Source organism: Cryobacterium tagatosivorans (assembly GCF_004402215.1).
Taxonomy (GTDB): Bacteria; Actinomycetota; Actinomycetes; order Actinomycetales; family Microbacteriaceae; genus Cryobacterium; species Cryobacterium tagatosivorans.
This window is the reverse complement of sequence record NZ_SOEZ01000016.1, coordinates 1-46,968: the sequence shown is the minus strand read 5'-3', so window position 1 is coordinate 46,968 and position 46,968 is coordinate 1. Positions and strand designations below refer to the sequence as shown.

The following is a 46,968-nucleotide window of genomic DNA, read 5'->3' as shown; positions in this document are numbered from 1 at the left end:
CGACGGGCGGCGCGACGGTGGGTTCGCCCGCGCCCGCGAAGGCCCGGTTCCCGGCCCCGGCCCCGACCGCGTCGGCGGCGTGCCCGCCGGGCACGGGCGGCCGGTACTCGGTGCGAAGCGGCGGAAGGAACGGCTCCCGCCCGGGAACCGTCCCGGGACGGAACTCGTGCGAGGCGCGCTCGGTGATGAGTTCACGCCGCTCGGCCGCATACTCCGCCGAGAGCAGGTGGCCGAGGGGGACATCCGTGTCGCCGTACCAGGCCTCGCGGTCGGCCAGCGCCAGCTTCTCGGCCTCGAGGATCGTGTGCGCGCCGAGCGCGGTCGACGGGTCGAGGTGCAGGTCGTCGAACCCGTCGAGGATGGCCAGCATCTGCAGCAGGGCCGGGCCCTGCCCCCAGGCGCCGGTCTTGGCGATGGTGAACCCGCGGAAGGTCGCTGTGACGGCCGGCTCGACGGATGCCTCGAAGCCGGCCAGGTCCGGCCCGGTCAGCACCCCGGCGTGGTCGGTCCCGGAGGAGTGCCGGTGCGGCGCCTGGTTGAAGTCGACGATCGCCCGGGCGACGAACCCCTCACTCCACTCCCTGCGGGCGGCGTCGATCCGGGCCTCGCGGGTGGCGGGTGCGGCGCTCGCCGGGGCATCCGGCTCGGTCGGGGCGTCGGCCGGAGAGCCGGCAGCCGCGACCTCGACGAGCCGCTCGAGCGTGCGCGCATATGCCTCGTTCGCGATCAGCTCACCGGCCGCCGGCACGCGGCCGCCCGGCATCCAGCGCTCGGCGGAGCTCGGCCAGTGCTCGCTGAACAGCTCGGCGACAGCGCCGATCGTGGCAGCCACCCGGGGGAGCACCGGATGCCCGTTCCTGGCGTAGCCGATGGCGAACGCCAGCACCGGCTCCAGCTCCCAGGTGCCGTGGTCGCGCAGCAGGAGCAGCCAGGCGTCGACGGCCGCCGGGACCGCTGCGGCCAGCGCCCCGGCCCCGGGGACCAGCTCCAGGCCCTCGGCCCGGTAGTGCTCCGGGGTCGCGGCGGCGGGGGCCGGGCCCTGCCCCATCAGCACGATCGGGGCATCCGGATGCTCGGCGGTCACGAAGATCCCGGTCATGTCGCCGCCCGGCCCGTTCAGGTGAGGCTCGACGACGTGCAGCACGAACGCCCCGGCGACCGCGGCGTCGAAGGCGTTGCCGCCGCGCTCGAGCACGGCCTGCGCCGAGGCCGTCGCCAGCCAGTGGGTCGAGGCGGTCATGCCGAAGGTGCCCTGCAGGGTGGGGCGGGTGGTGAAGGAGTTCGGGGGAGTGTAAGTCACGGGCCCACTCTCGCAGAGCTTGGCGTCGGCTGCTCTCGTGCAAGACTGCCCACAAGGTTGAATTGCGGACAAAGTACCTTCGTTTCGACAATGAAGGTACTTTCTCCGCGACTCAAACCAGCGACGAGACAGGGATGCCATGGCTGCGCAGGAACAGGCGGAGATCGAGCGGAAGTACGACGTGGACGCGACCGCTTCCGTGCCCGACCTCACGGACGCGGACGGCATCGCCGCGGTCGAGGTGCTCGAACCGGTCACGCTCACGGCGGTGTACTTCGACACCGCGAACCTCGACCTGGCCGCGCAGCGGATGATCCTGCGCCGGCGCGAGGGCGGGCCGGACGAGGGCTGGCACATCAAGAAGCCCGCGAAGGAAGGCCGCACCGAACTGCACTGGCCGCTCGGCAGCGGCGCGCCCAGCAGCGGCGCGGCCAGGAGCGGCGCGGCCGACAGTGGCAGGGCCGGAAGCGCTCGCGGCAACTCCGCCGCCGGCACCGCCCGAGCCGCGGGCAAGGCCGCCATCACCATCCCTGACGAGGTGCTTGAACCCGTTCGGGCCATCGTGCGCGACCGCGACATGTCCCCGCTGGCCCGCATCAGCACCGTGCGCACCGCACTGCACCTGCTGGACGAACGGGGCGAGGCCGTGGCCGAGCTGGCCGACGACATCGTGTCGGCGTCGGATGCCCGCGGCGGGACGCTTCGCACCTGGCGCGAGTGGGAGGTGGAGCTCCTCCCTGCAGCCCCCGACACGAAGAAGGGGCGCGGCAGGCTACTCGACGCGATCGAACGGGTCCTGCTCGAGGCCGGGGCGACCCCGTCGTCCAGTGTCGCCAAGGTCGCGCAGGCGCTCGGGGCCGAGTCGCTCACCGACGTCGTGCCGGGGGCCGGGCAGCAGGTCGGGCCGGGGGCCGGACGGCACGCCGTGCCGGGGGTCAGGCCAGAGGCCGCCGGGACCGAAGCGAAAGCCGGGTCGCGGGACGAAGCGCGGGCCGGGTCGCGGGCCGACGCGGAGGCCGGGACCGCGGCATCCGTGGTGGTCGCCGCCGTGCGCCGGCTGACCGCCGCGCTGGAGGGCGCCGATCCCGCCTCGCGCGAGGACCAGCCGGATGCCGTGCACCAGATGCGCCGGTCCGTGCGCCGCCTCGGCAGCGTGCTCGCCAGCTACCGCCGCCTGTTCGACGCCGAGGCGGTGCAGGCGCTCCGGGACGGCCTCAGCTGGCTCGGCGGCGCACTCGGCGAGGCGCGCGACGCCGAGGTGAGCGGCAGGCGCGCCGCACGGGAGCTCGGCGCCGTTCCGGAGCGCCGCGTCGATGCCGCCGTGCGGGCCCGGCTCGTGGACGGTTCCCGCGCGGAGTACACCGAGGCGCACGCCCGGGTGCGCCGGCTGATGTCCAGCCCGGGGTACTTCCGGCTGCTCGACGCCCTCGACGACTTCGCCGCGCGCCCGCCGCTGACGGCTCCGGCGTCCCATCCCGCGGTCAAGGAACTCCGGCGGCAGCTGCGCCGGGACATCGCACGGCTGCGCAGCCGAGCGCGGGGCGCCGCCGCGGCCGGACCGGGCGACCGCGAAGCCGCCCTGCACGAGGTGCGCAAGGCCGTGCGACGCCTGCGGAACGCCGTCGACGCCGTCCGCACCGAGGCGGCGACAGTGCTCGGCCCGAAGAAGCGCCGCACCCTCCGCCGGATCTCGGCCGCGGCCAAGCCGATCGAGACGGCCCTCGGGGAACGGCGCGACCTGGTGCTCTTCTCCGGGCGGCTCGAGTCCGCCTCCGCGAGCGCGAACGAGGCGGGCGAGCAGGCCTTCGTCTACGGGATGCTCTCCGAGCGCACCGCGAGGGAGCTCGACACGCCCAGCGGCCTCGACGCTGCCGTGCGCCGCATCGTGCGCCTCGCGCGCAGGTTCTGAGCCGCGCGCACGCTCTGCTCCGCACTGAGTCGCGGACAAAGTATCTTCGTTGGCGAGGTGAAGGTACTTTGTCCGCAACTCACCGGCGGGGACGGGCGCGGGCGCTACTCGGCGACCGAGGCCGCGACGACCTCGACCCGCGCGGGCAGCGCGCCCTCGCCAGACGGATGCGCGCCGGCCGCGTCGATCAGCCAGGCGAAGTTGAACGCGGTCTCACGCCAGGCGTTGTACCGGCCCGAGACGCCGCCGTGCCCGGCCGACATCTCGGTCTTGAGCAGGGCATCCGCGCCCACCTCGCGCAGCCGGGCCACCCACTTGGCGGGCTCGACGTAGAGCACCCGGGTGTCGTTCAGGCTGGTGACGGCAAGGATGCGCGGGTAGTGCGCCGCGTGCACGTTTTCCACCGGGGAGTACGTGCCCATGTAGGCATATACCTCCGGGTCGTGCAGCGGATCGCCCCACTCGTCCCACTCGATCACCGTCAGCGGCAGCGACGGGTCGAGGATCGACGTCACCGGGTCGACGAAAGGCACTCCCGCGAGGATGCCCGAGAACAGCTCAGGGGCCATGTTCGCGACGGCGCCCATCAGCAGGCCGCCCGCGCTGTGGCCTTCGGCGACGAGCCCCTCCGGGGAACTGTAGCCGCAGTCGATCAGGTGCCTGGCGCACTCGATGAAGTCGGTGAACGAGTTGCGCTTGCGCAGCTTCTTGCCGTTCTCGTACCAGAGCCGGCCGAGCTCCCCGCCGCCGCGCACATGGGCGACCGCGAAGATCATCCCGCGGTCGAGGAGGCTGAGCCGGGAGATGCTGAACCCGGGGTCGACGCTGTGCTCGTAGGAGCCGTAGCCGTAGAGCACCGTCGGCGCCGGCTCGCCCGGAGTGACGAGGTCCTTGCGGTAGACGAGGGAGATCGGAATGCGGGTCCCGTCGTCCGCCGTGGCCCACTCCCGGCGCTGCTCGAACAGGGCCGGGTCGTAGAGGCCGAGCACCGGCTGCTGCTTGAGCAGGCGCAGTTCGCCGGTCGCGACGACGTGGTCGTAGACCGTCGACGGGGTGACGAAGCTCGTGTAGACCAGGCGGATCGTCGGCTGGTCCCACTCCGGGTTCCCGGCCACGCCGACCGTGTACAGCGGCTCGGTGAACTTCAGCTCGGTCAGGCCCCCGTCGTCCTGGTCGTGCTCGTCGTGCCGGGCCACCGCAACCCGGGCGAGCCCCTCCTTGCGGTACTCGATCACGATGAAATCGCGGAACGCGTCGACGCCCTCGAGACGGATCCGCTCGCTGTGCGGCAGCACGACCCTCCTCGCCCCCTGCGGGTCGGCTGCCGCCACGCTGACGAGTTCGAAGTTGACCGCCTTGTGACCTTCCGGGCCGCCGTTGTGCACGATCAGCAACCGGTCGGCGCCGCCGAGGACGGCGTGCTCCACGTCGTATTCGACGCCCTCCTGCCGCGGCCAGACGACGGCGAATTCGCCGGTCGGGTCGGCGGCGTCGAGCAGCCGGGTCTCGCTGGTGACGCTCGAGCCGGCCTCGATCACCAGGTACTTGCGGCTGCGGGTGCGGCCGACTCCCACCCAGAAGCGCTCGTCGGGCTCGTGGAAGACGCTCACGTCGACGGATGCCGCGGTGCCGAGCTCGTGCCGCCACACGGTGTCCGGGCGCCAGGCGTCGTCGACCGTCGTGTAGAACAGGTAACGCCCGCTCGGGTCGAACATGGCGCCCTCTGACGTGTTCGGGATCTCGTCGGGCAGGTTCTCGCCGACCGCGGTGCCGACCGCCGTGCCGGCCCCCGCGCCGGCCGCAATCGCCCGCACCCGGATCGTGTACCGCTCGTCGCCCTCGACATCCACCGCGTAGAGCAGCAGGGTGCCGTCAGTGCTGACGTCGAAGCTGCCGATCGCGAAGAAGTCGTGGCCGGCCGCCTCCACGTTGTCGTCGAGCAGCACCTGCTCGCCCGGCAGCCCGGCCCCGCCCGGCAGCCGCTGCTCGTCCGGAAGCCCGGCCCCGCCCGTCGAGACCCCCGCCAGCACCGGCGGCGCCCAGTCCTCCGGCCCCGATATCGGCGCCCGGCAGTGGATGCCGTACTCCTGCCCCTCGACCGTCCGGGTGTAATACCACCAGTCGCCGCGGCGCACCGGAACGCTGAGGTCGGTCTCCAGGGTGCGGTCCTTGATCTCCTCAAAGATCTGCTCCTGCAGGAGCTCGAGGTGCGCGGTGGAGGCATCCGTGAAGGCATTTTCGGCCTCGAGATGACCCACGACCTCCGGGCTCTCCTTCTCGCGCAGCCACTCGTAGTTGTCCACGTACACGTCGTTGTGGTGGATGCGTTGCTGGGGCTTCTTCGCGGCGGCAGGAGGAATGTTCATGAGCCCCAGCGTACGTGCCCCGCGCCCGAGGAGGAGCGCACATACCATTGATTCGCATGGGCGTCAAGACTATATTCGTGTCTGCCCCCCACAAGGGAGCCAACAGTCAAGGAGGTTGGTTTCAAATGAAGAAATGGACTCGCTGGCAGGACTACGCTGCGGTGGCTGTCGGGCTTTACGCCGCGCTCTCCGTCCTGTGGACGCCTCAGGCAGGCATGTCGGCGACATTGATGGTCATTTCGGGTGGGCTGCTGGTTGTGAGCGGGGTCGTGAATCTGGCGATGCCCGGCATGCCGGCGGCTGAGTGGGCTCAGGTCGTGTTCGGCCTTCTGCTCTTCGCCTCGCCGTGGATCGGCTCCTACACGGAGCAGACCGCGGCCTCGTGGACGTCCTGGATCGGCGGCGCCATTGCCGTCGCCGTGACGGCAGCGGCGATCAGGCCGAGCATCGAGATGAGCCATCACCGGATGATGCCGTCGCATTGAGACACTGAGCGTGCAACTCAGTGATTGACCGGGTATCGGGGACGCCGCCGACACGGCGCCCCCGATACCTTTTGCGCGCGGGATGTGCAGGGAACGCGGGGGATCGCGCGGGGATGCCGACGCGGGGATCGCGGGGATGTCGACGCGGGCATGCCGACGACGGCGCTACCGCCAGGGCGTCGCGTCGATCTGGATGGCCACCACGTAGAGGTGCCGGCCGAGCTCGATCTTCTCCACCTCGTAGACCCGCACCCGGGTCTGCGGGTTCGTGTCGGCGGGCCGGCCGACACCGATCCCGTAGCTGACGTAGCCTTCGAAATCGCCCCCGGAGGCGTACCGGGTGATGGCCGGGTAGCCGATGACGGGCGCCGGCGCCGAGACGATGCTCGAGGTGCCGTTCTCCAGGTGGGCCTGGGCCTGCCGGAAGACCACCCGCAGGATCGCGTTGGTGCCGGGCATCGGGATGTTCGCACCGCTGCCGTCGGCGATGAGCTTGGGCACGTATTCGATGTCGTAGCTGGGGAAGCCGTTCTGGAAGCGGAAGCTCAGCTGGTTGTACGGCGGGTTGTCCGACGGATGCGCTCCCGCGGCGATCGAGTACAGGTACGGCAACGGCGGCGCGGGCGGCGGGGCGATCGGCACCTCGTTCTCGTGCGCCACCCGGTAGGGCTCGCCGGGCCCCGGCCAGCCCCAGTCCTTCGCGATCCGCGAGCTGATGACGCGGTCGCCGTCGTCCGGGGGCGCCGGCTCGTCATCCGGCGGTGGAGTGGTCGTCGGCGTCGGCGTGGAACTGCCGGGCGTCGTGGGGCTGGCGGTGCTGGTCGGCGACGCGTGAGTGTCCCCGGGGATCGGCGCCTGTGTGGTGCAGGCGGCGAGCGCCAGAACCACGGGCACGACAACGACCGGCAGGAGAGCCAGCGGCACCAGCACCCGGCGAGGCGCGACCTGTTCGGCGAGGCGTGCGCCACTGCGTGCGGAACGGGGTCTCATGAGGCCCCCCATTCGATTGCTTCCAGCCCTTCATTCGAAGTCTGGCCCCGGGCGGTTTCCCGCACAAGGTGGAGCAATCAGTGCTCGTACACCTGGGCCCCCTGGGCTGCCGCGGCGGGCAGCGGGCGCTCGGCCAGCCAGAGGTCGAGCTCGGCCGCCGGCACCGGCCGCGACAGGTGGTAGCCCTGGGCGTGGTCGCAGCCGTAACCCACGAGCTCGTCGTAGGCCGCGGCATCCTCGACCCCCTCGGCGACCATGCGCAGGCCGAGGCTGTGCGCCAGGTTGATCGTCGAGGCGACCAGGGCGGCGGCCCGGGTGTCGTCGGACATGGGCATGACGAAGGAACGGTCGAGCTTGAGTTCGTCCACCGGGAGGTCGCGCAGGTAGGCCAGCGAACTGTAGCCGGTGCCGAAGTCGTCGATGGCGATCCGGATGCCGCCGCCGCGGAGGCGGCCCAGGATCGCGCGGGCCTTCTCCCGGTCGGCCATGAGGAACTCCTCGGTGATCTCGAGCATGAGGGCGTGCGGGGGAAGGCCGCGCGCTTCGACCATGGCGATGATCCGCTCGGGGAGATCGGCGTTTTTCAGCGAGCTGGCGGACAGGTTCACCGAGACCGTCAACGGGTTGCCCTGCTCCTGCCAGCGCGCGGCCTGGTCCAGTGCCTGGCCGAGCACCAGGCAGGTCAGTTCGGGCATGAGCCCGGCCTCCTCGACCAGGCCGAGGAAGGCATCCGGGTAGAGCAGGCCGCGGGCGGGATGGTTCCAGCGCACGAGGGCTTCCACGCCGTGCACGTCGCCGGTGGCGAGGTCGACCTTGGGCTGGTAGTGCAGGATCAGTTCGTCGCTGACGAGCGCGGTGCGGAGCTCTTCGAGAGTGCGCAGCCGGTCGTCGCCGTGGGTGTCGTCGTCGCTGACGTAGACGTGGTGTCCGCTGCGGGCGTCCTTCGCGCGGTACATCGCCAGGTCCGCGCGGCGCATCAGGGTCCCGAGGTCGTTGCCCTGGTCGGGGAACAGCGCGATCCCGATGCTGACGTTGACCGTGAGGGCGATGCCGCTGAGGGTGAACGGCTCTGCGAGGGCCTCCTTCAGCCCGACGGCGACGGCCACCGAACGGAGGTATCCGGTGTCGTCGAGCAGGATCGCGAACTCATCCCCGCCGAGCCGGGCGAGCAGGTCGCTGCCGCGCAGGTGGCTGGACAGCCGCTCGCCGACCTGCACGAGCAGCTGGTCACCGACGTCGTGGCCGAGGCTGTCGTTGACCTCCTTGAACCGGTCGAGGTCGAGCAGCAGCAGCGCGCGGGGGCGGTCGGGAGCGGCGGCCAGGCGCACCGGCACCTCCGCGTACAGCCTGCGTCGGTTCGGCAGCCCGGTCAGCTCGTCGGTGGCCGCCTGGCGCCGCAGCAGCCGTTGGCGGAAGATCAGCGGGACCGCGGCGAGGCCCATCGTGCCGCTGGCCAGGACCAGGGCGAGTTCCGAGAGGGGAGTGCGGCTGCCCAGGATGAGGACGCCCAGCGCCGCGAGCACGGCGACGGCCGGAACGGCCAGCGCCGGGGCGGATGCTGCCGCGCGGCCGTGCTGCCTTCCCCGTCTGGCCGCGCCCTCGGCCCAGAGGGTGATCAGCGCGAGTCCGATCGGCCAGGTCGCGTCGAGCAGGGTGCCGACGGCGTATTGCCCGTCGAGCTCGAGGAGGGCGTAGGCGACGTCGGCGGCCGCGTAGACGAAGAGGCCGAGCACGAGCAGTCCCCAGCGACGGCCGATATCGAGGCCCTGGGTCGCGGCGATCCCGACGGCCGCGGCCACCAGGAGCAGGTCGAAAAGGGGATAGGCGACGGCGACCGCGGTGGCCAGGACGGACGGGCCGGCCGTGGCGGAGTCCAGGATGGGAGCGAGCAGGACCGCCAGCACCGCGGCCGCGCCGAGCGAGCCGACGACTCCGTCCAGGACCACCGGCCAGGCCAGCGAGAGGGCCTCCCGGCGCACGAGAGTGGCCAGGGCGGCCAGCATCAGGGGGTAGAAGAGCAGGTAGCCGATGTCGGCGAGAGAGGGGAATGGGGCGGCGGACGAGCCGTCGAGGGCCAGGAGGTAGAAGGTGTCGCCGAGGGCCGACGACGTGACGGCCGCCGCCGCGAGGAGGATCTCCGGCCGGCGGAAGCGGGTGCGGAGCGCGGCCAGCCAGAAGATTGCAACGGGAACCCACTGAGTCAGCAGCGCGAGCCACCCGTCGACGAGCAGATTGAATCCCTCGCCGTGCAGGGCAAGTCCTCCCACGTAGGAGCCCAGCAGGAGACCCATGGCCCAGACCAGCCCCGTGTTGACCCGGGCTGCGGCGCGGGCGAGTGCCCGGGAGCGGTTGGCGGGCAGGCTAGCGTGCACTCGAGATCCTTGTCTTACGCCCCGCGTCCAGCCCCCTGGTTCGCCTGAGCCTATCCCGGCCCGCACGCGGAACCCGGGCGCGACACCACGCGGGAATCCCTGAAGTCGGGACAGCCGGGCCGAGGCCCGGGGCGCGGGCTACGTGGTGAGTGCGCCCTCGGCGCGGGAGGCCAGCCAGCGTTCGAGATCGGCGGCGGCGACGGGCCTGGACAGGTAGAAACCCTGGGCGTGATCGCAGCCGAAGCCGACCAGCTGGTCGAGGGATGCGGCATCCTCGACACCCTCGGCCACCATCCGCAGTCCGAGGCTGTGGGCGAGGTGGATCGTCGACGCGACCAGCGCCGCGGCTCGGGGATCGCCGGCCATCGGCATGACGAAGGATCGGTCGAGCTTGAGCTCGTCGATCGGCAGGTCGCGCAGGTACGCGAGAGAGCTGTAGCCGGTGCCGAAGTCGTCGATGGCGATCTGGATGCCGGCTTCGCGCAGCCTGGTCAGGATGGCCTTGCCCCTGCCCCGGTCGGCCATCAGGAAGTCCTCGGTGATCTCCAGCGCCAGGGCGGAGGTGTCCAGGCCTCGCTCGTCGACCATGGCGGCGACCCGTTCGGGCAGCTCGGCGTCCATCAGCGAACTGGCCGAGAGGTTCACCGCGACGGTCAGGGGTGTGCCCTGGGCCTGCCAGATCACCGCCTGGTCGAGCGCCTTTCGCAGCACGAGATTGGTCATCTCGCGCATGAGCCCGGCCTCTTCGACGAGTTCGAGGAACGCATCGGGGTAGAGCAGGCCGCGCACCGGGTGATGCCAGCGCACGAGCGCCTCGACCCCGTGCACCTCGCCGGTGTCGAGGTCGACCTTGGGCTGGTAGTGGAGCACCAGCTCATCGCGGGTGAGCGCGGTGCGCAGCTCCTGCAGCGTGCGCAGCCGGTCGTCCCCGTGGCGATCGTCCGAGCTGACGAAGACGTGGTGCCCGGTGCGCGCGGCCTTGGCCTTGTACATGGCCATGTCGGCCCGGCGCAGCAGCGCACGGAAATCATTGCCCTGCTCCGGATACAGCGCGATCCCGATACTGACGTCGGTCTGCACCGCGATTCCGGCGAGCGTGAACGGCGCGGCGAGCAGGGTGTGCAGGTTGTCGGCGACGGCAACCGCCAGCTCCGGTCCCGCATCGTCCAGCAGAAGCGCGAACTCGTCGCCGCCGAGCCGCGCCAGCAGGTCGCCGGGGCGCAACTGGCCGGAGAGCCGCTCGCCGACCTGGACGAGCAGCCGGTCGCCGATGTCGTGGCCCAGGCTGTCGTTGACTTCCTTGAACCGGTCGAGGTCCAGCAGCAGGAGTGCGCTCCGCCCGCCTTCGCAGTTCGTCAGGCGCTCGGGCACGTCCGCGTACAGGGCGCGCCGGTTCGGCAGCCCGGTCAGGTCGTCGGTGAAGACCTGCCGGCGGAGGTCGCCCATCTTCACCAGCTCGCGAAAGGCGAGCTGCGTGCGGACGGCGGCGAAGACCAGGGTGAGGGCGGCCAGGGCGACCGCGAGCGCGGACTCCTGGGTCCGGCTGCTCAGGATGAGGACCGCCAGTCCCGCCGCGGTGGCGGCTGCGGGGACCACGAGGGTCCACGCGCCGGTGTGCGTGCGCTGGGCCCCGGCGGGGGAGCGCTCGGCACCGTCGACCCAGATCGCCACCAGCGCGAGTCCGATGGCCCAGCCGGCGTCGAGGGGGGTGCCGACTTCGTAGGTGCCCGCCGACAAGCGCAGGGCATAGACGACGTCGGCGGCGGCCAGGACGAGCAGCCCGAGCGTCAGCAGGATCCAGCGGCGTCCGCTCTGGAAGACCTGGGTGGCGGCGATGCCGACGACGGCCGCGACGAGCAACAGGTCGAACAGGGGGAAGGCGACCGCAACGACGGTTCCGAGCGACAGCGGGCCGGCGACTGCCGAATCCAGGACCGGGCTGAGCAGGACCGCCAGCACCGCGGAGGCGCCCATGGCACCCACGGCGCTGTCGAGCAGCACGGGCAGGGTGAGGGCGCGCAGGCGGCGGATGAGCACGGCGAGCGCGCACAACATCAGCGGATAGAACAGCAGGTAGCCGACATCGGCGAGGGAGGGGTAGGGGAGCTCGGCCCCGCCGGCCGCCGCCGCGACGTAGTAGGTGTTGCCCAGTGCGAACGAGGTGAGTGCGAGGGCGGCCAGGACCACCGTGCCCCGCCGGAAACGGGTGCGGACCGCGACGATCCAGCAGACGACGGCCGGAGCGTACTGCGTGGCCAGCCCGAGCCATCCGTCAACGGGAAGGCTGAACCCGGCGGACGGGAGGGTCAGGCCGAGGATGTAGGCGCCGAGTAGCACGCCCATGCCCCACAGCGGCAAGAACCGGAATCGGTTCACCGTCGGGGAAGAGTCGCCGGGCTCGGGCGCGCGAAAACTTCGCAACACTCAAGCCCCCTTTTGCTGTCCCCACGACCTCTTGGTCCGCCGAGCCTACCAGCGCTGCCGTGCGGCCACGCCGACGCTGGCCCAGTGCCCTCGGCGTGTCGGCCGGCCGTCGGAGCACGGAACCTGAGTTGCGGACAAAGTACCTTCCCAGCGCCCGGGAAGGTACTTTGTCCGCAACTGAGTGGCGCGGGCGGCGCGGATCGCGGCAGAGCGGGCAGCACCCGGCCATGATGTTGGGTAGGTCGCCGGTGATGCGGCGGCCGCAACCCGGGTCACGCTGAGCAGACGGAGGATTTCATGCCCCAACCCAATGATTTGCTGCGCCAAACGGTCGTCGGCGTGAGCGCCGTCCTGGCCATCGTTGGATCATTTATCGGCTCCGGGGCCGCCGGCGGTACGCCGATCCAGGAGGCGTCGGGCGGTGCCCTCTCGGCGGACGCGACGCCAATTGCCCCGAGCGGGCCCGCATTCGGCATCTGGAGTGCCATTTACCTGGGACTCATCGCGTACGCGATCTGGCAGTTCCTGCCGCGGCAGAAAACGGATGACCGCCAGCGTCGCCTGGGCTATCCGGTCGCGGCATCCCTCATTCTCAACGCCGCCTGGATCCTCACCGTGCAGTTCGACCTCCTCGCGCTGAGCGTCCCGGTGATCGTGCTGCTGCTCGCGGTCCTGGTGTGGGCGTTCCTGATCACCGTGACCACACGCCCGAAGGACCTCGCCGAGACCGTCGTCGTCGATGGAACCATCGGGCTCTACCTCGGCTGGGTGTGCGTGGCCACCGCGGCGAACGTGACGGCGGTGCTCGCGGCCACCGGTTTCGACGGGTTCGGCATCGCCCGCGACGCCTGGGCGGTCGGCGTGATCGCCGTCGCCGGGCTGGTCGGCGTGCTGCTCGCGGTGGCCGGCCGCGGCCGGCTCGCCCCGGCGGCGTCGCTCTGCTGGGGTCTGGCCTGGGTGGCGGTCGCGCGGCTGACCGGCGAGTTGATCTCCGTGCCGGCGGCTATCGCCGCGATCGGGGCGGTCGTCGTCGTGCTGATCGTCACCGTCACCCTGAGGCTCGCCCTCCCCCCCACGCGAAACCGCAGTTGTGCGCGCTAAAACCCCGGTTTAGCGCGCACAACTGCGGTTTCGCGTGAGGAGGGGAGGGGCTATTCGGCGTCGAGGTCGGTTTCGAGGAGCGCGACGAGCGCCTCGAGTGCCTCCTCGGCGCCGGCGCCCTCTGCGCGGAGGACCACGATGTCTCCGTTGGCGGCTCCCAGGCTCATCAGCGACAGGATGCTCGAGGCATCCATGGCGTCTTCGGCCGACTCTTCCTCAAGGGCGATGGTGACCTCGATGGTCAGCGAGCCGACGGCTTCGGCGAAGATTCCGGCGGGGCGGGCGTGCAGGCCGATGCGGCTGGCAATGACGGCTTTGCGTTCGTGCATGGTGTGTCCTCCTGGGTGTGCGGGCTGGTCGGGCGTGGGTGTCGGTGTTGACGTGAGCGTCGGTGTCGGCGTCGGTGTTGGCGTGGGTGTGCGGGGCGGACGGTTACAGGCCGAGGCCGTCAAGCATAGGCAGGTGCGCGCGGACGGCCGCCCGGGCTTCCGTCGCGCTGGCCGCGGCGAGGGCGAGCCCGGCGAGTTCCTTCGCCTGGTCGAGCGTGACCCGGCTGAGCACCGCGTCGACGGCCGACAGCGACCGGGCGGTCATCGACAGGGTGGAGACGCCGAGGCCGACGAGCACGACGGCCAGGGCCGGGTCGGCCGCGGCCTCCCCGCACACGCCGACCGGTTTGACCTCGCCGGTGTGGTGTCCCTCGGCCCTGGCGCCGACCACGGTGAGCCGGATCAGCTGGAGCACGGCGGGCTGCCACGGGTTGTTCAGCGCGGCCAGCGGGCCGAGCTGTCGGTCGGCGGCCATCGCGTACTGGGTGAGGTCGTTGGTGCCGAGGCTGACGAAGTCCACTTCGCGGAGGATCGTCTCGGCCATGAGCGCGGCGGACGGGACCTCGACCATCACGCCAGGGGTATTCAGTCCGGCGGCGGCGCACTGGGCGGCGAAGCGTCCGGCCTCCTCGGCCGTGGCGATCATCGGGGCCATCACCCAGACGTCGGCGGCCGAGCCGTCCGCCGCGGTGGCGATGGCCGCGAGCTGGCGCTCCAGGACCCCCGGGCTGGCCGTGTCGGTGCGGTAGCCGCGAACGCCCAGGGCCGGGTTCGGCTCGGTGGCGTCGGTAAGAAAGGGCAGCGGCTTGTCGGCGCCTGCGTCGAGGGTGCGCACGACGACCTTCTTGCCGGGGAAGGCGTCGAAGACCCCGCGGTAGGCCGCGACCTGCTCGTCGATGGAGGGCTCGGTGTCACGGCCGAGGAAGCAGAACTCGGTGCGCAGCAGGCCAACGCCCTGCGCGCCGGCCTCGGCCGCGGCGATCGCGTCGGCCGCGCCGCCGACATTGGCCAGCAGCGGCACGAGGTGGCCGTCGGCCGTGCCGCCGTTGCCGTCGAAGACCGCGAGCGTGGCGGCCAGGGCCACCCAGGCCTCGGCCGCGGCGACCTCGGCCGGACCGGGGCCCACCGTGACGGTCCCGGCGGCCCCGTCGACGTAGACCTCCGTGCCGTCGTCGAGCTCGTCGACGCCGACCGCCGCGACGACAGCCGGCAGGCCGAGCGCCCTCGCGATGATGGCCGTGTGCGACTGCGGGCCGCCGCCGGAAGTCACCAGGGCCATGACCTTCGACGGGTCGAGGGTGGCCGTGTCCGCCGGGGCCAGGTCTTCGCCCACGAGGATGAACGGGGTGTCCGAGTGCGGGATGCCGGGCGCCGGCACCCCGCGGAGCTCGGCCACGATCCGGGCGCGCACGTCGAGCACGTCGGCGGCCCGTTCGGCCATGTAGCCGCCGAGGTTGTGCAGCATTTCCGCCACGGATGCCCCGGATTCCCAGATCGCGCGCTCCGCCGAGGTGCGGGCGTTGATGAGCTTGACCGCCCCCTTGATCAGCAACGGGTCGGTGGCCATCAACGCCGTCGACTCGAGCACGGCCTTGCCGGCACCCTGGGCGGCCTCCGAGCGGCCCTTGAGTTCCGCGTGGACCGCCCTGGACGCGGTGCGCAGCAGCACCGCGGCCTCGTCGGGCGTCGTCGACTCCGCCAGCCGTTCGCCCTTGGCGGGCTCGCTGACCGGTTTGGGCATCTGCCTCACCGATCCGATGATCCGGCCGGGGCTGACGCCGACTCCTGAGAAGATCTGCATTGAACGTCCTCGATTCTTGGGGCGAAGCATCCGGGTGGGAATCTAGCTGGGGATCAGGGCGCTGTCTTCGGCCTCGACCACTTCTTCCTTCTTCACGACGAAGCGCTTGAGGCCGATGACCGCCAGGGCCGTGACCACCGTGCCCACGGCAATCGCCACGATGAACATACCGAGGTTGCCGATCGCGAAGGAGACGAAGAATCCGCCGTGCGGTGCCTTCGAGGTGACGCCGGAGGCCATGCAGATCGCGCCCGTCGTGGCCGCGCCGAGCATGCTGGCCGGGATCACGCGCAGCGGGTCTGCCGCGGCGAACGGGATCGCGCCCTCCGAGATGAAGGATGCCCCGAGCAGCCACGCGGCCTTGCCGTTCTCCCGTTCGGCCAGGCTGAACAGTTTGCGGTCGATCGTGGTGGCCAGTGCCATGCCGAGCGGCGGGACCATTCCGGCCGCCATCACGGCGGCCATGATCTGCCACGGGAACTGGTTGGCCAGGGTGGCGGCGCCGAGGCCGGCGACGGCGAACGAGTAGGCGACCTTGTTGACCGGACCGCCGAGGTCGAACGCCATCATCAGGCCCAGGATGAGCCCCAGCACGACCGCGGATGTGCCGCTCATGCCCGAGAGCCAGGCGTTGAGTTGCTCGGTCAGCCAGGCGATCGGTCCGCCGAGCACGACGAACATCAGCCCGGAGGCGGCGATCGAGGCGACGAGCGGGATGATGACGACGGGCATCAGGCTGCGCAGCCACCGTGGCACGCTGAGGCGTTCGAAGCTCTTGGCCACGACGCCGGCCAGCAGCCCGCCGACGATGCCGCCGAGGAAGCCGGCGCCCATGAACCCGGCGACGGCACCGGCCACGAAGCCAGGCGCGATACCGGGCCGGTCGGCGATGCCGTAGGCGATGTACCCGGCCAGGGCCGGCACCAGGAAGCCCATCGACAACGCGCCGATCTGGAAGAGGACGGCGCCGAGGTAGATCGGCAGGCCGCCGTCGGGCAGGTTGAAGAGGCTGTTCTCCAGCACGATCGTGCCGGCCGACTTGGTGATGTCGTAGCCGCCGAGCCAGAAGCCCAGGGCGATGAGCAGGCCGCCGGCGGCGACGAACGGGATCATGTAACTGACGCCGGTGAGCAGCGCCCTCTTCAGCTTGTGGCCGAGGTGTTCGCGCTCCTCCGCCCGTTCCTCCGCATTGGGGTCGTAGACGCCGCTGACCCGGCGCGCGCCCGGGGTGACCGCGGCGGCGAGCGCCTCCCGGATCAGCTCCTTCGGCTCGTCGATGCCGCGCTTGACCGGGGAGCTGATCACGGGCTTGCCGGCGAAACGGTCCCGTCCGCGCACGTCGACGTCGACGGCGAAGATCACGGCTTCGGCTGCCGCGATCACCGAGGGGTGCAGCGGGACGGCGCCGGCGGAGCCCTGGGTCTCGACCCGCAGGTCGACGCCGGCCTCCTTGGCCGCCGCCACGAGCGCGTCGGCCGCCATGTAGGTGTGGGCGATTCCGGTCGGGCAGGCGGTCACGGCGACGAGTCGCCTGGGGCCCGCAGATGCCTCGGCGCCGGCGGCGACGGCGGCCTGGGCGGACGCTGCGGCCTCGGCGGATGCTGCGGCCTCGGCCTCGGCTACGGCTGCGGCCTCGACCGCGGCGGGAGCCGGGCTGACGACCGCCTGGACGATGTCGACGATCTCCTGCTGGGACGTTGCCACCCGGAGGGAGGCGACGAAGTCGGCCTTCATCAGGGACCGGGCGAGCTTCGCCAGGAGCTTGAGGTGCGCCTGGTCGGCGCCCTCCGGGGCGGCGATGAAGAAGACGACGTCGGCCAGGGCGTCCTTGGCGCCGAAGTCGACGGCCCTGGAGAGCCGGGCGAAGGCCAGCGTCGGCTCGGTGACGGCCATCGACCGGCAGTGCGGGATCGCCAGGCCGCCCGGGATGCCGGTGCCCGTCTTGCTCTCCCTGGCCAGGGCATCCGCGGCGAGGCTCTCGAATTCGGTCGCCCGACCGGCGGTGACGACGAGCTGGGCGAGGTGGCGAATCACGCTCGCCGAGTCGTCGCCGAGGTCGGCGTCCAGGGCAACGAGCTCCGGGGTTATCAATGCGCTCACTGGTCATCCTCCTTTGGATGGGTGGGAAGGGCCGTCACGGTGACGGCGGTGGGGGTGGTCTGTTCGAGGGCGGGGACGGTCGACCCCGGCAGGGCCGCGGCCGCGGCCCCGTGCGCCACCGCCTGGCGCAGGCAGTCCGGGGCGGAGGCGCCGGCGATCTCACTGAGCAGGTAGCCGGCCAGGGAGGAATCCCCGGCGCCGACGGTGCTGCGGGCGACGATCCGGGGGCTCGTGGCGAGCCAGGCGCCCTCGGCCTTGACGAGCACGGCGCCGCGCGAGCCCAGGGTCGCCAGCACCGCACCGACCCCGCCGGCAACCAGCCGCCTGGCCGCTTCGACGGCGACCAGGGGATCGTTTTCGAGCCCGTCGGGGTCGGGGATGCCGGTGAGCTCGGCGAGCTCCTCGGCATTGGGCTTGATCAGGTCGGGGGCTGCGGCGACGGCGGCGGCCAGCGGTGCGCCGGACGAGTCGATGGCCACCTTCGGTGCCGCGGCACCGAACCGGCGGCGCAGCTCGCGGGTGAGTTCGGCGTAGAAGTCCACCGGGAGCCCGGGCGGCAGGGAGCCGGCCAGCACGAGCCAGGATGCGCCTTCCGCCTGCTGGAGGACGAGTTCGACGAGGTCGAGGTGCTGTTGCGCGGTCAGCGTCGGTCCCGGTTCGTTGACCTTGGTGGTCGTTCCGTCCGGTTCGGTGATGGCCACGTTGCTGCGCAGCGCGGCGCCGATCGGCAGCCCGAGGTGCGGGATGCCGTGCGCCGCCAGGGCAAGCAGCACGGCGTCATCCGCGTCGCCGGGCAGGATGGCGAGGCTCGGCACGGCCGAGGCCTCGAGGGCGCGGCAGATGTTGACGCCCTTTCCGCCGGGTTCCTGGTGGGTGGCGACGGCGCGCTGCACCTCGCCGCGGGCCAGCGGGGCGCCCAGCTCGATCGTGCGGTCGAGGCTCGGGTTCGGGGTGAGGGTGATGATCACGCGATCACGACCTCGACGTCGGCCGCGGCGAGGGCGGCGGCAAGTTCGGGGGACGGGGGAGCATCCGTGATGAGGGTGTCGATGTCGCCGAGCCCGGCGAAGCGCACGAGCGTCTTCTCGCCGAGTTTGGACGAATCGGCCAGGGCGACGACCCGGCGGGCGGACCGGACGATGGCCCGCTTCACCGCCGCCTCGGCAGTGTCGGGGGTGCTGAAGCCGAAGGCGGCGTCGACTCCGTTGGTGCCGACGAAGGCGATGTCGGGCCGGAGGGCGTCGAGCTGCTCGGTGGTGCCGGCGCCGATCACGGCCCGGGTCAGGCCGCGTACCCGGCCGCCGAGGATGTGCAGCTGGATCTCGTCGTTGCCGGAGAGCTTGAAGGCGATCGGGATGGCGTTGGTGATGACCAGCAGCTGGTCGCCGGGGGCCTGGGGGGTCCAGGCCAGCAGACGGTCGGCCAGGCGTTCGGTGGTGGTGCCGGCGTCCAGGATGATCGAGCCGGTCGGGCTCGCCGGGATCATCGCGAGGGCGGCGGCGGCGATGCGGGACTTCTCATCGAGGCGCTGGCCCTGGCGCTCTTCCAGGCTGCGCTCCGACATGCTCACCCGGTCGGTGGCGACGGCGCCGCCGTGCACCCGGCGCAGCTGCCGCGCGGATTCCAGGGCGTCGAGGTCCCGGCGTACCGTCTCCGGGGTGATGTTGAACCGGGTCGCCAGGTCGGCGACGGTGACTCGTCCCCGGTCGGCGACGAGGGCGGAGATTAAGAGCTGGCGTTCTTCGGCGAACACTGGGCCTCCTCGACAAGACATCTTTGTTTCGACGACTGTAACTGTGTTTGCCTTTGCTTGTCAAGGGTTACGCAGATAAACACAGAATGAGCGAAAGACCCGCTCCGGGCGGATTCCCAGCAAGCACGGCCTTGAGGCCAGGGGAGGAGCGCAGTACGATAAGTGAATCAAGCTCAACCGAGGCCCGTATGGCGCAAGTTGAACTGCACAGATCAGCCCGAGCTTCCCTACAAGGTCGGGCTGATTCTGTTGTTCTCGGGCCTGTACTCGGCCTGGTCTCCGAGCCCTGGGTCACGCGTCGGCAGCCCCCCAACTGGGGGTTACCTGCACGCGTGGATGCGAGCAGTCTGTCCTCACTGGTCGCCCGCTGGGACGCCGGTCGCAAGGCCGACGCCGCACACGATGCCAGGAACGAGGTACTGAAGAACCACAACTGTGAGCCCCCTACGGCTCGCCACGGCAGCGACGACTTACCCCCGGCGCTTCCGCTTTCGTCCTTCCGGGGACGCGCACCACCGTGTACTCAACCCGAAGGAGTCCGCACATGAATCTCACCTCCGTGCAGCACGACCGAGCCGCGGGAACGCTGCTCGGACTGGCCAGCGGCGACGCGCTGGGGGCCGGCTACGAATGCCTGGAGCCGATGCCGGACGCCGCGTTCGTGACCATGAGGGGCGGCGGGAACCTCGGCCTCACCCCGGGCGAGTGGTCCGACGACACCGCGATGGCGATCGACGTCGTCGGGGCCGCGGCTGCCGGCCAGGACCTGCGGAACGAGGCCGTGCGACGCGACATCGTCTCTCCCCTCGGCGAGGTCACGCACAAGCACCGCGAGGAACGCGCCGGCCGCATCGACAATAGCTCCCTGCTCCGCAGCGCCGGCGTCGCGCTCGCCTACCTCGACGACCCGGTGGCGCTCGCCGAGGCGGCCCGGGCGGTGAGCGCGCTCACCCACGACCAGACGGATGCCCAGGACGCCTGCGTGCTCTGGGCGCTGGCCATCCGCCACGCCGTGCTGCACGGCGAACTCAACATTCGGGTCGGCCTCGCGGCCCTGCCCCGGGAGCGCCAGACCGCGTGGTGGCGGCGACTGGACGACGCCGACCGGCTGCCGCCGGCGGCCTTCGACCGCAACAACGGCGTCGTCCGGGCGTTGCAGGGGGCGTGGTCGTCCCTCGCCCATCTCGACGTGGTCGCGGAGATCGGGCACACGGATGCCGACTTCCTCCGCCAGTCGATCGAGAACGCGGTGCGCGCGGGGCGGGGCGCAACCCACGTGGCCGCGATCACCGGCGCGCTGGCCGGCGCCCGCTGGGGGGCGTCGGCCGTGCCCGCCGAGTGGCGGCGCATCCTGCACGGTCGCCCGGGGCTCCGTACTCCCGACCTCGTCCGGCTGGCCGTGCTCGCCGCACGCAAAGGGGTGCCGGACGTGCACGGCTGGCCGAGCGACAAGCGCATGGACTACGAGCGCTACGGCGGAACGGCCGCGCTGGTGCGGCATCCGCACGACAGCGGGGTATGGCTCGGCGGGGTGGGGGCGCTGGACCGGCTGCCGGCCCAGGTCGACGCGGTCGTGTCGCTCTGCCGGGTGGGGACGGCTCAGGTGCCCGCCCGCATCCGCGACCACATCGCGGTGTGGCTGGTCGATGACCCGCGCCCGGAGATGAACCCCAACCTGGACTTCATGCTCGTGGACACCGTCGACGAGATCGCCGCGCTGCGCGCGGAGGGGCACATCGTGTTCGTGCACTGTGTCCAGGCGATCAGCCGCACGCCCGCCGTCGCGGCGCTCTACGCCTCGCGGCACTGCCGCGTTCCGCTGGAGCAGGCGCTCGCCGACATCATCGAGGTGCTCCCGGCGGCGAAGCCCAACCCCGCCCTCCGCGACGCGCTCGCCCCGAGGCTGATGCGGGTCGAGCACTGAGCCGGGTCGAGCTGATCCGGCTCGAGCTGATCCGGCGCGCTAATCCGGCCGGGTCTTCTCGATCCGCTCGACGATCCAGGACGCGAGCGCCGCGGTGACCAGCCCGAGCATCCCGATCCCGCAGAGCATCAGCCCGGCGGCGATGATCCGGCCCTGCAGCGTCACCGGGTAGTAGTCGCCGTAGCCGACCGAGGTGACCGTCACGAGCGACCACCAGAGGCCGTCACCGAAGGTGGTGATGTTCGCGCCGGTGGCCGATCGTTCCATGTCGAGCACCGACAGCGTTGCCATGTAGACCAGGAGCACGATCGTCGCGGCCAGGTAGATCGATACCCGGGAACGGAAGGCCCCGCCCACCGTGCGCTCGAAGTGGCGCAGGCGCACGTACCTGAGCAGGCGCAACGGGCGGAGCGCCGGCAGGATGACGGCCAGGAGTTCGAATACATGGCTGCGCAGCCAGCGCCGGCGATCCGTGCTGAGGGCAAGATTGGCCAGGTAGTTGACCAGGAAGACCAGCCAGGTGGCGAAGACGACCGCGTTGGCGATGGCCGCCGCCGTTCCCTCCAGGTTGCCGATGACCCGCCAGGAGTAGGCGATCAGGAAGGCCAGCGCCGCAAGGTTCAGCGGGCGTTCGACAATCTGCTGCCAGCGGGCCTGCTCCATGCCCACACTCTAGAACTACCCCGCGAATGCCGGGGCGATGGCCGCCACGAGCTGCTGCACACCGAGGATGCCGAAGAGGAGCGCGCAGATGCCCAGGGCGATGTTGGTCGGCAGCTTGTTGGCCCACCGGGCCGGGATGCGCTTGCCGTTCAGCAGCCCCAGCAGGGTGATCGCGAGGAACGGCATGAACAACGAGCCGAGCACGCCGTAGGCCAGGATCAGGCCGATCGGCTTGCCGAGCAGGAAGAGGATCATCGGCGGGAAGGTCAGCCAGAGCACATAGAACTTGAAGTACTTGCCGCCGATCCGGGTGTCCGGGTGTCCGGATTCCTTGCCGCGCATGTTTCCCCAGAAGTCGGCGAACATGAGCGAGACGCCGTTCCACACCCCGATGATCGAGGAGAAGGACGCGGCCCAGAATCCGACGAGGAAGCCCACGCCGACGACGTCGCCGTACTTGTCGCGGAGCACGGTGGTCAGCTCGAGCAGGCCGGTGTCGTCGGCGCTGAGTGAGATGCCGGCGGCGCGAACGACCTCCGCGCCGACGATGAGCATCGCGATGACGAAGATGCCGGTCAGCACGTAGGCCATGGAGTTGTCGATCCGCATGACCTTCATCCACTTGGGCGTGTACCAGCCCTTCTCGCGCAGCCAGTAGCCGTACGCGGCCAGGGTGATCGTGCCGCCCACGCCGCCGGCGAGGGCCAGGGTGTAGAGGATGCCGTCATCCGGGATCATCGGCACGAGCCCGGTGACCATCTCCGGGATGTTCGGCGCCGCGATGATCGCCAGGCCGACGACCGTCACGAACATGAGCCCGACCAGCACGGCTGTGATCTTCTCGAAGAAGCTGTACCGGCCGAACCAGACCATCACGAATCCGAGCAGGCCCATGATGACGGCCCAGGCGGTGAGCGGCAGGACCGGGAACAGGGCGGCCAGGGGGAGCGCGGCCGAGGACATGGCCGTGGCCCCATAGACGAAGCCCCAGATCATGATGTACGGGCCGAAGTACCAGGTGGTCCACTTGCCGAGGGAGCGCCAGCCCTCGAAGATCGTCTTCCCGGTGGCGAGCGTGAACCGGCCGGCGCCTTCGACCAGGACGATCTTGAGGATGACGCCGAGGATGACCGCCCAGAGCAGGCCGTAGCCGTACTTCGAGCCGGCGACGAGCGTGGCGACCATGTCGGCCGCGCCGACGCCCGTGGCCGCGACCACCAGGCCGGGCCCGACAACCTTCCATTTGGCGGGGGCGCCGCCGTCGTCATCGACGAGTGCGGCGTGATCCACCGGTTCCAGGGAGGCGTTATGAGCTGTGACCATGAGAGGTGCATTCCTAACGTTGACGCCCGGGCGGCTTCCCTGCCGCCGGGCGCTGTACTTCCTCCACCCTCTCACGGCGCATTTGCAGGCGCCTAACAGCATCCCGCGGCGGGCGAGCGTCCCGCAGCCGCCAGGGCCGGCCTCCGGCAGCCTCTAGAAGGGGAAGAGCAGGCGGTGCAGGAACTGCTTCGTGCGCTCGTTCTGCGGGTTGCGGAGCAGCTCCTTCGGGTCGCCGCGCTCCACGATCACGCCGCCGTCGACGAAGGCGACCTCGTGCGCCACCTCGCGGGCGAATTCGAGTTCGTGCGTGACGATCACCATGGTCCAGCCCTCGAGGGCCAGCTCCTTGATCAGGCGCAGCACGTCGCCGACCAGCTCCGGGTCGAGGGCGGATGTCGGCTCGTCGAAGAGCAGGAGCTGCGGCTTGAGGGCCAGTGCGCGCACGATCCCGACCCGCTGCTGCTGGCCGCCGGAGAGCTCGAACGGGTAGCTGTCCTTCTTGTCGCTCAGGCCGACCCGGCCGAGCAGGGCGAGCGCCTCGGCGACGGCCTCCGCGCGGGGACGCTTCTGCACGCCAACCGGCCCCTCGATGACGTTCTCGAGCACGGTCTTGTGCGGGAACAGGTTGTAGTGCTGGAAGACCATGGCGGAGCGGTCGCGCAGCGCGGTGAGCTGCTTCTTCGGCGGGGCCTGGGCGAAATCGAGGGCGAGCTCCCCGGCCACGTCGATGGTTCCGCCGTCGGCCAGTTCCAGCCCGTTCAGGCAGCGCAGGATGGTGGTCTTGCCGGAGCCCGACGGCCCGATGAGCGCGAGCACCCGGCCGCGGTCGACGGTGAGATCGATCGAGTCGAGCACCCGGTTCGCACCGAAACTCTTCCGCAGGCCGCGGACGGTCAGCAGCGCGGCATCCGGAGTGCCGGGGGCGCGGTCAGCGGGCGACAGGTCAGTGGGCGACATAACGGTCCAATCGCTTCTCGAGGAGGCCCTGCGCCGACGACAGGGCCAGGCAGATCACCCAGTAGACGAGCGCCGCCTCCAGGTACAGCAGCATGAATTCCTGGCTGAAGGCCGCGATCTCCTGGGCCTGCCGGAACAGCTCGGTGACCAGGATCAGCGAGGCGAGGGAGGTGTCCTTGACCAGGCTGATGAAGGTATTCGACAGCGGCGGCACCGACACCCGGGCGGCCTGCGGGAGGATGATCCGGCCGAGGGCGCGCCGGTGCGACATCCCGACCATGTACGCGGCCTCCCATTGGCCCTTGGGCACCGAGAGGATCGCGGCCCGGATGACTTCGGCCGCGTAGCCGCCGACGTTGAGCGAGAACGCGACAACGGCGCTCGGCCAGGGGTCGATCACCACGCCGATCGACGGCAGCCCGTAGAAGATCACGAACAGCTGCACGAGCAGCGGGGTGCCGCGCACGATCGAGATGTACCCGCGGGCGATCCCGGACAGCCAGGGTCGCTTGCTCAGCCGCATGAGCGCCAGGCCGAGCGCGAGCACGAGGCCGATCGCGAACGACGCCAGGGCCAGCGGGATGGTGCCCCGGATCGCCCCGTCGAGCAGCGGCCAGAGGGAGTCGAGCAGGAGCTGCCAGGTGGACTCGGTCATCGTCTACTGGCTGACGTCGGCCCCGAAGTACTTGTCCGAGAGTTTCGCGAGGTCCCCGGAGGCGGTCAGCTCGGCCAGGGCCTTGTCCACGGCGCGGGCGAGGGCGGTGTCGCCCTTGGCGAAGGCGAAGGCGTTCTCGGACTGCTCGTCGGTGGTCGCGGCGACCTTCAGGCCGGATGCCCGGTCTGCTTCTGGTAGTCGAGGAACGTGAGGTTGTCGTTGACCGTGGCATCCACCCGGCCCTGCTCGACGAGGGCGACGGACTGCGCCCAGCCCTCAACGGCCTGGATCTTCGCGCCGTTCTCCTCGGCAAGCGTGTACCAGTTGCTGCTCAGCGACTGCGCGGTGCTCTTGCCGGCCAGGCCCTCGAAGGAGGTGATCGACGAGTTGCCCTTCTTCACCACGATGACGCCCGCGGAGTAAGTGTAGGGAGTGGAGAACTCATACTCGTCGACGCGCTCGGGCGTGATCGAGACCTGGTTGGCGACCACGTCGAAACGGCCGGCCTTGAGGCCCTGGAAGATGGCGTCCCATTGCGTTTCCTCGAACTTCGCGTCGACGCCCAGCCTGGCCGCGACGGCCTCGATGACCTCGACGTCGTAGCCGGTCAGCTTGCCGGCGCCGCCCTCGTGGAAGGTGAACGGGCGGTAGGTGCCCTCGGTGCCGACCGTCAGGGTGCCCGAGTCCTGCACCGCGGTCAGCGAGTCGTCGCCGGCGGTGGCCTTCCCGGCGGTTCCCGTCTGGCCTGCAGCGCAGCCGGCCAGCGAAACGGCGATCACGGTGAGGGCTGCTGCGGTGATGAGGGAACGCTTCATGGGGTTAGGGGCCTTACCGGTGTCGAGTGCGTGCGATCGCCGAGTGGCGACGTCCGAGCGTAACAAGGCCCCGGCGCCAGCGATTATTCCGGTTACTCCCGATTGCGGCCTCGGTCAGGGGGTCAGCCGGCGGTGCCTTCGAGCTCGAGCTCGCTCCGGGTGCGAGCCTCGGCCTCGGCGGCGTGGTCGAGGTTTCGCGAGAAGAGGAGGTGCAGCCCGCCGGAGACGACCAGCCCGACGACGAACGAGATGTCCGCCCCGCCGAGCGCCTCGGAGACCGGCCCGACATAGAACGAGGTGTAGAAGAACGGGATCATGGCGACGAAACCGAGCAGGTAGGCGACCATCCCGCGCCAGGCCCAGCGTCCGTAGATGCCCCGCGGGTTGAAGATCTCGGCGATCGCGTACTTCCCGCGCCGCACGAGGTAGAAGTCGACGAGGTTGACCGCGGTCCACGGCACGAGGAAGTACAGCATCAGGAGCACGAAGTCGTTGAAGCTGCCCAGGTAGTTGTCCGGGATGAGCAGCGCGATGGCGAGGGTGACAAGGCCGACGATGGCGAGGCCGATCACGCGCAACCGAACGGTCGCGCGAACCTTGCGGAATCCGTCGACGGCGGTCGTGCCGGTGAGCATCGCGCCGTACGCGTTGACGCCCATGATCGAGATGAGCGCCACCGTGGAGACGAGGACCGCGAAGGTGCCGAACCCCGGGAAGAGCATGTCGCCGACGGTCTTGACGGCGCCGATCGCGTCGGCATCCGGGATGTTGCTGCCGAGCAGCGCGCCGAGGGACATGAGCCAGGATGCCGACACCGCGGCGCCGAGGTAGGTCCAGCCGATGAGTTTGGGCGCCGAGGCGTCCTGCGGCAGGTAGCGGCTGTAGTCGGAGACGTAGATCGCATAGCTGATGTTGTAGCCGGCGGCCAGGGAGAACATCACCAGGAACGACGTCGCGTCCCAGCCGGCGGCGCCGGCGGCCGCGGTGACCGTTGTCGCGTCGAAGTTGACGATCGCCAGCACGGTGATGATGGCGAACACGGCGACGAGCACGTAGGTCAGCCAGCGCTGGATGAAGTGCAGCAGGTCGTGGCCCACGACGGCGATGACGATGGAGAGCGCGATCAGGACCGGGTACCAGAAGAGCTTGTCGCCCGGCAGGGCCAGCTGCAGGCCCTGGGTGGCCAGGATCGTGTCGAAGACCATGAAGCCGACGTAGACGAAGACGCTCGCCGCGAACGGGACGATGGCGCCGCGGCTGCCGAACTGGGCGCGGGACTGGATCATCTGCGGGAGCCCGGTGCGGGGGCCCTGGTTGGCGTGGAAGGCCATGAAGAACGTGCCGAAGCAAGCGCCGAGGACGACCGCGAGAACCGTCCACCAGACGCTCAGCCCGATGGCCGGGCCGATGAAGCCGATCACCATCGTGGGGAGCACGAAGTTCCCGGTGAACCAGAACGGTCCCTGGTGCCAGACCTTGCCGTGCCGCTCGGACCTCGGGACGTAGTCGATCGAGCGCTGCTCGATGACGCTGCCCCGCCGCTCGTTGTCGGCGGCCGGGGCCGGGTTGGGGGTGGTCAGGCTGGTCGACATCGTTGTCCTTCGGGGTGTTCGGGTGCGGGTGTGTGGTGGGCGGGTGGTGCGGGGGCGCGGGTGGTGCGCTTGCTAGCGGGAGGGGGTCATCGCCGAGATGATCTCGTAGGCCACGTGCGAGGCGGCCACGGCGGTCAGCTGGGCGTGGTCGTACGCAGGGGCGACTTCGACGACGTCGGCGCCGACCAGGTTGACGGCGCGGAGGGCGCGGATCATGGCCAGGAGTTCGCGGCTGGTCATGCCGCCGGCTTCCGGGGTGCCGGTGCCGGGGGCGTGGGCGGGGTCGAGCACGTCGATGTCGACGGAGAGGTAGACGGGGCGATCGCCAAGACGGGCCAGCATCCGTTCGATGGCGCGGGCGAGGCCCTCGGTCTCGAACTCGGCGCTCGTGATGATCGCAAAGCCGAGGCGTTCGTCGTCGCGGAGGTCGTCGCGGGAGTACAGCGGGCCGCGGATGCCGACGTGCATGCTGGCCTGCAGGTCGATCAGGCCTTCCTCCGAGGCGCGGCGGAACGGGGTGCCGTGGGTGACCGGGGCGCCGAAGTAGGTGTCCCAGGTGTCGAGGTGCGCGTCGAAGTGCAGCACCGCGACGGGCCCGTGGCGCTCGGCGGCGACCCGGAGCAGGGGGAGGGCGATCGTGTGGTCCCCGCCGATGACGACCAGGCGCTTGCCGTCGGCGGTCAGCTCTGCGGCCGCCGCCTGGATCTGGGCCACGGCCTCGGTGATGTTGAACGGGTTCGCGGCGATGTCCCCGGCGTCGACGACCTGCTGGGTGGAGAACGGCTCGACGTCCTGCGCGGGGTTGTACGGGCGGAGCAGCCGGGAGGCCTCGCGCACGTGGGCCGGGCCGAAGCGGGCGCCCGGGCGGTAGCTCACGCCGCTGTCGAACGGCACGCCGACGACCGCGATGTCGGCTCGGCCGACATCCTCGAGGCGGGGCAGCCGGGCGAAGGTGGCGATTCCGGCGTAGCGCGGCACGAGGCTGGCGTCGACGGGGCCGATCGGCTGGTCAGTGGTGTCCATCGGTCGTCCTGCTTTCGTGCGTGTGCGGATGGTGCGAGGCGGGGCCAGGGTGGATACTCATAGGCAACATAAAGTGTTTGTCATGCAACCCGAGCATTGTCTGATTCTGAGGCCGGCGTCGCTTCCTGTCAAGATGATGGCCCGGCCGCTCCGACGAAAGAGTCCCATGAGACCCGTGCATCCAGCTCCCTCCGAGGACCGCGTCCGCGTGGGCGCGCGGCTGCGTGCGACCCGGCGGGCGCAGGGACTGACGATCGATCAGGTGGCCGACGCCACCCGCCTCACCAAGGGCTTCATCAGCCGGGTGGAGCGGGACGAGACCTCGCCCAGCGTCGCGACCCTGGTCACTCTCTGCCAGGTGTTGTCCCTGTCGGTCGGCTCCCTCTTCGCGGAGGCCGAGATCGAGGTCATCGCCCTGGCCGAGGCCCCCCTGATAAACATGGGCGGGTCCGGCGCGGTCGAGCGCCTGGTGACGCCGCGCAGCCAGTCCCGCGTGCAGGTGCTGCGCTCCTCGCTCGAACCCGGGGCCGGCGGCGGCGAGAAGCTGTACACGATCAACTGCGACACCGAGGTCGTTCATGTCATCAGCGGCCGGCTGACGGTGCGCTTCTCCGATCGGACCGTCGACCTGGCCGCCGGGGACACCGCCACGTTCGCCGGGCGCGAGCCGCACACCTGGCAGAACCCGGGCGACACGAGCGCCGAGGTCATCTGGACGCTCGTGCCGGCCGCCTGGAGCGGATCCGCCTAGCTCGCCTGTCCCCTTCCCGCGAAACCGCAGTTGTGCGCCTTAAACGGGCGTTTTAGGGCGCACAACTGCGGTTTCGCGGGGCGGGACCGGGGGTCAGGACTTCAACGCGAGGGTGAACGGCAGCACGGCCGAGACGCCCTGCTGCCGGAGCAGCCGGCCGGCGACGGTGAGCGTCCACCGGCTGTCGGCGCTGTCGTCGATGAGCAGCACCGGTCGGCCGGCGAGAGGCTCGAGGCCCTCCGTGAGCTCGGGGCCGACCGCGAAGCGTTCCCAGACGTTGGCGAGCCGGTAGGCGCTGTTGCCGCCCGGCGTGCCCGTCGGGCCGCCGTTGGCGTGGTCGAGCGAGCCGAGCCAGGGCAGGCGGCCGGCGCCCGACAGCGCCCGCGCGACCGAGTCGATGAGCAGCGGATGCCGCCGCGACGGCATGCTGACGATGGCGGTGGGGCGCTCGTCCCAGTCCCAGTCGGCCAGGACGCGCACGCAGGCGGCGAGCATGGCGGCGCTGGCGGGGGCATCCGTCGCCTGGGGCGCGAACACGTCCCGCAGCGGCCCGCCCCAGCCGAGGTCGGTCAGCCGTGCGAGGGCGCGGCCGGTGGACAGGCGCTGGCCGACGGGGATGTTGCCGCGCACGTCGATGCCGAGGCTCGCGACGCCGGTGGGCCACTGGGCGCGGGGCTCGATCGCCACGCCGACCCGGTCGAGGGACTGCGCGGCGGTGGCGGCGGCGCCTTCGTCGACGTCGGCCGGGTACCAGGGCGCGGCGCAGGTGTCGCACCGGCCGCAGGGCACGGCGGTGTCGTCGTCGAGGGCGCGCTGCAGGAACTCCATCCGGCAGCCCGTGGTGCGTTCGTACTCGATCATCGAGCGCTGCTCGGCGACGCGCTCGGCGGCGATGCGCTCGTAGCGTTCGCTGTCGTAGACCCAGGGCTGCCCTGTCGCGACCCAGCCGCCCTTCACCCGGCGCACGGCGCCGTCGACGTCGAGAACCTTGAGCAGCAGTTCGAGCGGGGTGCGGCGCAGGTCGACCCGGGCCTCGAGCGCCGGCGTCGAGAGGGGCGCGCCGGCGGCGTCGCGCAGCGCCCCGAGCACGGCTTCGGCCTTGCGCTGGCTGGGCATGGAGGCGGTGGCGAAGTACTGCCAGATGGCTTCGTCCTCGAGCCCGGGCAGCAGCAGCACGTCGGCGTTCTCGGTGGCGCGGCCGGCGCGGCCGACCTGCTGGTAGTAGGCGACGGGGGAGGAGGGCGCGCCGAGGTGCAGCACGAAGCCGAGGTCGGGCTTGTCGAAGCCCATCCCCAGGGCGCTGGTGGCGACGAGCGCCTTCACCTCGTTGTTCTTGAGCATGCCCTCCGATTCCTCGCGCTCGCCGGTGTCGGTCTGGCCGGTGTAGGCGCGCACGGCGTGGCCGGCCTCGCGCAGCAGGCGGGCCGTGTCCTCGGCGCCGGCGACGGTGAGGGTGTAGATGATGCCGCTTCCGGGCAGCTCGGCGAGGTGGCTGAGCAGCCAGGCCAGCCGGGCCTTCGAGTCGGGCAACCGGAGGACGCCGAGCCGGAGGGATGCCCGGGCGAGCGGCCCGCGGATCGTCACGACCTCGGTGTTCGCGCCGGTCGGGACCCCGGTGGTCGATATCCCCGCGCTCGCGCCCGCCCCGACCCGGTGATCCAGCTGCGCGGCGACATCCGTCACCACCCGGCTGTTGGCCGTCGCGGTCGTCGCGAGCACCGGCACGCCGTCCGGCATCTCGGCGATCAGGTCGCGCAGGCGCCGGTAGTCGGGCCGGAAATCGTGGCCCCAGTCGGAGATGCAGTGCGCCTCGTCGACGACGAGCAGGCCGACGCGGCGGATCAGCGCGGGCAACTGCTCGTCGCGGAACGACGGGTTGTTGAGCCGCTCGGGCGAGACGAGGAGCACGTCGACCTCGTCGGCCTGCAGCTTCCGCAGGACGTCGGCCCACTCGTGCGCGTTGGACGAGTTGATCGACACGGCCCGCACGCCGGCGCGCGCGGCCGCGGCGACCTGGTCGCGCATCAGGGCGAGCAGCGGCGACACGAGGATCGTCGGCCCGGCGCCCTGGCGCCGCAGGAGCAGGGTGGCGACGAAGTACACCGCGGACTTGCCCCAGCCGGTGCGCTGCACGACGAGCGCCCGGCGCCGCTGGTCGACGAGGGTCTCGATGGCCTCGTACTGGCCTTCGTGGAAGTCGGCGTCGGGACGCCCGACCAGGGTGCGCAGGACCTCGAGGGCGGATGCGCGCGTGTCGGTGGTCATCCGCTCAGCTTGCCAGACCCCCCTGACAACCGCCCGGCCGCCCCCACCCGCCGAACCGTGAGTTTGGCACCTTCCCGGGCCCCGCGAAGGTGCCAAACTCACAGCTCGGCGAAAGGGCGAGGCGAGGCTGGGCTGGGCGGGGCGGCTCAGGCGCAGGCGGCGGCGAACGCGGCCATGAGGGTGGCGAGCTGGGCGGGGTCCGCGTCGGGATCCTCCGGATGCCACTGCACGCCGAGCGTCCAGCCGCCGGCGTCGGCGTACCCCTCGATCGCCTCGGTCGTGCCGTCGGCCGCATCGGCGGAGATTCGCAAGCCGGCCCCGAGCCCGCCGACGGCCTGGTGGTGGCCCGAGCGGATGTCGAGCCGCTCACGGTCGTAGACCGCGGCCAGCAGGGTTCCGGGAAGAACGCGCACGTCGTGCCCGGTCATCGTGGACGTCGACGATTCGACGTTGTGGATCGTGCCCGGCCCGAGATCCTGCACCAGGTCGCCGCCGCGGGCGACGTTGAGCACCTGCATCCCCCGGCACAGGCCCAGGAAGGGGACGCCGCCGTCGATCGCCGCGTTGGCCAGGGCGAGCTCGAACGCATCGGCCCTCGGATCGACGCCGTAGAGCTTGCCGGCGAGGGGCGGCTGGCCGAACGCCGCCGGGTCGAGGTCGCCGCCGCCGAGCACGAGCACGCCGTCGAAGCTCGCGACCAGCGCGACCGGGTCGTCAGCGGACCGGCCGGCGTCCACGAAGACGACCTCGGCGCCCGCCTGCTCCAGCGCGTCCGCCGCGGAACGCGCGAAGGTGTGCAGGGTCTCGCGCAGCCAGGCGGATGCCTGCTCCGCGTCCTGCGAATAGGAGGCCAGGATCCGGCGTCGGCCGGGCGGCAGTGCGGCGGTCGACACGGGCGGCGTCTGCGGCATGGATCTCCTGGGAGGTGAGGGCTGGGATCGACTCTACGACCTCGCCCACCCGCTCGCGCCCACCCGCGCCCGCCCCCGCCCACCTTCGCCGAACCGTGAGTTTGGCACCTTCCCGGGCCCCACGAAGGTGTCAAGCTCACGGTTCGGCGAAGGGGGTGGCGGGGTCAGCGGGCGGGGGACGGCGGGGCGCCGAGGGCGAAGTCACGGGTTTCGCCGGGCGCGAGCAGCGACTCCCGGCCCTCGACCCTGACCCGGATCGGCGTGGCCCCGCCGGCGTGCAGCCGCAGCCGCAGGGTGGTCGCGGTCACCTCCAGCCGGATCGGCTGCTCCCGGTAGTTGATCGTGAAGACCACCCGCGCCAGCTCCGCGGGCAGCGCCGGGTGCAGCCAGAGCATGTCTTCCCGGAACTCCAGCCCGGTGTAGCAGCGCACGACCATGTCCACGGATCCCGCCATGGCCCCCAGGTGGATCCCCTCGTGGGTGGAACCGCCCTGGATGTCGCCGAGGTCGCTTTCCAGCGCCAGGGTCAGGAACTCCCAGGACCGTTCCCGGTCGCGCCGGGCCTCCAGCCAGGAGTGCACGACGTTGCTCAGCGTCGACCCGTGCGTCGAGCGGGCCCCGTAGAACTCCACCGTGCGCACGATCGCCTCCGGCGGGAGCGCGTAGCCCATCTCCTGGAGCAGTTCGCGCAGTTCCTCGGCCGATAACAGGTAGAGCAGCATCAGCACGTCGGCCTGCTTCGACACCCGGTAGTTGTTCGGGCTGTCCCCTTCGGCGGCCAGGATCAGGTCCAGCCGGGCGATGGATCCGTACCGTTCCGCGTAGCCCTGCCAGTCGAACTCGGCCAGGTCCTCGTAGCCGTCGAACTGGCTGATCACGCCGTCGGCGTGGAAGGGCACGCGCAGGCGCAGCCCGATCTGCTGCCACCGGCCGACCTCCTCGGGCCGCAGCCGCAGCCGGTTCCACAGCGGCCGGCAGTAGCGTCCCTCGAGCAGCGACACCGTTTCGACCGCGCGGCGCAGCACCCACGCGGTCATGACGTTCGTGTAGGCGTTGTTGCGCAGGCCGGAGCCGGGGGAGCCCGGGTAGCCGTCATGGAACTCGTCCGGCCCCATCACCCCCTCGATGTCGTACCGGTCGGCCGCCTCGTCGTAGCGGGCGAGGCTGGCGAAGAAGCGCGCCACCTCGAGCAGGATCTCCGCGCCCTGGCGGATCAGGAACTCCGTGTCGCCGGTGGCCTGGTAATGCTGCCAGACGCTGTAGGCGAGCGCCAGCCCGACGTGCCGTTGCAGGTGCGAGTTGTCGGGCATCCATCGGCCGGAGCGGGTATTGAAGATCTCGGTCGGGGTCACCTCGCGCCCGTCGATGCCGCTCTGCCAGGGGAACATCGCCCCCTCGAAACCGGCGTCCTTCGCGGCGGCCCTCGCCTCGCCCAGCCGCCGGTACCGGTAGCCGAGCAGGGCGCGGCTGAGGTCGGGGCGGCGCAGGGTGAGGATCGGATAGACGAACAGCTCGTCCCAGAACACGTGGCCGCGGTAGCCCTCGCCGTGCAGGCCGCGGGCCGGCATGCCCGCGTCGAGGTCGGCATCGACGGCGGCCAGCGTCTGGAGCACGTGGAACGTGTTCAGGTTGAGCGCCAGCGACGCTCGGTCGCTGGTGTGCATGCGCACGGCGAACTCGTCCCAGAGGATCTGCCACGCCCGCTCATGGGCGGCGGCGAGCCGCTCCGTCTCGGGCAGCCGCCGCATCCACGTCGCCGCGGCCCGGGCCGGCGAGGCGATGGCTCGGTCGCGGGACGTGCCAACGATGACCGTCTTCTCCACGGTGACCGGATGCCCCGGCGCCAGGTCCACCTCGAACTCGTGCGCGACCCAGCCCGCGCCGTCGCCCAGCAGTCGCCGGGCGAGCGGGATGCGGTCGCCCGACCGGTGGGCCCGGGTGCGCGCGGCCATCGCGAGGTGGATGCCGGACTGGCTGGTCTCCACCTCCAGGAGAACCGTCTCCTCGTCGATCGCTGCCGCGGTACGGGGGACGAGGTGCGTGCCGGTGAGCAGCCGGTCGGCGGCGACGTTCCGGTTCGACACCCGACCCTCGAGCGCTGACCTGACCGTGATCGGACCGGACCAGTCCTCGGCCTCGAACGTCGTGGTCAGCACGGCCAGGCGCGGCGCGGACTGGGACACGAAACGGTCCGAGGTCACCCGCGTGGTGCGGCCGGCCTCGTCCCGGAAGCGGATGTCGCGCCGCAGCACCCCGCGCCGCAGGTCGAGCTCCTGGACGTAGCTGATCAGCTGCGCGCCGCCCGGGCGGAACCAGTCGTTGTCGGCCACCCGAAACCAGAGCGGCAGCCAGTTCGGGCCGTTCACCAGGTGCTCGTCCTCGACGGTCCGCTCGCCAAGCCGGGTGTGCACCCGGTTGTAGACGCCGGCGAAGTACGTGCCCGGGTAGTGCACGCCATCGGCATCCGCCTCCGCGGCGGCCCCGCGCGTTCCCCAGTAGCCGTTGCCGAGGGTGCAGATCGCCTCCCGCAGTCCCTCCGTCACCGGGTCGAAGCCGACGTAGCGCAGCAGCCACGGGTCGCTGCCGGATTCGCCGCCCGCCCACCCGGGGAACTCGGCGGCCGGTCCCGGCTGCAGGTCGGGGAAGCCGACAGCCGCCCCGTCGAGGTTGGGCTGGACCAGGTCGAGGTCGCGCAGGTCGAGTTCGCCGAGGTCCGCGACGACGAGGTCGGCGCCCTCCGCTCGGAGCCGGTCGCCGTAGCCGGTGCGGTCGACGCCGATCACGAGCCCGAATCCGCCGGTGGAGGCGGCCCGCACGCCGGACTCGGCGTCCTCGATGACCACGGCGTGCCCGGGGGAGACCCGCAGCTGCCGGGCCGCCTCGAGGAAGAGGGCCGGGTCGGGTTTCCCGGGCAGGCCCAGCCTGGCCGCATCCGTGCCGTCGACCCGCACGTCGAAGAGGCCGGTCAGCCCGGCGGCCGCCAGCACGGCGGCGCAGTTGCGGCTCGAGGTCACGATGGCGGTGGGGATGCCGTGCCCGCGCAGCCGGCGAACCAGCGCGACGGTGCCGGGGTACCCCTGCACCCCGCCGGCGATCAGGGCCTCGAACAGCGCCTGCTTGCGGGCGGCGAGTGCGGCGATCCGCCGAGGCTCCGGCCGGAGCCCGCGGGAGGACAGGAAGGCGCGGATGCCGTCTTCGCGCGGCCGCCCGTCGACGTACCGCCGGTAGTCGGCGCCGGCGTCGAACGGGGCCACCGCGCCGGCGGACAGCAGCGGAAGCTGCTCGTCGAACAGGGCCTTCCAGGCCAGCGCGTGCAGCGACGCGGTGTCGGTGACGACGCCGTCCAGGTCGAAGATCACGGCTTCGCGCGCTGACCGGGGCGAGTGCTGCGGCTCGATCTCGGTCACGGTTGCACTCCTCACGGCGGCGTTGTGTGCCCATACTATGCAGGCGACGCCCGCGTTCGGCGTGTGGCATGAGATCGGCCCATGGGTCGGGTCGGTTCGACGTCAGTGCGGTTCGACGTCACTGCCGGTGGGACCAGCGCCGGACGCCCTTTTCCGCCTTGACAATGATCAACACCGCTGAGCCCACGGCGATGCAAGAGGAGCCATTCCCAGGCGTTCAGGGTGGCGTCAGCCCCAGCACGCTGGCGGAGACAGGCCAGGTCATCACGGCCCAGTGAGCGGCCAGGGCCGGTGATGACGACGCCCCTCCCGCGCCCGCTGCCCACGAACGTGCCGCTGAAAGCAACGTTTGCCTTGTCCGCTTCCACGACCTCGCGCGGGAGCGGATCCGCGTGCTCCGTCGCGGCGAAGCACTCTCCGGTCCTCATCGACTCGTCGTCCTGGAGGCCGTTCACTTCGATGAGTCGCAGGTCGGCGGGAACTCGCTCACCGCTCTCGAACAGCACGACGTCGCGTCCGGGGACCACTCGTTCGGCGCCATCGCGCAGGACCCGGCAGGAGGGAGTCGAGAGGGATTGCAGCGCCCGCACATCGGCTTACGCCTTGCGCTCCTGCACGAACCCCGGGCAGCGTTGATGCACAGGACCAGGAAGATGGCACCCGAATCCACCCACTGTTGCTGGATGAGCGTGATGACCGGCTGTCTCCGGATCCAGGCTGTGCCACGGCACCGGCTCGGCTGCGGTCCTGGACGCGGCGATTTGCTTGGAGGTCACGATGTCTCCCCTGTTCCGGGCGGTTACTCCGTCCTTCCGGGGTCGTGCGGTTGCTCTCCCGTGAGCGAGCCGGCGTGGGCGCGTGCGGTGGGGTCGAGCCGGACCCGGATGAGGCTGGCGATCGTGGTCACGGTCAGGACGACAGCGATGACGCCAAGGCTGAGGTTGGTGCTGATCTCCGGCACGCGGTCGTCCAGGCCATGCCCCCAGTGCAAGACGAGTTTCACGCCGATGAAGGCCAGGATGAGGGCCAGGCCGGTGGAGAGGTAGACCAGCCGGTCCAGGAGCCCCTTGACGAGAAAGAAGAGTGCCCGCAGCCCGAGCAGGGCAAAGGCGTTGGCGGTGAAGACGATGTACGGTTCGTCGGTGATACCGAAAATCGCCGGGATCGAGTCGAGCGCGAACAACAGGTCTGTGCTGCCGATTGCCAGCAGCACGATGAAAAGTGGCGTCACCGCGCGGTGGCCGGCGCTGCGCGTGAACATACGCCCGCCGTCATAGTCCGTGCTGACGTTCAGGCTGCGGCGGGCCACCCGGACCAGCACGTTGTCGCGCACGTCGGGGTCGACGTTGCGGTGCCGGTAAAGCTGTACGGCCGTCACGATCAGCACGAGACCGAAGATCAGGAACATGAAGGAGAACAGCGAGAGCAGCGCGGCACCCAGGGCGATGAAGATCGCTCGCAGGACCAGGGCCAGTACTATTCCGAAGATGAGAACCTTCTGCTGGTACTTCTGCGGGACGGCGAAGGTCGACATGATGATCACGAAGACGAAGAGGTTGTCGATCGACAGGCTCTTCTCGACGATGTAGCCGGCGAAGTATTCCGCGCCGAAGTCCCAGCCCACCTGGGCGGCGAATACCAGACCGAACACGATCGCCACCGCGATGTAGAGGACCGATGAGATTGCCGCTTCGCGGAACTTGACAACGTGCGGCCGGGCGGCGGCCAGACCCAGGTCCAGAGCGAGCAGCCCCAGAATGAGTCCGATGGTCAGCGTCCAGCGGAGAGCGGTGACTTCGAGCACTAGTGACCTTTCTGTCGTCCGTCGAGATTAGATCCGCGTTCCCTTCCAAGGATAGACACCAGAAGCGAAATTCGCTAATCTGGTTACGTACGTTGAATGGTTTCCGCACACGCTCATGTGGCCAGCATGTTCGACTGGAAGGTATCCGACTCGGCGCAGCCGAGCTGGCGCAGGAAGGGATTTCGTTGTTGTCCAATCGAGAGACACCTGCTTTTTTCCCTTTTGGATCCAGTGTTCCCGCCTCCACCGCGGCTCCCCAACCCACCTGCCTCGTCGTCGTGGCCGATTTTTTCGACGTCGCCCAGAGCCTCGCCGCGGCGTCTGTGCTGGCTCGACGCGGAGGCGCGCGACTGTTGATCGCGCTTGCCCGCTCCCGTTGCGGTTTCACGACCGACGCTGCGATCGCACGACGCGTCGTTGTGCGGAGGCGGCAGGAGATGCTGGACTTGGAGCGTCTTGCTCACCAGGTACTAGACCGCACCGGCGTCGCATTCGACACAGTCCTGATGACCCACGGGGGCAGTGGCACCCAGCCCGGGAGCAGTCGTAGCATGTGTGCAGCCATGAACCGCCTGGCTCGCCGCCATGGTGCCACGCAGCTGCCCACACAACCGATCATCCCACCACCTCCCACCACGCCAGCGACCTAAGAGCCGGCATCGCCGTCACCCCGATAAGGAGAACAACCCATGAGCGCTGAAGACGCGATCGACAACAGCGAACTGGTACCCGCACCGCGCAACAGCATTGTGGTCGGACACGATGGATCCGACTATGCCGATGACGCCCTGGGCGCGGCCCTCGAACTCGCCGACCAGCTGCATGTCCCCGTCCTGGTGGTGCGGGCCTGGTCCATCGCGACGGCTCCACGCCCGGCCAATTGGGACTTCGGGTACGTCTCGTCGTTCGATGAGTATTCCGCGGCCGTCCACGACGAACTTGTGCGGGACACGCGCACCGCGGTCAAGAAATATCCCGCGGTTTCGGTCAGCTACCGCGCCGTTCACGCCAGCCCCGCGCAGAGCCTCATCGACCTCTCACGCGACGTCCGCCTGCTCGTCGTCGGAACCCGCGGGCGTGGCGGACTCGCGGGGATGCTGCTCGGTTCCGTGAGCGAGCAGTGCGTACGGCACGCGGCTTGCCCCGTCCTGGTCGTGCGGCCGCGCACCTGACGGGCCGGCAATCTCGCCGCCTCGATCCATCGGTCCGATACGACCGATCGGATCGAGGTTTAGAACTTCTGCGGTCGCAGTACGGCGATGTCGCTCGCGGACAAGATCATGGCGTAGTCGTGGTAGTGCTGCGCCCGAAAACGGGCGGCGAGCGCGTGGGAGATCGGGATGCCGAGCAGGACATCGAACGGGAACGTGATTCCCAGCGCGGCGGCCAGCGACAGCGTGGGGTTGACCTCGGGCACGGAAAAGCGCATGGCCGCCGGCGCCGCGATGTTGGAAGCGCTCGCCGCGGACCCATCCCAGCCAGGTGCCGACCAGTGCCGAGAAGATCGGCATCCCAATGCAAAGGCGCTCAGGAATGGTCCGTGGCGGAGCAGACTGCCCACCTGTTTCGCCGTGATCAACCCCATCTTCATCAGAAAAAGGGCGAGGACTCCTTTCAATAGATCGAAGACCCCCGGCTCGATCGACGACAACCCGTCCTACCCGGCCGTCCGGCCGATGAGCAGTCCGCCCAGGAGCAGGACGATGCCCTTCCCCAGGAGCACCTCATGGCCACCGACCTCCAGCGCGTCTCGCGCGAGAGACCCCGCTCGAGAACAATTCCCCCCAGAATGGCCGGCACCTCCAGCAAGACAGAAGTAGCGGCATGTGCCCTTCGAAGGCGATCTGTCGGCTGCCGAGACGGCCACCGCCACGGCGTAAGTGCCCACACCCACCGAGCCGTAGTGGGCAGCGATCGAAGCCGCATCCGCCCGTTTGAAGCGGCCCGGATGGCGCCGCATGGGGAATGCGACCAGGGACAAAATAGGCTCATGGCCACCGCGGCCAGTATCTACGGCAGCAGGCTGGCGAACGGCTGCCTTGCGAGTTCGATGCCGCCTTTGAGGCCGATGTCGAGCAACAGCACTTCGTTTCTGTTCGTGGTCCACAGGCGAAGCGCACCCCCATGGGTGGCCAACCTCCTCGATATGCGCTGAGTAATGCATGCTAACAATAGCGTGTATTATATAACGTGTGTCGCCTATGATGAGGAGGTGGCCGACTGGACCTTCCTCACTAATCACGCACACGTTCTGCTGTGTGTCTCCACAGACCCCGGTATGCGGTTACGGGACATTGCGGGAGCGGTGGGCATTACCGAACGCGCCGCCCAGCGCATCATCGCCGAACTTGTCGCAGACGGTTATCTCACGCGTCGACGCGATGGACGGCGTAACCGCTACGAGCTCTACCCGGAGCTGCCGCTTCGGCATCCCCTGGAAAGTCACCACCAAATCGGCGAACTTCTCGTGGCGCTTGGATCCGAACACCGCGTTTAGACGGTTAGACGATTACGCAGGTATCGGCACGGCCCACATGGGGTGCCGAGGTTCCCAACCTCGGAGATTCTGCCTGGCCGGGCAGGTGGTTGGATGGACCCATGACCTCGACCCACGCGTACATCGACGACTTCGCCCGCTTCATCACGGCCTCGCCCTCGTCGTACCACGCGGCCGCCGAGGTCGCCCGGCGCCTCGACGACGCCGGGTTCACCCGCCGCGACGAGTCCGAGCACTGGCCGGCGGCGCCCGGCCGGCACTACGTGGTGCGCGACGGGGCCGTCATCGCCTGGGCGCAGCCGGCCGGCGCCGGCCCGACCACCCCCTTTCGCATCCTCGGCGCGCACACCGATTCGCCCGGCTTCAAGCTCAAGCCCAGGCCAACGCTCGGCTCGCAGGGCTGGCTGCAGGCTGGAGTGGAGGTGTACGGCGGGCCGCTGCTGAACTCCTGGCTCGACCGCGAACTGGAGCTCGCCGGACGCCTCGTCACCCGTGACGGCACCGAGCACCTCGTGCGCACCGGACCGTTCTGCCGCATCCCGCAGCTCGCGGTGCACCTCGACCGCGAGGTCAACGACAAGGGCCTCACCCTCCAGCGCCAGCGCCACCTCAGCCCCGTGTTCGGCGTCGGCGACAGCTCCCAGGCCGACCTCGTCGGGCACCTGGCCGGGCTCGCCGGGCTGGACGGCGCGGAGGTCGCCGGCTACGACATCCTCACCGCCGACACCGCGGCCCCCCGGGTCTTCGGCCCCGAGTCCGACCTGTTCGCCGCCGGACGCCTCGACAACCTCACCTCGGTGCACGCCGGACTGCTCGCGCTCATCGCCGCGCCGGAGGACGCCGCGCAGATCAGCGTGCTCGCCGCCTTCGACCATGAGGAGCTGGGCTCCCAGTCGCGCTCCGGGGCCAGCGGGCCGCTGCTCGACGACATCCTCACCCGCATCGGCGCAGCCCTCGGCGCCGGCGCGTCGGAGCGGCTGCGCGCCTACGCCGACTCCTGGTGCCTCTCCGCCGACGCCGGCCACGCCGTGCACCCCAACTACCCCGAGCGCCACGACCCGGCGAACACGCCCATCGCCGGCGGCGGCCCGCTGCTCAAGATCAACGCCAACCAGCGCTACGCCACGGATGCCGTCGGCGCGGCACTGTGGGCCCGCGCCTGCGAATCGGCAGACCTTCCCTACCAGGAGTTCGTCTCGAACAACACGGTGCCCTGCGGGTCGACGATCGGGCCGCTCACCGCGACCCGGCTGGGCATCCGCACCGTCGACGTGGGCGTGGCGCTGCTGTCGATGCACTCGGCCCGGGAAATGTGCCACGTGAACGACCCGGTGCTGCTGTCCGCCGCGATCGGCGCGTTCTTCGCGGGCGCCTGAGCGGGCGTCTGATCGGCCGCCCAGATTTCGCCGTGTGACGGTCGCGGGTGACAGGCGGAAGGGCTGAACTTACTCTCGAAGGAGAGCAAATTCGCCCACGCATCGGTCAGGAGGTCAGGATGTCACATCTCACACCAGGAGTAGTCGACGTCATGCAGTGCACCGGCGCTGACGGCGGATCCTGCCAGGACCGGGGCGCCGGCCACGCGCTGCACGCCCTGCAGGAGCGGGTCACCGCGGCGACGCCGAGCAAGTGGCGCGACGGCTTCATCAGCCACGTCAGTGCCGGCGGCTGGATCGGCGTCGACCTGCTCGAGACCGGTGAAACGGCGTGGCTCTGGAACCACGCCGACCTCACCGCATCCGTGACGCTCGGCCAGCCGGTCGCAGTGCACGCGCTGTACCACGCGCTCGCCGTGGGCCGGGATCGGATCAACGTCCTGGTCGCGTCACTGGACTGATCGCGTCACTGGACTGACGGGGGACTGATCGGCTCACCCAGCGGTCATCATGCCCTTCATCGCGTCCATCATCTTCTGGCACGCCATCGCACACTGACGGCAGGCCTCGGCGCACATGCGGCAGTCCTCGCTCATCTCGGCGTGCATCATGCACTCCTCGGCCGAGGCCGTGCACATCACCATGGTCGCCTGCATCATCGCCATGGCGCTTTCGGCGTGCATGCCGTGAGGGCGCATCATCATCCGCATCGTGGCGTTGCACATGTCGGCCGTGTTCATGCACAGGCCGGCGCACCGGGCCATTTCTGCGCCCATCATCGAATCGGCGCACATCGTGCATGCCTGCTCACAGGCGGAGCAGGCCTCGATACACTCCTGCATCATCGCCATGTCCATGCCCGGCATGGGCATGTCCTTGGCGTGCATCTCCATCATCTGCATGGTCATGTTCATCATCATCGACGTCATCCAGCCCTGGGCTGCCGAGCGCCAACCGGTGCCGGCGCTTTCTGGCGGCCGCCCATCCTCCTGCGAATGTTACGCCCGCGAACGCGTCCTGTCAGCCTCCAAATGGGTAGCCGAGGTCGCGGTCGACGCCGTGCCTGCCGTCCCGAGGACCGGAGTCCGGTAGCGCCGGCAGCTGGTCGTCATCGGCGCTGTAGAACGTCGCGCGCTTCGCCCTGGGCTCCCGTGCGCTCTCCGGGTCGCCGCCGGCCGGCAGCACCGCGACCACCGTTTCGGTCAGGATGAACGCCCCGGGGGCATCCGGCGGGACGAGCCTGGCCACCGGATGCCCCGCGCGGGTCAGCACGACGTCCTGGCCCTCCGCCACCCGGCCCAGCAGCGCGGTGAGGTGCTGCCTGGCGACCTCCACGCTCACCGTCAGGGTGTCCCGTCCCTCGGCGCCGGGCCGGCGCGCGGGGAAGGGGTCGTACTCCTCGTCGCGGTCGACGCCGTGGCGCCCGTCGCGGGGACCGGGGTCGGGCAGCTCGGGAAGCTGGTCGCTGTCGAAGGTGTAGCCCATGGTGGGCTCCTCTCCACGGGGGATAGCGGGTGGATCGCCGGTGCCCGTGCTGGTGTACGCGGCTGGATCGCTGATGCCTGTGTCAGACGGTACGCCGACTGCGCCGCGCGCGCCACTCGGGGTAGCTTTGACTCAGACCGGCAACGGGCGGGTCGGAGAAACGGTAACAGTCATGAAGCGTCGGACCTTCCTCATCGGGTCGGCGTCCGGGCTGTCCATATTCGCTCTGGCGGCGTGCACGAGCCCCTCGCCCGTGCCATCGCTCAGCCCGACCCCGTCGGTCTCCCCATCGCCGTGGCTCGTGCCCCGGCCGCAGACCATGCGCCGCACCACCTGGTCGAAGGATCCCTTCGCGCGCGGCTCGATGAGCTTCACGGCGGTCGGGGCGACGCCGGCCGATCGCAGCACGCTGGCGACCCCGATCCAGGACCGGGTGTTCTTCGCGGGTGAGGCCACCTCGGTCGACCTGCCGGGAACCGTGCAGGGCGCCCGTGACTCGGGCCGCCGCGCCGCCCGGGAGGTCCTCGCGCTCGCCGACCCCGGCGAACGCATCGCCGTCGTCGGGGCGGGAATGGCGGGCATCACCGCGGCCCGGATGCTCCGCGACGGCGGGTACGACGTCGTCGTGATCGAAGCGCGCAAGCGTGTCGGCGGACGGATCGCCACCGTCTCCGACCCGGACTGGCCTTTCCCGATCGAGCTCGGACCGTCGTTCGTGCGCAGTTCCTCCGCGAGCAGGCTGGATGAGGACCTCCGGGCGGCCGGGGTCACCACACTCCCCGTGCCGGCCGGCACGGAAACCCGCGCACCCGGCGGCGCGGTCGTCGAGGTTCCGACGGTCGGCTCGGATGCCGTCGTCGACGCCATCGCCTGGGCCGCCGGCCAGCCGCAGGACGTGTCCGTCGCCCAGGCCCTCGTCGAATCGGGGGCCGCCGACCTGTCCGACAAACCGGGCGACACGGGCGTCTCCGAGGCCGACTGGCTCGACCACACCGTCGTCGCCGAGATCCAGCAGCCCTCCGGCGCGGAGTCGAGCCTGGTCTCGGCGTGGTACGCGCCGCGGGACCCGGCGGGCGAGGACACCCCGGACGACGGAACCTGGCAGGGAGACCGGATCGTGCTCGGCGGGTACGCCACCCTGCTGACCGAGGCCGCCGCCGACCTCGACCTGCTCGCCTCGAGCGCGGTGCGACGGATCGCCTACACCGACGAGGGCGTCAGCCTGCGGTTGGAAACCGGGGAGTCCCTCGGGGCCGACCGGGTGATCGTCACCGTCCCGCTGGGCGTGCTGAAGACCGACGCGCTCGAGTTCGCGCCGCCGCTGCCGTTCGAGCACCGCGGCGCCATCGCCGCGCTCGGGATGGGCCTTCTCGACAAGATCTGGCTTCGTTTCGAGAAACCGTTCTGGGACGCGGATTCCACGCTCTGGTCCGTCGTCGGCGGCGACTCCGGCTTCCAGGACTGGGTGAACCTGGAGCCGCTCACCGGCGAGGCGGTGCTGATGGGCGTGGTGGCCGCTGACGACGCCATCCGCCTCGCCAAGCTCGGCGATGACGACTTTCTGGCGGAGGCTCTGGCGAGCCTCGAGCCCTTCGCGCTGCCCGCCCCCGAACCCGACAACTAGGCTGCCCGGCCGGGCGAGCCGGGCGACCAGCGCAGCCGCGTCAGGGCGATCAGGCCCGCGGCGACCCCGGCCATCAGGGCGAGCGCGAACGCGCAGTAGAGCGCGGTTTCGAGGGGGCCGCTGACCTGCACGGGGTCCAGGAAGAAGTACGGGTACCAGCCGACCCAGGCCCCGCGGACCAGGGTGAAGGCGCCCCAGAGCAGCGGGTAGACGACGATCCAGGCCAGCGGCTTCCAGGCCAGCCGCGCCTTGCCGAAGTCGAGCATCCAGTCGAGCAGGGCCAGGGCCGGGATCCAGAAATGCAGCAGCTGGCTCGACCAGGGAACCTCGATCGTGTAGTCCCGGGTCGACGACTGGATGACGATGCTCAGGAAGACGATTCCGGAGACCACCATGTAGCTCGTCACCAGCACCCGGAAGATGTCGAGCCAGGGCGGGTCGACCGGGCGCCGGAACGCGATCGCGGCGGACGTGAAGAACAGGACCACCCCGGCGATGGCGCTCTGCACCGTGAAGTAGCTGAAGAAGTTGCTGGTGACGAACGTCGCGAATCCGAGCACATAGTCGAAGTCGCCCACGAGCGCCGTGAGGAGGACCAGGGCCAGGATGACCCGGGCGACGCCGAAGACCGTGCGTGCCTCGATGCGGGTTCGGCGGGGACCGAACGTTCGCAGGGGCATGCTGCCACGCTACGCCCCTCGGCTGCCGGCGGGAGGGAGGGCCGACCCGGCCCGGGGAAATGGGGACTCGACCGGCGCGGCCGCTCGGAGTAGCGTCGGACCTAATTACGGCGGACGCCGAAGGGAGTCGACCCCGATGTCAGCACTGACGAACTACGGCCAGGCGATTGCGGCAACGACCACTGCCATCCAGGAGCTGCTCGCATCGCCGCCGATCGGCCTGCAGGTCACGGCACGCACCCCGCATTCGACCCGCGTCGGTGTCAGCGGCCCGTCGCTGAACCTGTTCCTCTACAGCGACGGCCTGATCAGCTACCGCGAGGAGAGCGTCCGGCACGGCCAGAGCCGGATGATCGCCGAGCTGCACTACCTCGTCACCGCCTACCCCGGCGACGATGCCGACACGGACGCCGCCAGCCACCAGGCCTATGGAACCGCCCGGGCCGCCATCGAACGGCACCCCGTCCTCGCGGTGCCTGTCGCGCCCGGGGACACTCTGCAGGTGTGGCTCACGCCGACGCCGATGACGGTCGAGCTGATGAGCGCGCTCTGGCTGGCGTTCGCCTCGCCCCTGCAGTTGTCGTTCGCGATGATGGCGGCGTTCACCCTGGACGCCTCGGAAGGTCCGGCCATGGTCGGGACCATCCGCGACGTGGTGAGCGCGGCGGGAGCCGGAAAGCTCGCCGTCTTCAGCGGACCGGACGACGCGGCCAAGCACGTGGGCGCGGTCTCCGTCGCCCAGGCGCTGGGCAAGCCCATCCTCGAGGTCCCGCTGGACCAGATCGTCAGCGCCTACCTCGTGGAGACCGAGGGCAGGCTGGCGAAGCTCTTCGCCCAGCCCCAGGCCGAGGGCGCCGTGCTGCTGATCACCGAGGCCGACTCGCTGTTCGGCATCCGCCCGGAGGCCCTCGACATCCAGGACCCGTACGCCGACGTTGATGTGGCGCAGGTGCTCGAACTGCTCGCGCGTGCCCCCGGCCCGGTGATCATCGCCATTCAGGACTCGATCGGACCGGAGCTGGCCGACCGGGCCGCGGTGGAGGTCCAGTTCCCGCCGGTCGAGCCGGAGCCGCAGGCGCCGGAGGCTCCGCCCGCCCCCTGACCATCGCTCCCGGTTGAGTTGCGGAAAAAGAACCTTCATTTCGAAATTGAGGGTACTTTTTCCGCAACTCAACCGGGAACGCGGGCGAGGTGAGCACGACCAGGGCCTGGATGACCAGGAGCGAGACGCGCCAGACCATGGGCCGGACCCCTCAGCCCAGTGCGGAGAGCCGGGCGAAGCTCGGATCGCGGCGCTGTTCCGGCCGCGCCGGGGCGATGATCGTGGCCCGGTGACCGTCGTCGGACGGGACGTCCCCGGCCCCGAGGACCTGGCTCCGCCCGGTCCCGTAGAGCCACCACAGCGACGCGGTCCAGGCGCTGATCAGGGCGTCGATGAGGTCCTCGCGGTGCTTGTAGGCCCGGTCGAGGAGCGGGGAGCACTCGGTCACGAGCATGTCGGTCATCGGATGCGACGCCAGGTTCAGCGGCGGGGAGGCCGCCGCCAGCTGCCACATCCGTTCGATCAGGTCGTCGCAGACCTGCGCGCGGGCGAGGCGCCGGTCCTGGATCGGCAGGGCCATTCCCATCCGCTTGTAGCGCGGGCGCTTGTCGTCGTAGCCGAACTCCGGGGCACCGACGAGGGTCGTGTAGGGGTAGCACTCGAAGAAGGTGGGCCGGCCGGGGTCCGGCTGGGCCAGCCCGTCCGTGTAGGTCCACCCGGCGGATTCGAGGCGCTTGCGCAGGGAGACGCCGCCCTGCCAGGGGCGGCCGAGGTTCGAGGCGTTGGCCGCGACGTGCCAGCGGCCGTACCGGCTGCCCGTTTCCCGTTCGCAGAGCCGCATCCCGGTCGGGTTGTTCACGACCAGCGGCGCGTCGATGGCCAGGACCGCGCCGGGCTCGACCATCGAGGCGATCCATTCGAGGACGGCTTCCGTGCCGCGCGCCCAGCCGGCGTCGATGACCCGGCCGGTCTCGTCGATGCAGGCGAGGCCGGTTTCATTGGCTTGGCGGGCGTCGCTGCCTTCGGCCCAGGCAAGATCAACCCCGAGGAATCGTGTCATAGCTCATGGATAACACAGGCCCCGCCGGGGCCGCCCGGGATAGCGGCGCGAGCCCGCCGCCGATAGAATGCGCCGGCGTCAGGCCTCGTCGGAGAACGAGAAGAGCAGTGGCTGCGCGGCGACCGGCCGCGGGGCGGCTCGCGGCGCGGACGGCGCGGCGACCGCACGCGGCGCGGGGGCGGAG

At 70.6% G+C, this 46,968-nt stretch carries 39 protein-coding genes and 1 pseudogene; 11 read left to right on the top strand and 29 right to left on the bottom strand.

The annotated features are described in order from the left end of the window. A partial coding sequence (locus E3O23_RS03375) for a gamma-glutamyltransferase (RefSeq protein WP_134488179.1) occupies positions 1–1,300 on the bottom strand: 1,300 nt, incomplete at its 3' end. Positions 1,301–1,439: 139 nt separating this feature from the next. Between E3O23_RS03375 and E3O23_RS03370 the strand changes: the two genes are divergently transcribed. Next, positions 1,440–3,209 carry a CYTH and CHAD domain-containing protein gene (locus E3O23_RS03370; RefSeq protein ID WP_134488177.1) on the top strand — a complete coding sequence of 590 codons (1,770 nt, stop codon included), beginning with the start codon at positions 1,440–1,442 and terminating at the stop codon, positions 3,207–3,209. Positions 3,210–3,313: 104 nt separating this feature from the next. On the opposite strand, the gene E3O23_RS03365 is transcribed toward E3O23_RS03370, so the two are convergent. After that, a complete protein-coding gene (locus E3O23_RS03365) occupies positions 3,314–5,575 on the bottom strand; it encodes a S9 family peptidase (protein WP_134488175.1) in 2,262 nt (753 codons plus the stop codon). 125 nt (positions 5,576–5,700) lie between these two features. Here E3O23_RS03365 and E3O23_RS03360 point away from each other — a divergent pair, with 125 nt between their 5' ends. Continuing rightward, the gene (locus tag E3O23_RS03360; RefSeq protein WP_134488173.1) at positions 5,701–6,060 is read left to right on the top strand and encodes an SPW repeat protein; all 360 of its coding nucleotides are present in this window, start codon (positions 5,701–5,703) and stop codon (positions 6,058–6,060) included. A gap of 165 nt (positions 6,061–6,225) precedes the next feature. On the opposite strand, the gene E3O23_RS17990 is transcribed toward E3O23_RS03360, so the two are convergent. From E3O23_RS17990 to E3O23_RS03345, 3 genes are all read right to left on the bottom strand, one after another. Continuing rightward, on the bottom strand, positions 6,226–7,050 hold the full coding sequence (locus E3O23_RS17990; protein ID WP_166790391.1) for an AMIN-like domain-containing (lipo)protein: 825 nt from the start codon (positions 7,048–7,050) through the stop codon (positions 6,226–6,228). 77 nt (positions 7,051–7,127) lie between these two features. After that, on the bottom strand, positions 7,128–9,422 hold the full coding sequence (locus tag E3O23_RS03350) for a putative bifunctional diguanylate cyclase/phosphodiesterase (protein ID WP_134488169.1): 2,295 nt from the start codon (positions 9,420–9,422) through the stop codon (positions 7,128–7,130). 138 nt (positions 9,423–9,560) lie between these two features. Further along, the gene (locus E3O23_RS03345) at positions 9,561–11,765 is read right to left on the bottom strand and encodes a putative bifunctional diguanylate cyclase/phosphodiesterase (RefSeq protein WP_134488167.1); all 2,205 of its coding nucleotides are present in this window, start codon (positions 11,763–11,765) and stop codon (positions 9,561–9,563) included. Between the two features lie 378 nt (positions 11,766–12,143). On the opposite strand from E3O23_RS03345, the gene E3O23_RS03340 reads away from it, so the two are divergent. Continuing rightward, complete coding sequence (locus E3O23_RS03340) at positions 12,144–12,947, top strand: tryptophan-rich sensory protein (protein ID WP_134488165.1); 804 nt, start codon at positions 12,144–12,146, stop codon at positions 12,945–12,947. A gap of 50 nt (positions 12,948–12,997) precedes the next feature. Here the strand turns inward: E3O23_RS03340 and E3O23_RS03335 are convergent, their stop codons facing one another. The 5 genes from E3O23_RS03335 to E3O23_RS03315 form a co-directional block, all read right to left on the bottom strand. After that, complete coding sequence (locus E3O23_RS03335) at positions 12,998–13,276, bottom strand: HPr family phosphocarrier protein (protein WP_134488163.1); 279 nt, start codon at positions 13,274–13,276, stop codon at positions 12,998–13,000. 103 nt (positions 13,277–13,379) lie between these two features. Next, a complete protein-coding gene (gene ptsP, locus E3O23_RS03330; RefSeq protein WP_134488161.1) occupies positions 13,380–15,077 on the bottom strand; it encodes a phosphoenolpyruvate--protein phosphotransferase in 1,698 nt (565 codons plus the stop codon). Between the two features lie 42 nt (positions 15,078–15,119). Beyond that, positions 15,120–17,177: a PTS fructose transporter subunit IIABC gene (locus tag E3O23_RS03325; RefSeq protein ID WP_134488159.1), complete on the bottom strand. Its 2,058-nt coding sequence runs from the start codon at positions 17,175–17,177 to the stop codon at positions 15,120–15,122. Next, the gene (locus E3O23_RS03320; protein ID WP_134488157.1) at positions 17,174–18,145 is read right to left on the bottom strand and encodes a 1-phosphofructokinase family hexose kinase; all 972 of its coding nucleotides are present in this window, start codon (positions 18,143–18,145) and stop codon (positions 17,174–17,176) included. The genes E3O23_RS03325 and E3O23_RS03320 overlap by 4 nt, the downstream gene beginning before the upstream one ends. Beyond that, positions 18,142–18,930 carry a DeoR/GlpR family DNA-binding transcription regulator gene (locus E3O23_RS03315; protein ID WP_134488155.1) on the bottom strand — a complete coding sequence of 263 codons (789 nt, stop codon included), beginning with the start codon at positions 18,928–18,930 and terminating at the stop codon, positions 18,142–18,144. Before E3O23_RS03315 ends, E3O23_RS03320 begins: the two co-directional genes overlap by 4 nt. 544 nt (positions 18,931–19,474) lie before the next feature. On the opposite strand from E3O23_RS03315, the gene E3O23_RS03310 reads away from it, so the two are divergent. After that, a complete protein-coding gene (locus E3O23_RS03310; protein ID WP_134488153.1) occupies positions 19,475–20,854 on the top strand; it encodes an ADP-ribosylglycohydrolase family protein in 1,380 nt (459 codons plus the stop codon). Between the two features lie 39 nt (positions 20,855–20,893). Here the strand turns inward: E3O23_RS03310 and E3O23_RS03305 are convergent, their stop codons facing one another. From E3O23_RS03305 to speB, 7 genes and pseudogenes are all read right to left on the bottom strand, one after another. Beyond that, the gene (locus E3O23_RS03305; protein ID WP_134488151.1) at positions 20,894–21,517 is read right to left on the bottom strand and encodes a potassium channel family protein; all 624 of its coding nucleotides are present in this window, start codon (positions 21,515–21,517) and stop codon (positions 20,894–20,896) included. Positions 21,518–21,532: 15 nt separating this feature from the next. After that, positions 21,533–22,840, bottom strand: a complete 1,308-nt coding sequence (locus E3O23_RS03300; RefSeq protein ID WP_134488149.1) for an Nramp family divalent metal transporter — start codon at positions 22,838–22,840, stop codon at positions 21,533–21,535. Between the two features lie 153 nt (positions 22,841–22,993). After that, complete coding sequence (locus E3O23_RS03295) at positions 22,994–23,797, bottom strand: amino acid ABC transporter ATP-binding protein (protein WP_134488147.1); 804 nt, start codon at positions 23,795–23,797, stop codon at positions 22,994–22,996. Next, positions 23,784–24,452: an amino acid ABC transporter permease gene (locus E3O23_RS03290; RefSeq protein ID WP_134488145.1), complete on the bottom strand. Its 669-nt coding sequence runs from the start codon at positions 24,450–24,452 to the stop codon at positions 23,784–23,786. Before E3O23_RS03290 ends, E3O23_RS03295 begins: the two co-directional genes overlap by 14 nt. Before the next feature lie 3 nt (positions 24,453–24,455). Further along, positions 24,456–25,267: pseudogene (locus tag E3O23_RS03285) on the bottom strand (amino acid ABC transporter substrate-binding protein). Positions 25,268–25,389: 122 nt separating this feature from the next. Next, complete coding sequence (locus tag E3O23_RS03280; protein ID WP_134488143.1) at positions 25,390–26,859, bottom strand: purine-cytosine permease family protein; 1,470 nt, start codon at positions 26,857–26,859, stop codon at positions 25,390–25,392. Positions 26,860–26,931: 72 nt separating this feature from the next. Further along, the gene (gene speB / locus E3O23_RS03275) at positions 26,932–27,882 is read right to left on the bottom strand and encodes an agmatinase (RefSeq protein ID WP_134488141.1); all 951 of its coding nucleotides are present in this window, start codon (positions 27,880–27,882) and stop codon (positions 26,932–26,934) included. A gap of 166 nt (positions 27,883–28,048) precedes the next feature. Between speB and E3O23_RS03270 the strand changes: the two genes are divergently transcribed. Then, positions 28,049–28,633: a cupin domain-containing protein gene (locus tag E3O23_RS03270; protein ID WP_134488139.1), complete on the top strand. Its 585-nt coding sequence runs from the start codon at positions 28,049–28,051 to the stop codon at positions 28,631–28,633. A 93-nt stretch (positions 28,634–28,726) separates the two neighbouring features. Here the strand turns inward: E3O23_RS03270 and E3O23_RS03265 are convergent, their stop codons facing one another. The 6 genes from E3O23_RS03265 to E3O23_RS03240 all read right to left on the bottom strand — a co-directional run bounded on the left by E3O23_RS03265 (position 28,727) and on the right by E3O23_RS03240 (position 37,484). Continuing rightward, positions 28,727–30,898 (bottom strand): RecQ family ATP-dependent DNA helicase, encoded by a 2,172-nt coding sequence (locus tag E3O23_RS03265; RefSeq protein WP_134488137.1) that lies wholly within the window; start codon positions 30,896–30,898, stop codon positions 28,727–28,729. A gap of 146 nt (positions 30,899–31,044) precedes the next feature. Next, on the bottom strand, positions 31,045–31,809 hold the full coding sequence (locus tag E3O23_RS03260) for a gamma-glutamyl-gamma-aminobutyrate hydrolase family protein (RefSeq protein WP_134488135.1): 765 nt from the start codon (positions 31,807–31,809) through the stop codon (positions 31,045–31,047). Positions 31,810–31,973: 164 nt separating this feature from the next. Further along, positions 31,974–35,216, bottom strand: coding sequence for a beta-phosphoglucomutase family hydrolase (locus E3O23_RS03255; protein ID WP_241983297.1), 3,243 nt, complete (start codon positions 35,214–35,216; stop codon positions 31,974–31,976). A 35-nt stretch (positions 35,217–35,251) separates the two neighbouring features. Then, the gene (locus E3O23_RS03250) at positions 35,252–35,743 is read right to left on the bottom strand and encodes a P-type ATPase actuator domain-containing protein (RefSeq protein ID WP_241983299.1); all 492 of its coding nucleotides are present in this window, start codon (positions 35,741–35,743) and stop codon (positions 35,252–35,254) included. Positions 35,744–36,015: 272 nt separating this feature from the next. Next, the gene (locus E3O23_RS03245) at positions 36,016–37,020 is read right to left on the bottom strand and encodes a TerC/Alx family metal homeostasis membrane protein (protein ID WP_134488133.1); all 1,005 of its coding nucleotides are present in this window, start codon (positions 37,018–37,020) and stop codon (positions 36,016–36,018) included. 113 nt (positions 37,021–37,133) lie between these two features. Beyond that, positions 37,134–37,484: a hypothetical protein gene (locus E3O23_RS03240; protein WP_134488131.1), complete on the bottom strand. Its 351-nt coding sequence runs from the start codon at positions 37,482–37,484 to the stop codon at positions 37,134–37,136. A 225-nt stretch (positions 37,485–37,709) separates the two neighbouring features. Here E3O23_RS03240 and E3O23_RS03235 point away from each other — a divergent pair, with 225 nt between their 5' ends. Continuing rightward, entirely contained in the window at positions 37,710–38,192 is a 483-nt protein-coding gene (locus tag E3O23_RS03235) for a universal stress protein (RefSeq protein WP_134488129.1), read from the top strand. A 59-nt stretch (positions 38,193–38,251) separates the two neighbouring features. Here E3O23_RS03235 and E3O23_RS18455 read toward each other — a convergent pair whose 3' ends face one another. Both E3O23_RS18455 and E3O23_RS18450 read right to left on the bottom strand, forming a co-directional pair. Continuing rightward, positions 38,252–38,671 (bottom strand): sodium-dependent bicarbonate transport family permease, encoded by a 420-nt coding sequence (locus E3O23_RS18455; protein WP_241983296.1) that lies wholly within the window; start codon positions 38,669–38,671, stop codon positions 38,252–38,254. Between the two features lie 6 nt (positions 38,672–38,677). Beyond that, positions 38,678–38,980 carry a sodium-dependent bicarbonate transport family permease gene (locus E3O23_RS18450; protein ID WP_241983298.1) on the bottom strand — a complete coding sequence of 101 codons (303 nt, stop codon included), beginning with the start codon at positions 38,978–38,980 and terminating at the stop codon, positions 38,678–38,680. A 252-nt stretch (positions 38,981–39,232) separates the two neighbouring features. Between E3O23_RS18450 and E3O23_RS03225 the strand changes: the two genes are divergently transcribed. From E3O23_RS03225 to E3O23_RS03215, 3 genes are all read left to right on the top strand, one after another. Next, the gene (locus tag E3O23_RS03225) at positions 39,233–39,517 is read left to right on the top strand and encodes a winged helix-turn-helix domain-containing protein (protein ID WP_134488127.1); all 285 of its coding nucleotides are present in this window, start codon (positions 39,233–39,235) and stop codon (positions 39,515–39,517) included. Positions 39,518–39,618: 101 nt separating this feature from the next. Next, a complete protein-coding gene (locus E3O23_RS03220; protein ID WP_134488125.1) occupies positions 39,619–40,893 on the top strand; it encodes a M18 family aminopeptidase in 1,275 nt (424 codons plus the stop codon). Positions 40,894–41,012: 119 nt separating this feature from the next. Continuing rightward, a complete protein-coding gene (locus E3O23_RS03215) occupies positions 41,013–41,354 on the top strand; it encodes a hypothetical protein (protein WP_134488123.1) in 342 nt (113 codons plus the stop codon). A gap of 33 nt (positions 41,355–41,387) precedes the next feature. On the opposite strand, the gene E3O23_RS03210 is transcribed toward E3O23_RS03215, so the two are convergent. Together E3O23_RS03210 and E3O23_RS03205 are read right to left on the bottom strand one after the other, a co-directional pair. Continuing rightward, positions 41,388–41,801, bottom strand: coding sequence for a four-helix bundle copper-binding protein (locus tag E3O23_RS03210; RefSeq protein WP_241983295.1), 414 nt, complete (start codon positions 41,799–41,801; stop codon positions 41,388–41,390). A gap of 112 nt (positions 41,802–41,913) precedes the next feature. Further along, a complete protein-coding gene (locus E3O23_RS03205) occupies positions 41,914–42,378 on the bottom strand; it encodes a type II toxin-antitoxin system Phd/YefM family antitoxin (protein ID WP_134488119.1) in 465 nt (154 codons plus the stop codon). 172 nt (positions 42,379–42,550) lie between these two features. Between E3O23_RS03205 and E3O23_RS03200 the strand changes: the two genes are divergently transcribed. Further along, positions 42,551–44,002 (top strand): flavin monoamine oxidase family protein, encoded by a 1,452-nt coding sequence (locus tag E3O23_RS03200; protein ID WP_166790390.1) that lies wholly within the window; start codon positions 42,551–42,553, stop codon positions 44,000–44,002. Here the strand turns inward: E3O23_RS03200 and E3O23_RS03195 are convergent. After that, positions 43,999–44,682, bottom strand: coding sequence for a Pr6Pr family membrane protein (locus E3O23_RS03195; RefSeq protein ID WP_134488115.1), 684 nt, complete (start codon positions 44,680–44,682; stop codon positions 43,999–44,001). The two genes, E3O23_RS03200 and E3O23_RS03195, sit on opposite strands and share 4 nt — an antisense overlap. A gap of 136 nt (positions 44,683–44,818) precedes the next feature. Between E3O23_RS03195 and E3O23_RS03190 the strand changes: the two genes are divergently transcribed. Further along, positions 44,819–45,784 carry a Pvc16 family protein gene (locus tag E3O23_RS03190; RefSeq protein WP_166790389.1) on the top strand — a complete coding sequence of 322 codons (966 nt, stop codon included), beginning with the start codon at positions 44,819–44,821 and terminating at the stop codon, positions 45,782–45,784. Positions 45,785–45,935: 151 nt separating this feature from the next. On the opposite strand, the gene E3O23_RS03185 is transcribed toward E3O23_RS03190, so the two are convergent. Continuing rightward, positions 45,936–46,784, bottom strand: a complete 849-nt coding sequence (locus E3O23_RS03185) for a DUF429 domain-containing protein (protein WP_134488111.1) — start codon at positions 46,782–46,784, stop codon at positions 45,936–45,938. Positions 46,785–46,968 lie beyond the last annotated feature (184 nt).

Excerpts from the sequence above, each read along its gene's own strand:
- E3O23_RS03370 (WP_134488177.1), top strand. The coding sequence starts at position 1,440 with ATGGCTGCGCAGGAACAGGCGGAGATCGAGCGGAAGTACGACGTGGAC.
- E3O23_RS03365 (WP_134488175.1), bottom strand. The coding sequence starts at position 5,575 with ATGAACATTCCTCCTGCCGCCGCGAAGAAGCCCCAGCAACGCATCCAC.
- E3O23_RS03360 (WP_134488173.1), top strand. The coding sequence starts at position 5,701 with ATGAAGAAATGGACTCGCTGGCAGGACTACGCTGCGGTGGCTGTCGGG.
- E3O23_RS17990 (WP_166790391.1), bottom strand. The coding sequence starts at position 7,050 with ATGAGACCCCGTTCCGCACGCAGTGGCGCACGCCTCGCCGAACAGGTC.
- E3O23_RS03345 (WP_134488167.1), bottom strand. The coding sequence starts at position 11,765 with ATGGGCGTGCTACTCGGCGCCTACATCCTCGGCCTGACCCTCCCGTCC.
- E3O23_RS03340 (WP_134488165.1), top strand. The coding sequence starts at position 12,144 with ATGCCCCAACCCAATGATTTGCTGCGCCAAACGGTCGTCGGCGTGAGC.
- E3O23_RS03335 (WP_134488163.1), bottom strand. The coding sequence starts at position 13,276 with ATGCACGAACGCAAAGCCGTCATTGCCAGCCGCATCGGCCTGCACGCC.
- ptsP (WP_134488161.1), bottom strand. The coding sequence starts at position 15,077 with ATGCAGATCTTCTCAGGAGTCGGCGTCAGCCCCGGCCGGATCATCGGA.
- E3O23_RS03310 (WP_134488153.1), top strand. The coding sequence starts at position 19,475 with ATGAATCTCACCTCCGTGCAGCACGACCGAGCCGCGGGAACGCTGCTC.
- E3O23_RS03305 (WP_134488151.1), bottom strand. The coding sequence starts at position 21,517 with ATGGAGCAGGCCCGCTGGCAGCAGATTGTCGAACGCCCGCTGAACCTT.
- E3O23_RS03300 (WP_134488149.1), bottom strand. The coding sequence starts at position 22,840 with ATGGTCACAGCTCATAACGCCTCCCTGGAACCGGTGGATCACGCCGCA.
- E3O23_RS03295 (WP_134488147.1), bottom strand. The coding sequence starts at position 23,797 with ATGTCGCCCACTGACCTGTCGCCCGCTGACCGCGCCCCCGGCACTCCG.
- E3O23_RS03290 (WP_134488145.1), bottom strand. The coding sequence starts at position 24,452 with ATGACCGAGTCCACCTGGCAGCTCCTGCTCGACTCCCTCTGGCCGCTG.
- E3O23_RS03280 (WP_134488143.1), bottom strand. The coding sequence starts at position 26,859 with ATGTCGACCAGCCTGACCACCCCCAACCCGGCCCCGGCCGCCGACAAC.
- speB (WP_134488141.1), bottom strand. The coding sequence starts at position 27,882 with ATGGACACCACTGACCAGCCGATCGGCCCCGTCGACGCCAGCCTCGTG.
- E3O23_RS03270 (WP_134488139.1), top strand. The coding sequence starts at position 28,049 with ATGAGACCCGTGCATCCAGCTCCCTCCGAGGACCGCGTCCGCGTGGGC.
- E3O23_RS03265 (WP_134488137.1), bottom strand. The coding sequence starts at position 30,898 with ATGACCACCGACACGCGCGCATCCGCCCTCGAGGTCCTGCGCACCCTG.
- E3O23_RS03260 (WP_134488135.1), bottom strand. The coding sequence starts at position 31,809 with ATGCCGCAGACGCCGCCCGTGTCGACCGCCGCACTGCCGCCCGGCCGA.
- E3O23_RS03235 (WP_134488129.1), top strand. The coding sequence starts at position 37,710 with ATGAGCGCTGAAGACGCGATCGACAACAGCGAACTGGTACCCGCACCG.
- E3O23_RS18450 (WP_241983298.1), bottom strand. The coding sequence starts at position 38,980 with ATGCGGCGCCATCCGGGCCGCTTCAAACGGGCGGATGCGGCTTCGATC.
- E3O23_RS03220 (WP_134488125.1), top strand. The coding sequence starts at position 39,619 with ATGACCTCGACCCACGCGTACATCGACGACTTCGCCCGCTTCATCACG.
- E3O23_RS03215 (WP_134488123.1), top strand. The coding sequence starts at position 41,013 with ATGTCACATCTCACACCAGGAGTAGTCGACGTCATGCAGTGCACCGGC.
- E3O23_RS03210 (WP_241983295.1), bottom strand. The coding sequence starts at position 41,801 with ATGACCATGCAGATGATGGAGATGCACGCCAAGGACATGCCCATGCCG.
- E3O23_RS03205 (WP_134488119.1), bottom strand. The coding sequence starts at position 42,378 with ATGGGCTACACCTTCGACAGCGACCAGCTTCCCGAGCTGCCCGACCCC.
- E3O23_RS03200 (WP_166790390.1), top strand. The coding sequence starts at position 42,551 with ATGAAGCGTCGGACCTTCCTCATCGGGTCGGCGTCCGGGCTGTCCATA.
- E3O23_RS03195 (WP_134488115.1), bottom strand. The coding sequence starts at position 44,682 with ATGCCCCTGCGAACGTTCGGTCCCCGCCGAACCCGCATCGAGGCACGC.
- E3O23_RS03190 (WP_166790389.1), top strand. The coding sequence starts at position 44,819 with ATGTCAGCACTGACGAACTACGGCCAGGCGATTGCGGCAACGACCACT.
- E3O23_RS03185 (WP_134488111.1), bottom strand. The coding sequence starts at position 46,784 with ATGACACGATTCCTCGGGGTTGATCTTGCCTGGGCCGAAGGCAGCGAC.